This is a genomic window from Streptomyces sp. Je 1-332, assembly GCF_040730185.1.
Lineage (GTDB): Bacteria > Actinomycetota > Actinomycetes > Streptomycetales > Streptomycetaceae > Streptomyces.
The window spans coordinates 8073297-8129063 of sequence record NZ_CP160402.1; the positions used below are offsets into that span (position 1 = coordinate 8073297).

At 69.8% G+C, this 55767-nt stretch carries 57 protein-coding genes; 23 read left to right on the forward strand and 34 right to left on the reverse strand.

The window, feature by feature from the left end; translation table 11 throughout:
- Positions 1 to 22: 22 nt before the first annotated feature.
- Entirely contained in the window at positions 23 to 550 is a 528-nt protein-coding gene (locus ABXJ52_RS36460) for a 2'-5' RNA ligase family protein (protein ID WP_367048362.1), read from the reverse strand.
- A 332-nt stretch (positions 551 to 882) separates the two neighbouring features.
- Between ABXJ52_RS36460 and snpA the strand changes: the two genes are divergently transcribed.
- Positions 883 to 1587 carry a snapalysin gene (snpA, locus tag ABXJ52_RS36465; protein WP_367048365.1) on the forward strand — a complete coding sequence of 235 codons (705 nt, stop codon included), beginning with the start codon at positions 883 to 885 and terminating at the stop codon, positions 1585 to 1587.
- 159 nt (positions 1588 to 1746) lie between these two features.
- Here the strand turns inward: snpA and ABXJ52_RS36470 are convergent, their stop codons facing one another.
- The 16 genes from ABXJ52_RS36470 to ABXJ52_RS36545 form a co-directional block, all read right to left on the reverse strand.
- On the reverse strand, positions 1747 to 2346 hold the full coding sequence (locus ABXJ52_RS36470; protein WP_367048368.1) for a cytochrome b/b6 domain-containing protein: 600 nt from the start codon (positions 2344 to 2346) through the stop codon (positions 1747 to 1749).
- 67 nt (positions 2347 to 2413) lie between these two features.
- Positions 2414 to 2710 carry a hypothetical protein gene (locus ABXJ52_RS36475; RefSeq protein WP_367048371.1) on the reverse strand — a complete coding sequence of 99 codons (297 nt, stop codon included), beginning with the start codon at positions 2708 to 2710 and terminating at the stop codon, positions 2414 to 2416.
- 22 nt (positions 2711 to 2732) lie between these two features.
- Positions 2733 to 3848, reverse strand: coding sequence for an AI-2E family transporter (locus tag ABXJ52_RS36480; protein WP_367048374.1), 1116 nt, complete (start codon positions 3846 to 3848; stop codon positions 2733 to 2735).
- 47 nt (positions 3849 to 3895) lie between these two features.
- Positions 3896 to 4813, reverse strand: coding sequence for a LysR family transcriptional regulator (locus tag ABXJ52_RS36485; RefSeq protein ID WP_367048377.1), 918 nt, complete (start codon positions 4811 to 4813; stop codon positions 3896 to 3898).
- 39 nt (positions 4814 to 4852) lie between these two features.
- Positions 4853 to 6220 carry an MFS transporter gene (locus tag ABXJ52_RS36490; RefSeq protein WP_367048378.1) on the reverse strand — a complete coding sequence of 456 codons (1368 nt, stop codon included), beginning with the start codon at positions 6218 to 6220 and terminating at the stop codon, positions 4853 to 4855.
- Entirely contained in the window at positions 6217 to 7362 is a 1146-nt protein-coding gene (locus tag ABXJ52_RS36495) for a M20 family metallopeptidase (RefSeq protein ID WP_367048380.1), read from the reverse strand. Before ABXJ52_RS36495 ends, ABXJ52_RS36490 begins: the two co-directional genes overlap by 4 nt.
- A complete protein-coding gene (locus tag ABXJ52_RS36500) occupies positions 7359 to 8036 on the reverse strand; it encodes a DUF1028 domain-containing protein (RefSeq protein ID WP_367048383.1) in 678 nt (225 codons plus the stop codon). The genes ABXJ52_RS36495 and ABXJ52_RS36500 overlap by 4 nt, the downstream gene beginning before the upstream one ends.
- Positions 8033 to 8497, reverse strand: coding sequence for a RidA family protein (locus tag ABXJ52_RS36505; RefSeq protein ID WP_367048384.1), 465 nt, complete (start codon positions 8495 to 8497; stop codon positions 8033 to 8035). The genes ABXJ52_RS36500 and ABXJ52_RS36505 overlap by 4 nt, the downstream gene beginning before the upstream one ends.
- Before the next feature lie 31 nt (positions 8498 to 8528).
- Positions 8529 to 9779, reverse strand: coding sequence for an NAD(P)/FAD-dependent oxidoreductase (locus tag ABXJ52_RS36510; protein WP_367048386.1), 1251 nt, complete (start codon positions 9777 to 9779; stop codon positions 8529 to 8531).
- Positions 9780 to 9979: 200 nt separating this feature from the next.
- Entirely contained in the window at positions 9980 to 11626 is a 1647-nt protein-coding gene (gene ilvD, locus ABXJ52_RS36515; protein ID WP_367048388.1) for a dihydroxy-acid dehydratase, read from the reverse strand.
- Between the two features lie 75 nt (positions 11627 to 11701).
- Positions 11702 to 12550 carry a fumarylacetoacetate hydrolase family protein gene (locus tag ABXJ52_RS36520; RefSeq protein ID WP_367048389.1) on the reverse strand — a complete coding sequence of 283 codons (849 nt, stop codon included), beginning with the start codon at positions 12548 to 12550 and terminating at the stop codon, positions 11702 to 11704.
- Positions 12551 to 12624: 74 nt separating this feature from the next.
- Positions 12625 to 13998 carry a hypothetical protein gene (locus tag ABXJ52_RS36525; RefSeq protein ID WP_367048391.1) on the reverse strand — a complete coding sequence of 458 codons (1374 nt, stop codon included), beginning with the start codon at positions 13996 to 13998 and terminating at the stop codon, positions 12625 to 12627.
- A gap of 131 nt (positions 13999 to 14129) precedes the next feature.
- Positions 14130 to 15065: a BadF/BadG/BcrA/BcrD ATPase family protein gene (locus ABXJ52_RS36530; RefSeq protein ID WP_367048393.1), complete on the reverse strand. Its 936-nt coding sequence runs from the start codon at positions 15063 to 15065 to the stop codon at positions 14130 to 14132.
- Between the two features lie 74 nt (positions 15066 to 15139).
- The gene (locus ABXJ52_RS36535; protein ID WP_367048395.1) at positions 15140 to 16306 is read right to left on the reverse strand and encodes an SIS domain-containing protein; all 1167 of its coding nucleotides are present in this window, start codon (positions 16304 to 16306) and stop codon (positions 15140 to 15142) included.
- Positions 16307 to 16429: 123 nt separating this feature from the next.
- Positions 16430 to 17641 (reverse strand): saccharopine dehydrogenase C-terminal domain-containing protein, encoded by a 1212-nt coding sequence (locus ABXJ52_RS36540; protein WP_367048397.1) that lies wholly within the window; start codon positions 17639 to 17641, stop codon positions 16430 to 16432.
- 84 nt (positions 17642 to 17725) lie between these two features.
- Positions 17726 to 18715: a hypothetical protein gene (locus tag ABXJ52_RS36545; protein WP_367048399.1), complete on the reverse strand. Its 990-nt coding sequence runs from the start codon at positions 18713 to 18715 to the stop codon at positions 17726 to 17728.
- A 392-nt stretch (positions 18716 to 19107) separates the two neighbouring features.
- On the opposite strand from ABXJ52_RS36545, the gene ABXJ52_RS36550 reads away from it, so the two are divergent.
- Entirely contained in the window at positions 19108 to 19605 is a 498-nt protein-coding gene (locus tag ABXJ52_RS36550) for a hypothetical protein (protein ID WP_367048401.1), read from the forward strand.
- A gap of 202 nt (positions 19606 to 19807) precedes the next feature.
- Positions 19808 to 20566 (forward strand): DeoR/GlpR family DNA-binding transcription regulator, encoded by a 759-nt coding sequence (locus ABXJ52_RS36555; RefSeq protein WP_367048403.1) that lies wholly within the window; start codon positions 19808 to 19810, stop codon positions 20564 to 20566.
- 20 nt (positions 20567 to 20586) lie between these two features.
- On the opposite strand, the gene ABXJ52_RS36560 is transcribed toward ABXJ52_RS36555, so the two are convergent.
- A complete protein-coding gene (locus tag ABXJ52_RS36560) occupies positions 20587 to 20913 on the reverse strand; it encodes a hypothetical protein (protein ID WP_367048405.1) in 327 nt (108 codons plus the stop codon).
- Positions 20914 to 21106: 193 nt separating this feature from the next.
- Between ABXJ52_RS36560 and ABXJ52_RS36565 the strand changes: the two genes are divergently transcribed.
- The 8 genes from ABXJ52_RS36565 to ABXJ52_RS36600 all read left to right on the forward strand — a co-directional run bounded on the left by ABXJ52_RS36565 (position 21107) and on the right by ABXJ52_RS36600 (position 28144).
- The gene (locus ABXJ52_RS36565) at positions 21107 to 22408 is read left to right on the forward strand and encodes a sugar ABC transporter substrate-binding protein (RefSeq protein ID WP_367048407.1); all 1302 of its coding nucleotides are present in this window, start codon (positions 21107 to 21109) and stop codon (positions 22406 to 22408) included.
- Positions 22409 to 22437: 29 nt separating this feature from the next.
- Positions 22438 to 23391: a sugar ABC transporter permease gene (locus tag ABXJ52_RS36570; RefSeq protein ID WP_367048409.1), complete on the forward strand. Its 954-nt coding sequence runs from the start codon at positions 22438 to 22440 to the stop codon at positions 23389 to 23391.
- 140 nt (positions 23392 to 23531) lie between these two features.
- Positions 23532 to 24317, forward strand: coding sequence for a carbohydrate ABC transporter permease (locus ABXJ52_RS36575; protein WP_367048412.1), 786 nt, complete (start codon positions 23532 to 23534; stop codon positions 24315 to 24317).
- On the forward strand, positions 24314 to 25336 hold the full coding sequence (locus ABXJ52_RS36580; RefSeq protein ID WP_367048414.1) for a D-2-hydroxyacid dehydrogenase: 1023 nt from the start codon (positions 24314 to 24316) through the stop codon (positions 25334 to 25336). The genes ABXJ52_RS36575 and ABXJ52_RS36580 overlap by 4 nt, the downstream gene beginning before the upstream one ends.
- Complete coding sequence (locus ABXJ52_RS36585; RefSeq protein WP_367048416.1) at positions 25326 to 26099, forward strand: DeoR/GlpR family DNA-binding transcription regulator; 774 nt, start codon at positions 25326 to 25328, stop codon at positions 26097 to 26099. Before ABXJ52_RS36580 ends, ABXJ52_RS36585 begins: the two co-directional genes overlap by 11 nt.
- Positions 26100 to 26144: 45 nt before the next feature.
- The gene (locus ABXJ52_RS36590; RefSeq protein ID WP_367048418.1) at positions 26145 to 26993 is read left to right on the forward strand and encodes a class II fructose-bisphosphate aldolase; all 849 of its coding nucleotides are present in this window, start codon (positions 26145 to 26147) and stop codon (positions 26991 to 26993) included.
- 120 nt (positions 26994 to 27113) lie between these two features.
- Positions 27114 to 27443 (forward strand): hypothetical protein, encoded by a 330-nt coding sequence (locus tag ABXJ52_RS36595; protein WP_367048420.1) that lies wholly within the window; start codon positions 27114 to 27116, stop codon positions 27441 to 27443.
- On the forward strand, positions 27440 to 28144 hold the full coding sequence (locus ABXJ52_RS36600) for a polysaccharide deacetylase family protein (protein ID WP_367048421.1): 705 nt from the start codon (positions 27440 to 27442) through the stop codon (positions 28142 to 28144). Before ABXJ52_RS36595 ends, ABXJ52_RS36600 begins: the two co-directional genes overlap by 4 nt.
- Positions 28145 to 28268: 124 nt before the next feature.
- Here ABXJ52_RS36600 and ABXJ52_RS36605 read toward each other — a convergent pair whose 3' ends face one another.
- Together ABXJ52_RS36605 and ABXJ52_RS36610 are read right to left on the reverse strand one after the other, a co-directional pair.
- Positions 28269 to 29348, reverse strand: a complete 1080-nt coding sequence (locus ABXJ52_RS36605; protein ID WP_367048423.1) for a polysaccharide deacetylase family protein — start codon at positions 29346 to 29348, stop codon at positions 28269 to 28271.
- A 127-nt stretch (positions 29349 to 29475) separates the two neighbouring features.
- Complete coding sequence (locus ABXJ52_RS36610; RefSeq protein ID WP_367048425.1) at positions 29476 to 29958, reverse strand: SRPBCC family protein; 483 nt, start codon at positions 29956 to 29958, stop codon at positions 29476 to 29478.
- A 75-nt stretch (positions 29959 to 30033) separates the two neighbouring features.
- Between ABXJ52_RS36610 and ABXJ52_RS36615 the strand changes: the two genes are divergently transcribed.
- Together ABXJ52_RS36615 and ABXJ52_RS36620 are read left to right on the forward strand one after the other, a co-directional pair.
- A complete protein-coding gene (locus tag ABXJ52_RS36615) occupies positions 30034 to 30645 on the forward strand; it encodes a TetR/AcrR family transcriptional regulator (RefSeq protein ID WP_367048427.1) in 612 nt (203 codons plus the stop codon).
- 60 nt (positions 30646 to 30705) lie between these two features.
- Positions 30706 to 31140 carry a hypothetical protein gene (locus ABXJ52_RS36620; protein ID WP_367048429.1) on the forward strand — a complete coding sequence of 145 codons (435 nt, stop codon included), beginning with the start codon at positions 30706 to 30708 and terminating at the stop codon, positions 31138 to 31140.
- A 52-nt stretch (positions 31141 to 31192) separates the two neighbouring features.
- Here ABXJ52_RS36620 and ABXJ52_RS36625 read toward each other — a convergent pair whose 3' ends face one another.
- A complete protein-coding gene (locus tag ABXJ52_RS36625; RefSeq protein WP_367048430.1) occupies positions 31193 to 31999 on the reverse strand; it encodes a DUF899 family protein in 807 nt (268 codons plus the stop codon).
- A gap of 267 nt (positions 32000 to 32266) precedes the next feature.
- Here ABXJ52_RS36625 and argF point away from each other — a divergent pair, with 267 nt between their 5' ends.
- Positions 32267 to 33268: an ornithine carbamoyltransferase gene (gene argF / locus ABXJ52_RS36630; RefSeq protein WP_367048432.1), complete on the forward strand. Its 1002-nt coding sequence runs from the start codon at positions 32267 to 32269 to the stop codon at positions 33266 to 33268.
- A gap of 58 nt (positions 33269 to 33326) precedes the next feature.
- Here the strand turns inward: argF and ABXJ52_RS36635 are convergent, their stop codons facing one another.
- Positions 33327 to 34223, reverse strand: coding sequence for an aminoglycoside phosphotransferase family protein (locus ABXJ52_RS36635; protein ID WP_367048433.1), 897 nt, complete (start codon positions 34221 to 34223; stop codon positions 33327 to 33329).
- A gap of 111 nt (positions 34224 to 34334) precedes the next feature.
- Positions 34335 to 35285: a helix-turn-helix domain-containing protein gene (locus ABXJ52_RS36640; RefSeq protein WP_367048435.1), complete on the reverse strand. Its 951-nt coding sequence runs from the start codon at positions 35283 to 35285 to the stop codon at positions 34335 to 34337.
- A 70-nt stretch (positions 35286 to 35355) separates the two neighbouring features.
- Here ABXJ52_RS36640 and ABXJ52_RS36645 point away from each other — a divergent pair, with 70 nt between their 5' ends.
- On the forward strand, positions 35356 to 36240 hold the full coding sequence (locus ABXJ52_RS36645; protein WP_367048436.1) for an alpha/beta hydrolase: 885 nt from the start codon (positions 35356 to 35358) through the stop codon (positions 36238 to 36240).
- A 105-nt stretch (positions 36241 to 36345) separates the two neighbouring features.
- On the opposite strand, the gene ABXJ52_RS36650 is transcribed toward ABXJ52_RS36645, so the two are convergent.
- The 5 genes from ABXJ52_RS36650 to ABXJ52_RS36670 all read right to left on the reverse strand — a co-directional run bounded on the left by ABXJ52_RS36650 (position 36346) and on the right by ABXJ52_RS36670 (position 44789).
- Positions 36346 to 37008: an SMI1/KNR4 family protein gene (locus ABXJ52_RS36650; protein WP_367048438.1), complete on the reverse strand. Its 663-nt coding sequence runs from the start codon at positions 37006 to 37008 to the stop codon at positions 36346 to 36348.
- A 109-nt stretch (positions 37009 to 37117) separates the two neighbouring features.
- Positions 37118 to 38167, reverse strand: coding sequence for a hypothetical protein (locus ABXJ52_RS36655; protein ID WP_367048440.1), 1050 nt, complete (start codon positions 38165 to 38167; stop codon positions 37118 to 37120).
- A gap of 88 nt (positions 38168 to 38255) precedes the next feature.
- Entirely contained in the window at positions 38256 to 38723 is a 468-nt protein-coding gene (locus ABXJ52_RS36660) for a hypothetical protein (RefSeq protein ID WP_367048442.1), read from the reverse strand.
- A 128-nt stretch (positions 38724 to 38851) separates the two neighbouring features.
- Positions 38852 to 43681, reverse strand: a complete 4830-nt coding sequence (locus ABXJ52_RS36665) for an HAD-IC family P-type ATPase (RefSeq protein ID WP_367048443.1) — start codon at positions 43679 to 43681, stop codon at positions 38852 to 38854.
- Positions 43682 to 44228: 547 nt separating this feature from the next.
- Positions 44229 to 44789: a TetR family transcriptional regulator gene (locus tag ABXJ52_RS36670; protein WP_367048445.1), complete on the reverse strand. Its 561-nt coding sequence runs from the start codon at positions 44787 to 44789 to the stop codon at positions 44229 to 44231.
- A 142-nt stretch (positions 44790 to 44931) separates the two neighbouring features.
- Here ABXJ52_RS36670 and ABXJ52_RS36675 point away from each other — a divergent pair, with 142 nt between their 5' ends.
- From ABXJ52_RS36675 to ABXJ52_RS36690, 4 genes are all read left to right on the forward strand, one after another.
- Positions 44932 to 46551 carry a carboxylesterase family protein gene (locus ABXJ52_RS36675; protein ID WP_367048446.1) on the forward strand — a complete coding sequence of 540 codons (1620 nt, stop codon included), beginning with the start codon at positions 44932 to 44934 and terminating at the stop codon, positions 46549 to 46551.
- A 426-nt stretch (positions 46552 to 46977) separates the two neighbouring features.
- The gene (locus ABXJ52_RS36680; protein ID WP_367048447.1) at positions 46978 to 48270 is read left to right on the forward strand and encodes an MFS transporter; all 1293 of its coding nucleotides are present in this window, start codon (positions 46978 to 46980) and stop codon (positions 48268 to 48270) included.
- A gap of 349 nt (positions 48271 to 48619) precedes the next feature.
- Entirely contained in the window at positions 48620 to 49072 is a 453-nt protein-coding gene (locus ABXJ52_RS36685; RefSeq protein ID WP_367048448.1) for an SH3 domain-containing protein, read from the forward strand.
- 229 nt (positions 49073 to 49301) lie between these two features.
- Positions 49302 to 50444: an epoxide hydrolase family protein gene (locus tag ABXJ52_RS36690; RefSeq protein WP_367048450.1), complete on the forward strand. Its 1143-nt coding sequence runs from the start codon at positions 49302 to 49304 to the stop codon at positions 50442 to 50444.
- A gap of 61 nt (positions 50445 to 50505) precedes the next feature.
- On the opposite strand, the gene ABXJ52_RS36695 is transcribed toward ABXJ52_RS36690, so the two are convergent.
- Positions 50506 to 51786 carry a YeeE/YedE family protein gene (locus tag ABXJ52_RS36695; RefSeq protein ID WP_367048452.1) on the reverse strand — a complete coding sequence of 427 codons (1281 nt, stop codon included), beginning with the start codon at positions 51784 to 51786 and terminating at the stop codon, positions 50506 to 50508.
- A gap of 241 nt (positions 51787 to 52027) precedes the next feature.
- Here ABXJ52_RS36695 and ABXJ52_RS36700 point away from each other — a divergent pair, with 241 nt between their 5' ends.
- The 4 genes from ABXJ52_RS36700 to ABXJ52_RS36715 all read left to right on the forward strand — a co-directional run bounded on the left by ABXJ52_RS36700 (position 52028) and on the right by ABXJ52_RS36715 (position 53884).
- On the forward strand, positions 52028 to 52189 hold the full coding sequence (locus ABXJ52_RS36700) for a hypothetical protein (RefSeq protein WP_367048454.1): 162 nt from the start codon (positions 52028 to 52030) through the stop codon (positions 52187 to 52189).
- Positions 52186 to 52455: a hypothetical protein gene (locus ABXJ52_RS36705; RefSeq protein ID WP_367048456.1), complete on the forward strand. Its 270-nt coding sequence runs from the start codon at positions 52186 to 52188 to the stop codon at positions 52453 to 52455. The genes ABXJ52_RS36700 and ABXJ52_RS36705 overlap by 4 nt, the downstream gene beginning before the upstream one ends.
- Before the next feature lie 329 nt (positions 52456 to 52784).
- Entirely contained in the window at positions 52785 to 53237 is a 453-nt protein-coding gene (locus tag ABXJ52_RS36710; RefSeq protein ID WP_367048457.1) for a DUF4097 family beta strand repeat-containing protein, read from the forward strand.
- Between the two features lie 275 nt (positions 53238 to 53512).
- A complete protein-coding gene (locus tag ABXJ52_RS36715) occupies positions 53513 to 53884 on the forward strand; it encodes a fic family toxin-antitoxin system, toxin component (RefSeq protein WP_367048458.1) in 372 nt (123 codons plus the stop codon).
- Positions 53885 to 53970: 86 nt separating this feature from the next.
- Here ABXJ52_RS36715 and ABXJ52_RS36720 read toward each other — a convergent pair whose 3' ends face one another.
- From ABXJ52_RS36720 to ABXJ52_RS36740, 5 genes are all read right to left on the reverse strand, one after another.
- Positions 53971 to 54303, reverse strand: a complete 333-nt coding sequence (locus tag ABXJ52_RS36720; protein ID WP_367048460.1) for a DUF3140 domain-containing protein — start codon at positions 54301 to 54303, stop codon at positions 53971 to 53973.
- On the reverse strand, positions 54300 to 54527 hold the full coding sequence (locus ABXJ52_RS36725; protein ID WP_367048462.1) for a DUF2945 domain-containing protein: 228 nt from the start codon (positions 54525 to 54527) through the stop codon (positions 54300 to 54302). The genes ABXJ52_RS36720 and ABXJ52_RS36725 overlap by 4 nt, the downstream gene beginning before the upstream one ends.
- Positions 54528 to 54572: 45 nt before the next feature.
- Complete coding sequence (locus tag ABXJ52_RS36730; RefSeq protein ID WP_367048464.1) at positions 54573 to 54761, reverse strand: hypothetical protein; 189 nt, start codon at positions 54759 to 54761, stop codon at positions 54573 to 54575.
- Positions 54762 to 54882: 121 nt separating this feature from the next.
- Positions 54883 to 55146, reverse strand: coding sequence for a hypothetical protein (locus tag ABXJ52_RS36735; protein WP_367048465.1), 264 nt, complete (start codon positions 55144 to 55146; stop codon positions 54883 to 54885).
- A 46-nt stretch (positions 55147 to 55192) separates the two neighbouring features.
- Positions 55193 to 55747, reverse strand: coding sequence for a hypothetical protein (locus ABXJ52_RS36740; RefSeq protein WP_367048467.1), 555 nt, complete (start codon positions 55745 to 55747; stop codon positions 55193 to 55195).
- Positions 55748 to 55767 lie beyond the last annotated feature (20 nt).

Genomic DNA, 55767 nt, shown 5'->3' on the forward strand with positions numbered 1-55767 from the left:
GAAGCGGGTTCCGAGACGGGTTCTAAGCGGTGAGAGGCAACTCGGCGAGGGTTTGCCAGCCCTCGGGTGCGAGGGCGACCACGTGCACGGCGGACACTTCGGTGGAGATCGGTAGTCGGCCGGTGACGCGGCGCGCGACTTCGGCGGCGGTGGAGGGAGCTGCCGCGTCCAGTGCCACAGTGACGTGCACCGGCGGGTCCTGCCCGAACCGGCCTCCGTAGGGGACCTGTTCGGGGAACGCGGCGCGAACGGCAGTGGCGAGGGGGCACAGTTCGGGCGCCGGGACACTGACGAAAGAATGGCCCGGCACGACCTCGGCCAGGCGTAGGAGGATCCGGCCGGCTTCCGGCGAGGCCCGTACCAGAACGGCCCGCAGTCGCTCCAACTCCGTCGGGCCGATCTGGTCGGCCGGCAGCCACGGGTAGAGCAGCGTCGCGTGGGCGGGCACACCCGGTCGCACCACCAGCGCGTCCACCTGGGCGGCCAGCTCCAGCAGCGGTTCGGCATCCGGCAGTAGAGCCAGAACAGCCGTGGTTCCAGAAACCGGCATCGCAACCACCCCCCGGGTCTCCCAGCAGTGTCACCGACAGTGCCGTTCCCTGTCACATCGCCCTCCCGCCGTATCGGGGGCGGGCATGTCGGTCGACAGCTCGTCCAGTGTCCCGGGCGCAGACCAAGTCCCCGCCTACGCACCGCAGTTGATGCTCTCCCGCTATCACCGATCGGTATCGGTACGAACGGGCCCCGCCGTCCCGATACTCGTCCCGACCACAGGGCGCACCGCAGGCCCTCGGTCCCGGGATCCCGGGCATCGCGTGCCCCGAAGTTCCCGGCAGCCCCGGCCATACAGGCCACCGGACATCGGGAAGGGACACACCCCCCATGAACATTTCCCGCACCAGATCCCGCACCAGATCCCGCACCAGATCGCTCGCCATCCTCGGCGCCGTCGCTCTCGTCGGCTCGCTCGCCGCCGCCCCCTCGGCGTTCGCCGCGCCCTCGCCCGAGGTGGTCAAGCCCCTCTCCACGAGCGCCACGTCGGCGTACGCGGGCTCCGCCGAGAACGAGGCCGCCAACCGGAAGTTCTTCGACGCCGTCATGAAGTCGGCGCTGAAGAAGCAGGCGGCGCAACCGGGCATCCAGGTCGTCACCGTCCGGTACCGCACGACCCGGGCGCCGAGCTTCCGTAGCCAGATAGCGCAGAGCACGCAGATCTGGAACTCCTCGGTCAGTAACGTGAAGCTCCAGGAGACCAGCTCGACCGCCGACTTCGAGTACCGCGAGGGCAACGACTCGCGTGGCTCGTACGCCTCCACCGACGGGCGGGGCCACGGCTACATCTTCCTGGACTACCGGCAGAACCAGCAGTACAACTCCACCCGTGTGACGTCTCACGAAACGGGGCACGTGCTCGGCCTGCCCGACCACTACTCGGGCCCGTGCAGCGAGCTGATGTCCGGCGGCGGCCCCGGCACGTCCTGCACCAACGCCTACCCGAACGCGCAGGAGCGCCAGCGGGTCAACAGCCTCTGGGCCAGGGGGATCGCCACCCTCAAGGACAAGGGTGAGCTGACGAAGGTCCGCTGACCGAGCACGCCACCCGCCTGGCACACCGCCACGTACCGCAGGCAACCTCCGTACCAACCCGGCCGCGCGCGGCGCGCTCTCCTCCGACGTGGGCATTGACGCTCAGCAGGGAGTCGCGCCGCCGCGGTCGGCTGCGGTGAGCGGCCCAGTCGCGCTGGGTCACCATGATCTCGGAGGTGGCTGAGTTGGCGAGTGACGGCAGGTCATACGGCGCAGAAGGTGGTCGCGGTCGACCAGTTGATGCTTGAGCACCAGACCGACGTGGACCGCCAGAGCCGCGAAGAAGAGGATCTGCGCGGCGACATGCACAGCGAGCAGCCCGTCACCCGACAGCACCAGTGCGATGCCCGTGGCCGGGACGGCGAGCATGGCCGCGTACAACGCCGTCTCGGTGCCGTGCGCGATACGTCGCTCTCGTTGGGTAAGAGTCGGCGCCCACGGGGGCAGTGGCGTGGCCAGCCGCCAGGCGATCCGGACGACACCCAGGAGGAGGACCGCGGCGCCGAGTACGACGTGCACGGTCAGCAGCGAATCGTCGCCGAAGGGCTCATACCCCTCCTCCGAGCCCCGGCCACGGCCTCGCCCTCGGCCCGAGTCCTCACCACGCCCACGGCCGCGCCCCCGACCGTGGCCGCCGTCGTCCGGGTCGAGCAGGTACCCCACGACGAACTGCGCGGCCATGGCCACGAAGACCACCCAGTGAAGCGTCTTCGTGACCACTCCATAGCCGTGCGGACCGTTGCGCAGGTGGGTTCTCATCCCTGCAACGTGCCCTTCAACGGGGTCCCCTAGTCAGACGGGCGCCCGGCCGTCGCACGGGCGCTCATCACTCATCGCCTCCGAAACGGTCGCGGAACGCGTCGCCGCAGTCGTCGTTCTCGGGGCCGGCGTGGACTCCCGCGAGGGCCACCACTCCGTCTTCCTTGCCTTCCTGCTCGGCCTTGGCCAGTTGCGTCTCGATGTCCGAGATGTACTTGTCGCACTCGGCGCTGACGGACTTCTCGGGCTGCTGGTCCCGAGCGGAGGAGGCGTCCAGCGCGGCGGTCACGGCGAGGCCGGCCACGCACAGCCCGGCCCACGCGGCAACCCACTTGCGGCGGCTCATCGATATCGGCTTGAGCATCCCGGCATCTTACGAGAGGTGGCTACGACGGGACCGCTGCGCCCGGCGACGTATCGTCGGCCTCCGGTTCCTGCGGCGGGTCGCTGAGCTGCTCCCGCAGATAGTTCCAGACCACCGCGATCAGGGCGGCTGCCGGTACCGCGAGCAGGCTGCCCACGACGCCGGCCAGGTTCGCGCCCAGGGTGACGGCCAGCAGGACCACCGCCGCGTGCAGGCCAAGACCGCGACTTTGGATGATCGGCTGGAACACGTTGCCCTCGAGTTGCTGCACCACGACGATGATCGCCAGCACGATCAGCGCGTCCGTCAGGCCGTTGGACACCAGCGCGATCAGCACCGCCACGAAGCCGGCGAACAGGGCGCCCACGATCGGCACGAACGCGGACACGAACGTCAGCACGGCCAGCGGGAGCACGAGGGGCACTCCCAGGATCCACAGGCCCAGACCGATGAAGACCGCGTCGAGCAGGCCGACGAAGGCCTGGGAACGCACGAACGCGCCCAGAGTGTTCCAGCTGCGCGTCGCCACGATCGGGATGTCGTCGGCGAGCCGGCCGGGGAGCTGACGGGCGAGCCACGGGAGGAACCGCGGTCCGTCCTTGAGGAAGAAGAACATCAGGAAGAGCGCCAGGATCGCGGTGACCAGACCGTTCAACACGGTGCTCAGTCCGGTGAACAGAGTGGTGACCATGCTGCCGACGCTGTCCTGGATCCGGGAGGTCGCCGAGTCGACGCCGTCCGAGATCTGGGCGTCGTCGATGTTCAGGGGCGGCCCGGCGGCCCATTCGCGCAGTTTCTCGATGCCATCGGCCACGCCGTCGGCCAGTTCACCGGACTCGGAGGCCACCGGTACCGCGATCAGCGCCACGATGCCCGCGGCGACCAGAAGGAACAGCACGGTCACCACCGAGGCGGCCAGGGCGGGGCGCCACCCGCGTCGGCGCAGGAAGTGGGCCGCAGGCCAGGTCAGTGTGGTGAGCAGGAGTCCCACTATGAGCGGCCAGACGACCGACCACATCCGGCCCAGAACCCACAGGGCCACCGCGGCGGCGACAACAACCAGCAGCAACTCGACGGAGACCCGCGCCGATCTGCGGAGCGCGGCGGCGGACTTTGTGGAACTCAGCGTGGCAGGCATGGGGGACACCCTATTGATACTCCAGCCGTACTCTGCAAAGCGGGCGGCTACGACGCGTCGGTGCTCTCCCGCAGCACGTCCATCACCGCGCGCGCCCGCGCGGTCTGCGTCATGCCGTCCAGCGTCGCGATCCTGACCTCCAACGGGCGCCCGGCATCCCGGAGTTCGAGCTCCGCGATCTCGCCGCCGCCGTAGGTCCGGTCGGTCGCGGGGCGCTGGTTGAGCACGGAGTAGCCGAGTCCGCGGGCCACCATGGAGCGCACCGTCTCGTAACTACGGGTGCGGTAGCGGACGTCGGGGGCGGTGCCGGTGGCGGCGACGAGGGAGCGGAAGTAGTCGCGGCTGTGCGGGAGGTCGAGGAGGACCAGCGGTTCCGTGGACAGTTCGGCGAGGCGCACGCTGCCCCGGCCCGCCAGTGGGTGGTCGGCCGCGACGATGACGTAGGCGGGGGCGCGGGCGATCGTCTCGCTGCGCAGCTCCGGCTCGGTGGAAAGGCCCAGATCGTAGGTGAGGGCGAAGTCGATGCGCCCCGCGGTCAGGGCCTCGACGAGCTGATCCGCCTCCGCCTCCACCACGTCGATCTCGATGCCCGGGTGCAGGCGCGTGCACTCGCTGAACAGACGCGGCAGATAGTACGGGGCCAGGGTCACGAAGCACCCGACGGTCACCGGACCGGAGAGCGCCGCGCCGTCCCCCCGCGCCTCCCGCTCGACCTCGCGCGCGCGGGCGATGAGGTCACGGCCCTGCGTCCGCAGCCGTTCCCCCGCCGGGGTCAGGGTCAGGCCCCGCCCCCGGCGGCGGATGAACAGCTGCACCTGGAGGTCCCGCTCCAGATTGTGGATGGCGGCGGACACGGCGGACTGCGCGATGTGCAGCTGCGCCGACGCCTCCGTCATCGAGCCGCGTTCGGCGGCGACCAGGAAGTAGCGCAGCTGAACGAGCGTGAAACCCAACGGCGACGTCATACGAGCCCTCGTGCTAGGTGACCGGGTGCGGGCCCGACTCTAGGCGCCGTCCACGTCCGATCCAGGCGTCGTCCGCGTCCGAGCCGCCACGTCCTCGGCATGCAGCAGCGCCGAGCCGGCCGTCTCCTTCAGGGAGAGCGCCGCGATCAGGCCGCCCACGGCGAACACCATCAGATACGGGCCCGGCACCAGCGTGCTCCCGGTCGCCGAGATGAGCAGCGTCATCAAGTACGGCACGGTGCCCGCGAACAGCGCCGCCGTCACGTTGTACGAGATGGAGAGCCCGCTCTGCCGGGTGCGCGTGGGGAAGACCTCCGCCGACCACACCGCGTACGTGCCGAGGATCGCGGCCAGGATCGCGCCGAGCGTGAGACCGGCGATCCACGTTCCGGCCATCCCGGTCCGCATCAGCCAGAACGCGGGGGTGGCGACGACGAGGAGGGCCGCCGTCGCCCCGATGAACACCGGCTTGCGGCCCACCCGGTCGGACAGCCTGCCGGACAGGGGTACCAGCACGAGGCCGAGCAGGGAGATGACGGTGGACAGCAGGGCCGCGCTGTCGGCCGAGTGACCGAGGTGGTCGGTCTCGTAGGTGACCAGGTAGGTAAGGACCGCGTAGAAGGGGACATGCATGGCTGCCATCAGGCCCGCCGCCTGGAGAAGTTGGCGCTTGTGGGAGCGGAGCAGCTCGCGGGCCGGGCTGCGCGGGACGGTGTCGTTCTCCTCAAGCGCCCGGTACTCCGGGGTGTCCTCGATCTTGTTGCGGATTACCACGCCGATGATGCCGAGCGGCGCCGCGACGAGGAACGGGATACGCCAGCCCCAGGAGGTGAGCTGGGCGTCGTCGAGCCCCGTCGACAGGAGCAGGAAGACGAACGAGCCGGCCAGGAAGCCGAGCAGTGAGCCGACCTCCAGCCAGCTCACACCGAATCCGCGCCGCCGGCGCGGCGCGCTCTCCGCGAGGAAGCTGGCCGCGCTGCCGAACTCGCCGCCCGCCGCGAACCCCTGGATCAGACGGAGGACCACCAGGAGCACCGGGGCGGCGACCCCGATCGAGTCGTAGCCCGGCAGCAGGCCGATCGCCAGCGTCGCGCCGGACATCATGAAGATGACCAGGGACAGCGTGCGCTTGCGGCCGATCCTGTCGCCGAGCGGCCCGAAGACGAGCGCGCCGATCGGCCGTACACCGAAGGAGACGGCGAAGACGCCGAACACCGCGAGCAGCCCGGTCGTGCTGTCACCGGCGGGGAAGAACACCTTCGCCACTGTGCCGGCGAGATAGGCGTACGCGGCCCAGTCGAACCAGTGCACGAAGACGCCGACGGCCCCCGCCGCGATACTGCGACGCAACGTGGCCACGTCGGTGGGGACCTCGGCCGTGGTGCCCTGAGGCTCGGTCACGGTCATGTCGACGCCTCCTCTGCCGGTTGGCCGCGGTCCACGCCCGTCCACGCCAGCGCCGTCGCCGCGTCGAGCAGCGCCCGCTGTGCGGTGGAGCCCACGCAGTACGCGGCGAACTCGTGCTGGTGGTTGGTGGCGGGCAGGGAGCCGATGCCGATGTAGGGGTGGATGGCGGGCACCACCTGCGACACGTTGCCCATGTCGGTGGAGGCCCGGTTCATGCGCGCGGCCTGGCCCGGCGGGGCGAATGCGCGCCCCAGGGCGACGGCGTTGGAACGGTAGTGCGCCAGAGCCTTCTCGTCCGCGCGGAACTCCGCGTACGGCTTGCTCTCCGGTTCGATCTCCAGGTCGCAGCCGGTCGCCAGCGCACCCGCCTCGAAGGCCCGCATGACGCGCGGCTCCAACTCGGCGAGTTCCGCGAGGGTTTCGGCCCGTACGTACCAGCGGCCCGAGGAGCGCTCCGGGATGGCGTTCGGTGCGTCCCCCGCGTGCGTCACGACGCCGTGCACGCGCGCGGAGGCCGGGAGTTGCTGGCGCAGCAGGCCGATGGCGACCTGCGCCACGGTGAAGGCGTCGGCCGCGTTGATCCCGGCCTCCGGGTAAGCGGCGGCGTGCGCGGACTTTCCGGTGTAGGCGACCTTCGAGTGGCTGACGGCGAAGGGGCGGGCCTCGGCTACGTCGACGGGCGCCGGGTGCGCCATCATCGCGAGATCGACTCCGGCGAAGGCGCCCCGGTCGAGCAGCTCGATCTTGCCGCCACCGCCCTCCTCGGCGGGAGTGCCGTAGACCTCGACGGTGAGCCCGGCGTCGTCGGCCACGGCGGCGAGGCCGAGCGCGGCGCCTACCGAACTCGCGGCGATGAGGTTGTGCCCGCACGCGTGCCCGAGGCCGGGCAGCGCGTCGTATTCGGCGCACAGCGCGATCCGGGTGGGCCCGCTGCCGAAGGAGGCGTGGAACGCGGTGTCCAGGCCCAGGTAGGACGCGGTGACGTCGAACCCGGCCCGGTCGAGCAGCTCCGGCACGCGGGCGGCCGCTCGGTGTTCCTCCCAGGCGGTCTCCGGGTCGGCGTGCAGGCATTCGGACAACGCGACCAGTTCGTCGGCGTGCCGGTCGACGGCCGAGCGGGCGGCCTCTTTCAGGGCGCTCATCGTTCGTCTCCGGGTACGCCGTACGAGGGCGAGGTCGCCGGGTCGAGGCCGCGCGTCACGTAGTCGTCGCGCTGCGGCAGCCAGACGTCGAGGAGCTCGCCGAGCCGGTCGATCGGGTCGGAGGCCCAGTCGATGCGCAGGTCGGTGACCCGCCAGCCGACGTCCGCGACGACCGCCAACCCCGCCGAACGCACCGGCCCCTGCTCGCCGCCCGCGGCGACGGCGGCCTTCATCGCGGTGATCAGCCGCTCCTCGAGCTCTCCGGTGGCTTCCTGATACGCCGCAAGGAGTACGCCGGGGATGTGCTTCCCCGACAGCATGTTGCCGGCCGCCACGGCGCCGTCAGCGGTGGCCGACGCGTAGGTGCCTAGCGTGTGCGGGCCGCTGTAGGCGAAGCCGGGGCCTTGCCGTCCCAGGACGGTCAACTGCCGGTAGGCGATGGTCTTTTCGTTGGTTGCGGCGCCGGTGACCTCGGCCAGGGCGCGCTCGGCGTCACCGTGCGCGGAAAGGCCGTCGAGGAGGGCCGTGCCGAGCATGGGGTCGGTGATGTTCTGCGAGCTCGCGGCGCCGACGCCGGGCCGCAGATGGGCGATGCGGGCGGCCACCGCGGGGCTGGAGGAGCTGCCCGCGATGCCGAACCGCTCACCGTCGCGTACGACAAGGGAGAACGTCATGCCCGCTCCTCCTTCGGAACGACGACGGCCCTCGGAATGACGGCGACGGCATCGATCTCGCACAGCCACTCGGGACGGGCGAGCGCCGAGACGACCAGGCCGGTGGAGATGGGGTGGACGCCCTTGGTCCAGCGCCCGACCGTGCGGTACACGGCTTCCCGATACCGCGGATCGACCAGGTAGATCGTCAGCTTGACCAGGTGTTCCATCCGGCTGCCGGACTCTTCGAGCAGCATCTTGATGTTGGCCATGGCCTGCTCGGCCTGCGCCTCGGCGTCGCCGACGCCGACGGATTCGCTGGTGTCGAGGTCCTGGCCGATCTGGCCGCGCACGTACACCGTGTCACCGGCGACGACGGCCTGGCAGAGGTCGTTGTCGAGGCTCTGCTCGGGATAGGTGTCGCGGGTGTTGAACGGCCGGATCCGGGTGTGCCCGCCGGCCACGATCGGGGCGTTTGCCATGGTCTGCTCCTCAGCTGGTGCCGTACGCGGGTCAGTTGGATCCGTACGCGAGGTATCCGCGCCGGGTCGTGATGTGATCGGCGATGTACCGGGCGTCGTGCCAGACACCCCAGATGAAGCTCGACCCGCGGCGGGACAGCCAGGGAAGGCCCAGGAAGTAGACGCCGGGCTCGCGGGAGATGCCCCGGCGCTGGTCGGGCCGGCCGTTCTCGTCGAACGCGTCGACGTCGAGCCAGCCGTAGTCGGCCGCGAAGCCGGTGGCCCAGACGATCGAGGTGACCCCGGCCTCCGCCAGGTCGAGTTCGAGCCGGGGGTCGCTCACGCACGCCGGGTCGGGGCCAAGGACGTGCGCCTGCGGCTCCTCGGGAAGGTCGAGCCCATTGCGCTCGACATACGCGTCGGCCGCCCGCAGCAGCGCGAGGTACTTCTCGTCGCCGGCCGCGATGTTCGCGGCGAGGTCGGGCACGAAGCGCAGCACACCCTTGTCGTACGCCGCGGTCATGCCGACGAGTTCGACACCGGTATCGGCGAGCGCGCGGAAGTCCACGGTATGGCCGCCGTGCGCACCGCTGACCGCGATGGTGACATGGGCGGCGCCCTGCGGTGGCGTGGTCAGGTCCCAGAGCCCGAGCACCCCGAGCCACCAGCAGAAGTCACGCCCCCGGTACTCGCGCGGCGGCCGGTCGTGCGGGCCCACGGACAGGAACACACGGCGCCCGGCCCTGCGCAGCTCGTCGGCGATCTGCACCCCGGAGGAGCCGGCACCGACCACGAGGACGGCGCCCTCGGGCAGTTGCTCCGGATTACGGTAACCGCTGGAGTGGATCTGCGTCGCCACGGCGCCGTCCGGGACGATCGGCGGGATCACGGGCCGCTGGAAGGGGCCGGTCGCGGCGACGACGAACCGTGCGTCGATGGAACCCTCGGACGTCTCGACCCGGAAGCCCGCCCGGCCCTCGTGCTTGCGCACCGAGGTCACCTCGACACCGCAGCGGACCGGGGCGCCGATCTTCTCGGCGTACGCGACGAAGTACTCCGCCACCTGTTCCTTCGTCGCGAAGGCGTCGGGGGCGATGTCGGGGAACTCGAGGTTGGGGAACCGGTCGTGCCAGGCGGGCCCGTTCGCGACCAGGGAGTCCCAGCGTTCCGTGCGCCAGCGCTCGGCGATCCGGTGCCGCTCGATGACGATGTGCGGTATGCCCTCGGCCCCCAGGTGCTCGCTCATCGCGACACCGGCCTGGCCCGCCCCCACGACGACAACTTCCGTCTCTTCACTCGCCATTTCGGCCTCCAGTCAGGCGGTAGTGCACCTATCTTTGGGCGCCTCCGAAACCCTGTCCAACAGATGTTTCAGTGGAGAGTGATCTGATTTTTCGATGCAACCCCGCAGACGCACACTGCCCGCCGAGCGACACTCGGCGGGCAGTGTGGTCCGGTTCCATCGGCCGCCAGGGCGTACTTCGGCGCCTGCGGCTGTCGACGTCACACGGTGATCGCGCCGTCCGACGCCGAGCCGACGGCAGCCGCGTACTTGCTGAGGACGCCGCGTTCGACCGTGCGGTCCGGGCGGGTCCAGCGCGCCCGGCGCTCCGCGAGTTCCTCGGCCGGGACGTCGAGGTCGAGCGTGCGGCGCGCGGAGTCGACGACGACCGTGTCACCGTCCGCCACCAGCGCGATGGGGCCCCCGTGCCACGCCTCGGGGGCGACATGGCCGATCACGAGGCCGCGGGAGACGCCGCTGAAGCGTCCGTCGGTGACCAAGGTGACCGATTCCCCGAGGCCCTGCCCGACCAGGGCGCCGGTGATCGACAGCATCTCCCGCATGCCCGGACCGCCCGCCGGGCCCTCGTAGCGGACGATCACCACGTCGCCCTCCGTGATCCGGCCGCCCTGAATGGCCTCGAAGCACTCCTCCTCGGAGTCGAAGACCCGGGCCGGGCCCTGCCGGACGAAGTCGGGGCGCCCTCCCAGCTTGAGCACGCAGCCGTCCGGAGAGAGCGAGCCGCGCAGGATCGCCAGTGCGCCCGCCGGTTTGACGGGGGACTTCACCTCGCGCACCACCGTCTGCCCCTCCGTCCCCACGGCGGTCGCGGCGATGTCCGCCGGTGAACGGCCGTCGATCAGGGTCACCGACTCGCGCAGCACACCGGCCTCCAGCAGCCGCGCCGCCACCAGCGAAGTGCCGCCGGCCCGCCACAGATCCGCCGCCGTGTGGGGTCCGGACGGCTTCAGCGCGGTGATGATCGGCACCTCACGGCACACCGTGCCGATCGTGTCGATGGAGAGGTCGATGCCGGCCTCGCGGGCGATGGCCAGCAGATGCAGTACGGCGTTGGTGGAACCGCCCATGGCGGCCACGGAGACGATCGCGTTGTGGAAGGCGTCCTCGGTCAGGATCGAGGAAGGCCGCAGACCGCGGGCCAGCGCATCGAGGGCGATTTCGCCCACACGTTCGGCCGCGGCGGTCTTCTCCCCGGCCGTGGCCGGAATGTCGCCGACGCCGAACGGTGCGAGGCCGAGGAAGTCCGCGACGGTGCCCATCGTGTTCGCGGTGTACTGCGCCGCGCAGGTTCCGGCACCCGGGCAGGCGTGCCGGGCCAGATCGTCCACGTCATCCTGGCTGACGCGGCCGACGGCCCGCTCGCCGAGGGCCTCCCACATGTCCTGGATGGTCACCTCGCGCCCACGCCACGTACCCGGCATCATGCTGCCGCTGTAGAGGAGCACGGAAGGGATGTCGAGGCGCGCCATGGCCATCATCGCGGCCGGCACCGTCTTGTCGCAGCCGACGATGCAGACCATGGCGTCGAACTGATGGGCCCGCCCCATGAGTTCGATCGAGTCCGCGATGACTTCGCGGCTGACGAGCGAGGCCCGCATGCCGGGCGTACCCATCGTCAGGTTGTCCGAGACGGCGATGGTGTTGAACTCCATGGGTGTCCCGCCCGCCCGGCGCACACCGGTGGCGACATGACGTGCCAGGTCACGGTGCGTGAGGTTGCACGGCATCGTCCCGGTCCAGGTCGAGGCGATACCGACGGTGGGCTGTCGCATCTCCTCCTCGGTCAGGCCCATCGCGTACAGGTGTGAGCGGGCCGGTGCGCGGTCGGGATCGTCGGCGATGTTCATGGCGGCTCCTTCAACGGAGAGGGGGGTGGAGCGGGGGAGGGGTCCGCCGTGGGCGGCGGCGGGTCCGGGCGGTTGTCAGCCGGTGACGTGGATCGGGTTGTGCAGGACGCCGAGCCCTTCGACCTCCACCTCCACGACGTCCCCGTCGGACAGCCACAGTTGCGGATCGCGGCCCATGCCCACGCCGTGCGGGGTCCCCGTGGCGATGACGTCCCCGGGATACAGCGTCATGTACCGGGACAGGTAGGCAATGGTCTCGGCCACGCCGAAAATCATCTCCTTGGTCGAACTGTTCTGCACCGTCCGGCCGTTGACGCGGGCGCAGATGGCCAGGCCCTGCGGGTCCGGCACGTCGGAGGCGGTGGCGATCCACGGGCCGAGCGGGCAGAACCCGTCGAAGTTCTTGCCCCGGAACCACTGCCCGTCGGAGAACTGGGCATCCCGTGCCGACACGTCGTTGGCCACGGTGTAACCGAAGACGTACGACATGGCGTTCTCCGCGCTCACCTCGCGCGCCGTGCGGCCGATGACGACGGCCAGCTCGGCCTCCCAGTCCAGCTGCTCGGTGGTGCCACGCGGCACGCGGACGGTGGCCTGGGGGCCGGTCAGGCAGTGGGCGGTCTTGACGAAGGCAAGCGGGACCTCCGGTGTCTGGAGACCGGTCTCGCGGATGTGGTCGGCGTAGTTCAGTCCGATGCAGACGATCTTCTGCGGAGCGGCAAGCGGGCTGAGGAGTTCGACGTCGGCGAGGGGCACCCCCGGCACGTCAGCACTCAGCACTTCCTCGGCCCTACCGTCAGCGATCAGGTCGCGCACGGCGTCGGACATGTGCCGCTCGTCCTCCGCGACGACGGGAAACACTGTCCCGCCTTCCACACGGGCCGCCAGGACCCGGCCCTCGTACCGTACTCGGGCAATCTTCACAGTCGCTCCAGGCTCGTGGGCGTGCTGGCCGTTCGGAAACGGCGGTGGGGAAAGGGCGGTTGGGGACGGGCAATTCAGGAGAAGCGGGGCAGGAAGCGGCTCTGGGCCTGCAGCAGGTCGTCCGTCAGGGCGGCGGCCGCGTCCCGGCCGGTGACCGCGCCGTCGGCGATCACGGCCTCGACCACCATGTCGCGATCGCCCGTCATCGCGGCCTCGACCGCCAGCTCCACGGGCGCGAGGCGCCGGGCGAGGATCGCGGTCAGCGGGGCCGACAGGTCCGGGACCCGCAGCTGACGCAGCCCCCGCGCGGTGGCCACAGCCGGAATCTCCAGGGCGGCCCCGTCGGGCAGGCCCGGCACGCTGCCCCGGTTGGGCACGTTCACCGAGAACATCTCCCGCCGGTCGAACGTGATCGACCGGATGATCGCGAGGAGCTGCTCCTGCTCCCCGGTGGAACGGTCGAACGCGGACTCGTCCAGCGACGCGCCCCCCTCGGCCTGGGCGCGCATCGACTGGTAGCGCTCCTCGCCCCACGCGAGGATCTCCGGTACGGAGAAGGCGTCGACGCCCAGCTTCTTGCCGTAGTAGTCACCGCCCGCCCAGCGCTCGGGAAAGAACTCCACGACGTGCCGGTCGTTGGCCGCGGGGTACGCGCCGTAGGTGCGGAAGAACTCCCAGGAGAACGGGTTGTGCCACGCCTTGCCGTTCTCCCAGATCGCGCCGATGTCGGCGGGGTCGGCCGGCTCGGCGAGTTCGCGTTCCATCCGTGCGCGCACGACGGGCCAGGCGTCTTCGCCGTTGTGCCGGAAGTCGTAGATGAACGTGAGGTGGTTGATCCCCGCATACAGCGTCGACGTCTCCTCGAAGGGCAGCCCGGCGAAGGCGGCGAGCTCCCGCTGCACGTGGTGCATCCCGTGGCACAGGCCGATGACCTCCGCGCCCGCGTGGCGTGTCATGGCCTGGATGTTGGCCGTCATCGGATTGCTGTAGTTGAAGAAGTAGGCGTGCGGGGCGAGTTCGACGACGTCGCGCGCGATGTCGACCATGACGGGCGTGGTGCGCAGCACTCGGGAGATCCCGCCGGGCAGCACGGAGTCGCCGACCGGCTGGAAGACGCCGTGCCGCTGGCAGATCTCGTGGTCCGTCTGCCAGGCGGGCCGGCCGCCGACGCCCACGCAGGTCACGACGTAGTCCGCACCGGGCAGTTCGCTGCGCCGGTCGGATGACGAGCGCACGGTGATGCGCTTCTCGGCGCCCCGTGCCTCGACCATGCGCTCGGCGAGGCGGGTGGTGACCGAGAGCGCCTCGGGATTGACGTCGACGAGCCGGATCTCCCAGGAGCCCAGGTCGTCCGCGCTGATCAGATCGGCGAGCACGCCGCGGGTGAAGACGGCGCTGCCGGCCCCGATGAGCACGAGGGAGCGGCGGTCGGAGTTGCTGACGGGCACGAGCATGTCCTTTCGGGTGACTCCGCCGCCCGGTCCCGCGGGGAAAGCGGCGGCGCGGATGAAGTGTGTGCGTGGGGCGGTCAGTTGGCGGTCAGTCGAAGGGGCAGGGCCTCATGTGAAGGCTCAGGGACTCATGCGTTCAGAGGTTCACCGGCGAGCCGGGCTGCCAGCAGAGCCGCGCCGTTGACGGGAGCGCCCAGTGGCGGCCGGGCGTCGTACGGCTCCGGGAAGGCGGTCAGAGCGCGGGTGAACGCCTCACGCACGCGCGGGACGGTGAACACCCCACCCGACCAGGAGACGGGAACTTTCTCGTCGGGCGCGGCGCTGAGCGCGCGCCGGGCGGCGCGGGCGAGTTCGGCCAGCTCTTCCCCCGCCCGGGTGAGGATGCGCGCGCAGTGCGTGTCACCCTCCGCCGCGGCTTCGGAGACGTGGCGGCTCACCGCGGCGACGGCGGTGCGGTCGGGCCGGCCCAGGAGCATGACGTCGACGAGGTCCAGGTCGGTGTCGAGACCGAGACGGCGCCGAAGGACCGCGAGGAGGGGGCCTGGAGGTGTCCGGCCGTCGCTCATGCGCGTGAAGAGGTTCAGCGCTTGGACCGCGATCCAGTGCGCCGAGCCCTCGTCACCGAAGAGCTCCCCCCAGCCGCCGGTGCGCGCTTCCCGTCCGCGCAGGACGCCGTACGCCATCGAACCCGTACCGCTGATCACGTTGATGCCGTCCGCGAGACCGAGCGATCCGGCCCAGCCGCACACCATGTCGTTGCCCACCGCGAACCGGTCGTGCCCGAGGATCTGCTCGGGCAGCGCGTCCAACGCGGCGGACAGGGACGGGGACTCACCGTGGCCGGGCAGCCCGAAGAACGCGTGACGCAGCCGCATGGGCTCGGTGCCCGCCAGCCGACAGACCTCTGTGATGCCGTCGCGCAGCACGGCCTGCGCGGTCTCCAAGCCGTGCTCCCCGAGCGCGGGAGCGGTGGACGGCCCGTCGGCCGCGCCGAGCACCGTCCCGGCGGCGTCCACGATGACGAAGGCCGTCTTCGTGCCGCCGGCGTCAACTCCGAGATACATGGCGTCACTTCTCTCCGATGGGTCCAGGTCTGGTGCTGTGTCCGGCGTCCTGCTCAGAGCGTCGTCAGGGGATCTCAGCGCGCCGGCAGGGGGTGGATCGTGACGCCCTGGACGACCCGGTTGACCTCCCCGTCGGGGAAGGGATTGTCGGGCCGCATGCCGCAGGCCAACGAAGCTGCCAGTGCGATGAGTTGGGCGCACAGCACGGCGGGCAGTGCCAGCGCGGCGTCCTCGGCCTCGGCCATGCCCTCCAGGAGCCAGGTGTGTTCGGCCGGGAGCCCGTCGGGCCGGGCGGCGACGGCCACCACCTGGCCGGCGGGCAGGGCGCCGCTCAGCTCCCGGAAGATGTCCAGGTCGTACTGGCGCGTGTAGGGGTTGTTCGACACATAGACGATGGCCGCCGTGCGCTGGGTGAGGAACGCCTTGGGGCCGTGCCGGAAGCCCAGCGACGATTCGGGCAGAGCGGTGACCGCGCCTCCGGTCAGCTCGAGCAGCTTGAGCGCGGACTCGCCGGCGAGGGCTTGCAGCGCGCCACTTCCCAGGTAGACGAAACGGTCCGGAGCGCGATCGGTCAGTTCCGCGATCCTTGCGGGCACATCGCCGGACAGCAGGGCCCTGGCCGCGGCGGCGCAGTCCTCCAGCCCTTGGACGTGGCTGCCGCCCAGCGCACTGAGCGCCCCGAGGAGCATGCACGTCAGGCTGGAGGTCATCGCGAAGCCCTGGTCCTCGGCCTCCGGCGGCGTCTGGAGCACGTAGGAGTCGGCGCGGTCCCGATGCCGGGCGGCCAGGGCGCCGTCCGCGTTGCACGTGATGACGAGGTGGGCACAGTGGTCGAGCAGCCGATCGGCGATCTCGGTCGCCGCGATGCTCTCGGGGCTGTTGCCGGAGCGAGCGAAGGACACCAGCAGGGTCGGCCGGTCGGGCTCCTCGAAGCATGTGTCGGGGTGGGCCGTGATGTCCGTCGTGGCGACGGCCTCGACCGCGCGGCCCGTCGCTCGCGCGAGGGCCGACCGTGCGATCTGCCCCGCGTAGGCGGAGGTCCCCGCGCCCGTGAGGACGATACGCAGCCGTGCCTCAGCGAGCAGGGGGGCGAGGAACACGTCGAGTGCGGAGTGTTCCTGCGTAAGGCGGGAGTCCATCTCGGCCCACAGGCGCGGTTGTTGGAGGATTTCGCGGTGCGTGTGGGCGGCGCCTTGCGGCACGGACGGGCCCTCGGTGGTTTCGGGGACGGCGGTCTTCACGCGAGCTCCTTCGAGCAGGTGCGGGGGTGGGGCGGGTGCGGATGGTTGATGGGTTAGGGACGCGGAGGCCGGGAGGCCCCGCGTCGGGCGTGACGGGCGCGTCGGGCGAGGAGAACAGCGCTCTCACATCTGCTGTTGCTCACGCATGCCCCAGGGGGCGCCGTACTCCGCGAGCAGTCCGAGGAAGGGCTCGGCGGGCAGCGCCTCGGGCCCGAGGACGCCGCTGCCCTTCCACTGCCCGCCCGAGAGCAGTTCGAGAGCGACCACCGGGTTGAGAGCGGTCTGCCAGACCACCGCCTGGGAGCCGTACTCCGTCATCGACCACTCGTTGTCGACCACGTGGTACAGGTACACCTCGCGGGGAGCGCCGTCGCGGACGCCCTTCACCCAGGTCCCGGCGCAGGTCTTGCCGCGCATCCGGTCACCGAGGCCGGCCGGGTCCGGCAGGCAGGCGGCGACCACGTCACGCGGGGAGACCTCCAGGTCGCCGACGCGCACCTTGTCCGTGCGGTCAAGGCCCAGTTTGTGCAGCGTGCGCAGGACGTCGATGAACTCCTGCCCGAGCCCGTACTTGAAGGTCACGCGCCGGGCGTCCACCCATCGCGGGATGAGCAGAACCTCCTCGTGCTCGACATTGACGCACTGCACTTCGCCGATCCCCTCCGGGAAGTCGAAGACCTCCGGCTCGGAGAACGGCTCGGTGGTGAACCAGCCGCGTTCCTTCTCCCACACGACCGGCGGGTTCAGACATTCCTCGATCGTCGTCCAGATGGAGAAGGATGGCGCGAAGTCGTGCCCATCGACGGTCAGATTGGCGCCGTCGCGTACGCCGATCTCGTCGATGGTGTCGAAGAGGTGGTCGGCGGCGTAGCGGGCGAACACGTCGGAGAGGCCGGGCTCGACGCCCATGCCCACCAGGGCGAGGCGGTCGCTGCTCTCCCACGCGGTGGCCAGAGCGAACTGCTCGTCGCCGAGCATGACGCCGGTCCGGGAGTACGGGTGGTCGGGGTGGGGCCGGGAGAGCGACATCGCCATGTCGAGGTAATGAATGCGAGCGGCCAGCGCCGCGCGGAACAGCGGCATGACGAACCGCGGATCCGTCGCGTTCAGGAGCACGTCACAGCGGTGCCGGCGCAGCAGGTCGGCGACCGCCTCTTCGTCCGAGGCGTCGACGCGGGCAGCGACGAAACGCGCGTCCTCGGTGGCTTCGGCCGCCCGCACGGCCCGGTCGAGCACGTAGTCGGCCACCACGCAGTGCTCGAAGAAGTCGCGTCGGGCGGCGATCCCGGCCGCGGCCGTGCCCACGCCTCCGGCGCCGACGATGAGAATGCGCATGCTGATTCCTCGGTCTCTTTGCTGAAGTCGGTCTCTTCGCTGAAGGTGGTGGGGAGTTGGGCGTGCGCCCTGAGGAGTGGGCGCTCAGCCCCGGTGCACGGGACGCGGGCCGTTTCCCGGTGCGGGTGTCAGCCTGCTCATGACTTCGGTGGCGGTCACGGCGTCCTCGCGGCCGGTGTCGCGCAGATGCCAGAGCCGTCCGCCACGGCGTACGACGATGTCGGTGCTGCCTGGTTCGTGGGCGAGGGGAGTGGCCGCGAGGGCGGTGATCTCTCCGGATCCCGGGAGCGGCAGGCGGCGTATCGCGTCGGCGGACCCTGGCGCCAGAACGGTCAGCCACGCGCCTTCGGACCACGAGTACATCCGTGCGCCGCCGTCGGCGGGGACCGCGGCGACGGCCGCGCTCGCTGGCAGTGGACGCGTGGCGCCGGTGGGGGAGAGGCAGAGGCCTTCGCGGTCTCCCACCAGCACGACCGCCGGGCGCTTTTCGTGTGCGACCGCGACGAGGGTTATCGCCGTCCATCTGCTGTCGGCGGGCAGGTCCCGCGCCCAAGTCGCGTCGGACCATGTGAGATGCGGGTAGGTGGTGGTGTCGGCCCGCAGGAGGCGCGGTTCACCGTCCTCTGTGAGGACACCGGCCCACAGGGTGCCGTTCGCGCTCTCCGCTGTGTCGACGGCGCGGGCGGGCGGGAACGGCGGGGGTCGCTCCGTGGTGAACGCCGCCCCGGGGCTCCAGCGCAGGCGGTGCGTCGTGGTGTCACAGCGGGCGACGAGCTCGAGGTGGTGCGGTCCGTGCCGGCTCTGCAGCACCGTGACGTCGTCGTAGCGCCGACCGGTCGCGAAGCGCAGCGCGCCGCTCCACTCGCCCGGCGGAGGGCCGCCGGGCTCGGGGGACGTCTCCTGGGGGTCGCTGTTGCACCACAGCACCCACAGTCCGTCCTGTTCGTCGCAGAGTACGAGTTCGAGGTTGCCGCGGATGCCGTAGCGCCCCTGCGCAAGACCGATGCCACCCAGTGAGACGGGTGGCGGGGCGGTCCGCAGAGTCCGGGGAGAGGAGGGTGAGGGAAGAGCCATGGGACACCTCGCGGGCGGGGCGACGAGAACGTCGGCGCTGATACTGGGCCGTCGGCCGTCAGCGCCACATCCGCACCCTATTCACTCGCATCAACAAGCGTCAATGAGCAGAAACGAGCAACAGTGAGCGATGATGGGTGGGTGGAGCGTGGGTGGAGCCGCGGCTCCCACGTGCCATGGACCCGCCGACGTGGACGCGCTGAACTGCCCCTGACGAAGGAGACGAGCCCGATGACTGAAAGGCGACGAGCCCGATGACTGAACAGCCCCCAGGCGAACAGCCCTCAGGCCCAAGCCCTGCCCGCACGTCAAAGGCCGCACGTGTGCTGGTCGTTGGAGCCACTCGTATCCTGCGTCCCGCGGTCACGGCGCTGACCGGACGGTCCGTGTCCGTGACCGCCGTCGCCCGATCCGCGCCCGACCTGCGAGAACTCGCCGACGAACAAGCGGGCCGCGTCACCCCGCTCGCAGCGGACGTCACGACGGACGCCTTCGGCGCGGAGCTGCGCCGCGCCGCCGAACAGGCCCCGCTGACCGGTGCCTTGGTGTACGCCTCCGCCATGCCCCCCGGCACGTTGGCCGAACTCGTCCGTCCCGTCGTCGCCGGCCCCGTCGTTCTCCTGGTGACGAGTGAATGGGCGGCGCCGAGCCATACCAACACCGACTCCGAGGCCTGGCTCCCCAATGTCCTATCCGCCGCGGCCAGTTCGGGAGCGGTGAGCAGACTGCTCGTACTGGGCTGGCACGGGCACGGGCGCGGGCACGGGCACACGGCACGCTGGCACACGCCGCAGGAGATCTCCGCCGCCGCCCTCGCTCTCCTGGACGCCCCGGCGGACCAGGACGCCGTGTTGGGGAGGGTCCGCCCGTGGGCGTCGCGGCCGAAGTGAGCGTGCGCGGGCCGTCCGCCGCACGCATCTGAGCCAACACACGCAGTTGAGCCATCGCACACATCCGAGTCACATTCCGGCAAGGATGAGCATCCCCAGTAAGCTGCCGGGGCGGCAGGCGGGCCACCGTCGGCCCAAGATGCCACGGGTGCCGAGGCCGAGCGGGGCGTCGGGACCATGTCGAGGGAAGAGAGACCAGGCCATGCTGGGCGCCGAGCGAAGGAAGAGGCTGCTCCACGCGGTGCGCGCGGAGGGCGTCGCCCATGTGGGCACGCTCGCCGAGCGTCTGGACGTCAGTCCTTCGACCATTCGCAGGGACCTGTCCGCGCTGCAGTCCCAGGGCCTGCTGAACCGTACCCACGGCGGGGCAATGGCCGAGGCGGTCCAAGCGGACGAGGCGGACCGTCCCCAGCGCAGCGGATTCGCCTCCTGGGAGAAGAGCAAGCTGGCGAGCGCCGCCGTGGAGCACATCGCCCCCGGCGCCACGATCCTCGTCACGGGCGGCACGACCACCGCCGCGATGGTGCCGCTGCTCGACGGGATCGAGCGGCTGACCGTCGTGACCAACTCGCTCCATCTGGCCGGTGAGCTCGCCCAGTTCGAGGACATCAGTACCGTGGTGCTCGGTGGATACCTGCGCCACCGCGAGATGTCCCTGCTGGGTCACCTGACACGTCAGGCCCTTGAAGAGCTGCAGGTGGACGAGGCGTTCGTGGGCGCCTACGGCATCACGGGCGCCGGGATCAGCGGCGCGCACGTGGACGAGGCGGAGACCGACCGCTGGCTGCTCTCGCGCGTCCGGCGGGTCACGGCCCTGGTCGACGGATCGAAGTTCAGCCGCTCGGGACCCGTGCGGATCGCCCCCGCCGACCGGCTGTACCGGGTGATCACCGATGGCTCGGCGCCCGAGAACGAGCTGGGCGCGCTGCGCGCCGCCGGTGTGGACGTCGTGCAGGTCTGACCGGCCTCAGCCGGGCCCGGTCAGGCGGCCGTCGGCCGCAGGCCCGCCCACTCGACCCAGACCTCCCCGCGCGGGACGCCCCACCCTTCGGCCAACGCCCCCGCTGCTGCGTCCAGCGCCCCGCGCGTCAACTCACTGCCCCGGTCGGATCCGTGCACGACAGCCAGCGGCCAGGCAGCCACGATCCCGTCACCCGTGCTGGTCAGCACGGCCTCGCAGAGCACCGCGACCACCCCTGAGGGCGGCAGCCCCAGAGCCGCGGCGACCTGGGCGCAGAGCTGCTCGAGCCGCGCCGCGTCGTGCGCGCCGTCGGCTGCCCTGGGGGCGGTCACCTGGATCACCGGCATACGTGTACTCCCTACTCGGAATCGCGGGACAAGGGCGCTGAGGCTAAGCGGGCCCTCAGACTGCGTCAAGAAATAGTGAGCAATTAAAATCACGCGCTGCTTGTTATTGACTGACCTTGGTCGCGGCGACTACAAAACAGGCATCAAGGCCCACGCGGCCGAATCTCCCCCCTGACGACGGAGGTTGTGCACCATGGCTGTCGGCAGACGAGCGCTCCTTGCCACCGCGGTGGCAGGCGCCGGAGCGGTCGGCATCGCCCGGCGCTCCGGCTTCTCGCCCTCGAACACGGGCTCGGCGGGAGCGGACACGCTCACCTTCTCGCTGTGGGGGAGCGACGGCGAGATCGCGGCCTTCCAGGCCCTGGCCCGTGCGTACGAACGCCGCCACCGCGGCATCCGGGTGCAGATCCGGATGGAGTCCTACCAGCAGATGTACACCAACATGGACGCGCTGCTCGCCGGCGGTCGGGCCCCCGACCTGTTCCGCTGCGACTACGCGAACCTGGGGATGTACAGCGCCAGCGGCCAACTCCTCGACCTCAGCCCCTACTTCGGCGAGCAGGACCGCAAGGCCTTCCTGCCCGCTCTGTGGGAGGCCGTCTGCCACGAGGGCAAGCCGTACGCCGTCCCCCACCACACCGACACGACGGCGGTCCTCTACCGCAAGGACATGTTCCGCACCGCGGGGATCACGTCCGTGCCCACCTCACTGGACGAGGCCTGGTCGTGGGACGAGTTCACCGAGATCTGCGCACGACTGCGCAAGAAACTGCACGGGGTCTATCCCTTCGTCTACGGCTGGCAGCAGGCCGGCGCGTTCCGCTGGCTGACATGGCTGTGGCAGGCCGGCGGCCGGATCCTTGACGAGAGCCGCACCGCACCGGCCATCGAATCCGAAGCCGGACTGCGCGCCCTGCGCTTCACACAGGACTTCTTCCGGCAGGGCTTCGTCCCGCCCAACAGCTCGGTCAAGAGCGCCGCGTACCCCGACCCGCTGTTCACCGCGGGCACCGTCGCCATGAGCTTCGCCGGCGACTTCCTGCTGCCGACCATCGACCCGGCGCTGAAGAAGGACCTGTACGGCGTCACCTACCAGCCGCGCGGACGCCAGGCGGCCACCGACCTCGGCGGCAACGCCGTGGCCGCCACCCGCACCACCGAGAACCCCGAACTCGCCGCAGACTTCCTCAAGTTCCTCGCGAACGAGGAGAACATGGTCCGCTTCTGCGAGCAGTGCGTCGTGCTGCCCACCCGCCGCTCGCTGCTCAACCAGCATCTCGACTACGCGGTGCGGCCCGACCTCATGCCGGTGTACGCGGAGCAGGCCACGGTGCTCACCCCGGCCATGACCGAACAGATCGCCGTGCCCGGGTTCGGCCGCATCAACTCCGCGCTGCAGGACGAACTGGAAGCCGCCTTCGTCAACCGCCAGCCCGCCGACGTGACCCTGCGCAACATCGCCGCATCCACCCGGACCGCGCTGGCCTCCGCGTAAGGCCCTGTCCACCGCACCCAGGAGCTGCCATGGCCACCATCGCCTCGTCGCCGCGCGACGTGCGCCCGACCACACCCGCGCCGGCACCACCCCCGCCGGGCGCCCGCAGAGCAGCGCGCTTTCGCGAGACCCTCGCTGCCTATTGCACGCTCGGACCGAACCTCGTCCTCGTCACCGTCTTCCTGCTGGTCCCGCTGGTCATGGCCGTCGTACTGAGCTTCCAGTACAGCACCGGGCTCGCCTCCCTGACCTGGGCAGGCCTGGCCAACTACCGCCAGCTGGCCGGTGATCCCGTCTTCTGGCGCACGGTCCTCAACACCGCGGTCTTCTGCGTGGCGACCGTACCCGTCGAGATGGCACTTGGGCTCGGCATCGCGCTGCTGTTCAACAAGGTGATGCCCGCGCGCCCGCTGTGGCGCACCCTCGTCTACCTGCCCATGGTCATCTCCGGCGTGGCGACCGCCCTCATCGGAACCCTGATGTTCGACCAGAACATCGGCCTGCTCAACAAGCTGCTCGCCACCCTCGGACTGCCTGCCGCCCCCTGGCAGACCAGCGGCAGCGCCGCCATGGCGTCCGTCGTGCTGATCACGCTGTGGATGCGGATCGGCTTCAACATGGTGATCTACCTGGCCGGTCTGCAGGGCATCTCACCCGAGATGTACGAGGCGGCCGAAGTGGAGGGCGCGGGCCCCTGGCAGCGGCTGCGCAACATCACCGTCCCGCTGCTGGGACCGTCCACGTTCTTCCTGCTCATCATGAACGTCATCTATTCGTTCCAAGTCTTCGACACCGTCTACGTGATGACCCTCGGCGGTCCTGGCCACGCCACCGACGTCATGATCACCTACGCCTACCGCAACGGCTTCGAAGGACGGCAGCAGGGCTACGCGGCCGCCATCGGCATCGTCCTGTACGTCATCGTCATGATCTTCACGGCGCTGCAGTGGCGCTTCAGCCGCAACAGGGACACGGTCGGCTGACCTAGCACCCCGCCGCATCCCTCCCGCCTCCCCAAAGGACACCGATGTCCGTGACCTCCTCAGCCAGACGCCCCGGATCCCCTCCCCTAGCCCCCGCAGCGACACACCCGAGACGACGCGACCGCCACCGTCCGCTGCGCGTGGCGGCAGCGGTGATCATCGGTCTGGCCATGGCCCTGCCCCTGTTCTGGATGATCCTGGTCGCCTTCTCGCCCATCGCGGACCTGCACACCTCGCAGCTGCGGTTCTGGCCGAGCGCACCGACCCTGGACAACTTCCGCCGCGTGTTCCGGCTGCCGGTGGGGACCTGGGCGATGAACTCGACCGTGATCACCTGCCTGGTCGTCCTGATCACGGTCTCCTGCAACCTGCTGGCCGGATACGCCTTCGCCAAGATGCGCTTCCGCGGCCGCAACCTGATCTTTCTGCTGTTGCTCAGCACCATGACCGTGCCGGTCCAGGTACTGATGGTGCCTCAGTTCAAACTCGTCAGTGCCATGGGCATGTTCGGCAGCTTCTGGGCCGTCATCGTCCCCGCCTCCTCCACCGCCTTCGGGGTCTTCCTCGCCCGGCAGTTCATGCTCGGCATCCCCGACGAAGTCATCGAGGCCGCGCGGATGGACGGCGCCGGACAGCTGCGCACCTTCTTCACCGTCGTCCTGCCGCTGTGCAAGCCGCTCATCGCGGTTCTCTCGCTGCTGACCTTCCTCTACCAGTGGAACGACTTCGCCTGGCCGCTGACCGTCCTGAAGGACGAGCGGCTGTACACCCTCGCCGTCGGCATGCAGTTCGTCAACGGCCAGTACACCGCCGACTACGGCGCCATCATGGCGCTCGCTCTCCTCTCCGTACTGCCCATGGTCGTTCTCTTCCTCTGCTTCCAGAAGTACTTCGTCCAGGGCTTCGCACGATCGGGAATCAAGTGACCTCTTCGTCCCCCGTCCACTACCTGAGCACTCTCTCCTTTCCCGACTGGTGGCTCGACGAGCTGCGCGCACGCCACCCGCGGCTCAGCGTCACCCAGATCCCCGCCACCTCCCCGAAGGACGTGCCCGAAGAGGTGTGGCGCCGGACGCAGATCCTGCACACCGGCGCCGTCTTCCCGGCCACCGAACACCCGGCACCTGACCTGCGCTGGATCCAGCTGGACACTTCCGGCGCGGACCACCTGAAGGACACGGAGGTATGGGACCTCCCGGTGCCGCTCACCTCCATCGGAGGCATCTCGCCCGTGCCCATGGCCGAGTACGTGCTGATGATGCTGCTCGGCCTCGCACATCGCCTGCCCCGCGCCATCGAGGTGCAGCACAGCGGCACGTGGCCCTCGCCCGCCGAACGCTGGAACACCCTCATGCCGCGCCGGTTGCGTGGCGCGACCGTCGGTGTCGTCGGCTACGGGCGCATCGGCCGCGAAATAGGCCGTCTCGCAGGCGAGTTCGGCATGACCGTGCTCGGCCTCAAGCGCGGCAGCGGACCACGGGCCGGTGAGTTCTTCGGAACGCCCGCCGACGACTCACCGCAGCCGGCCGAGCTCTACACCCCGGACGCCCTCCACACGTTCCTGAGCCGCTGTGACTACCTCGTGGTCACCTGCCCGCTCACGGACGAGACGCGCGGCATGATCGACGCCGCGGCGCTCGACGCACTCAAGGACGGCGCGATGGTCGTCAACGTCTCGCGCGGCGGCATCGTCGACGAACACGCCCTGCGCGCTGGGCTCCGCTCGGGCCGCATCGCGGGAGCCGCCCTCGACGTCTTCGACGAAGAACCCCTGCCCGCGGACCACGCCTGGTGGAACGAGCCAGGAGTCATCCTGACACCGCACGTCGCCGGTTTCGCGCCGGACTACGAGGAGCAGACCCTCGAACTCGTCGGCTCGAACGTGGAGCGCTTCCTCGTGGGCCGGGATCTGATCAACCTGGTGGACCGGTCCCGTGGCTACTGATCACCTGCTCGCCCCCCAGCGCCGGCACGCCGTGCTGACCTGGCTGCGACGCCGAGGCACGGTCAACGTCCAGGAACTGTCGGACCTGCTGCGCATCAGCGCCTCCACGGTCCGGCGCGACCTGCGCGACCTCGAACTGCAGGGCATGCTGCGCCGCGTACACGGCGGCGCAACCACCGTGGACGGCGCCTTCGAGCCGGACCAACCGCAGCGGGCATCCACCCAACCGGAGGAGAAGGGCCGGATCGCCGAAGCCGCTCTGCGCCTGATCCCCGACCACAGCACCGTCCTCATCAGCGGAGGCACGACGACCGAGGCCCTCGCCGCCAGGCTGGGGGAGCGACGCGGCCTCACCGTGGTGACCAACGCCCTGCCGATCGCCCAAGTCCTCTCGGCCACCTCCAACGTCGACGTCATCGTGCTCGGCGGCATCCTGCGCCACCGGGAGCAGTCGCTCCTCGGCCACCTGACCGAGCACGCGCTGCACGAACTGCAGATCAGCCAGATCCTCACCAGCGCCTTCGGTCTCGACGACGACGCGGGACTCACCGGGGCCCACGTCGACGAGGCCCAGACCGACCGTGCCCTCCTGGCCGCCGCACGCAGCGTCGTCGTACTCGCCGACAAGTCCAAGCTGGGACGCCGCGGGCCGGTGCGCCTGGCACCGCTGGACCGCGTGGCCACCCTGGTCACCGACGCCGCTCCCGAACACCCCGTGTGCCGGGCCCTCGACAGCCGCAGCCGAACCGTCATCAGCGCCTGAGCCCCATGCCCACTCCGCCCGGCCCCAGCCACACAGAGGTGCCCCATGCCCCTGGTCCCCACCGCCAGTCTGATGGACCACGCCGTACGCACGGATTCCGCGGTCCTCGCCTTCAACATCGTGACCCTGGAACAGGCCGAGGCCGTCGCCCAGGCCTGCGAGGCCGCGAAGTCACCGGCCATCCTCGCCGTCAGCCACAACGCGGTCCGCTACCACCGCGACGACCCCGCGCCGCTGCTCAGTGCCGCCGCGGCCATCGCCCGGCGCTGCGGTATGCCACTCGCCCTGCACCTCGACCACGTAGAGGACGAGGAGCTCGTGCTGCGCGCGCGGGAACTCGGCTGCGGCTCGGTCATGTTCGACGCATCACGGCTGCCGCACACGGAAAACGTCGCCAGGACGGCCGCCGTCACCGCACGCCTCCATGACGAAGGCATCTGGGTCGAGGCCGAGTTGGGCGAGATCGGCGGCAAGGACGGGGTCCACTCCGCCACGGCGCGCACGGACCCCACCGAAGCCGCCGACTACGTACGCGCCACCGGAGTGGACGCGCTCGCGGTGGCGGTCGGCAGCTCCCACGCCATGACCGAACGCAACGCCTCGCTCGACCAGAACCTCATCGCCCGGCTGCGCGCGGCCATCGACGTGCCGCTCGTCCTGCACGGTTCATCCGGCGTGCCGGACCAGGAAATCCGGTCGGCGATCACCCACGGCATGCGGAAAATCAACTTCGGCACGCATCTGAGCGCGGCCTTCACCCGGGCTGTCCGCATCGGCCTCGACGACTACAGCGGCGTGGACCCACGGCGCTACCTCGCGGCGGGCCGCGAGGCGGTCGCACGCGCCACGGAACAACAGCTCCGCCTCCTCACCCCAGAGCCGGCCACCGCCTAGCAGGCCATCGCCGGGCCGGCCACCGCCTAGCAGGCCACCCTCGGACTGGCCACCGCCAAGCCGGCCACCCCCTGACACCAGCCAATCCCGCCAGCACTTCGACCTCACAGGAGTCAATGCATGACCAGTCCCGCGCCCCGCCATGAACCCGTCCCCGACCCTCGGGCGCTGCTCACCGCACTGGGCGAGCGGGTCCTCGAACGTGAGGGCATCCCCATGATCCTGGCCCTGCAGGTTCCCTCACGCGACGGCAACCAGCAGTCAGAACCGGCACAGCCGGACCCCGAAGGTGAGGAACTCGCCGGGCTGCTCCGCCACTACCAGGGCACGCTCGCACCCGACGCGCCGGACGACGCCGAACCCTCCTTGATCGAAGTCCTCCAGCTCATGGGAGCAGTCCACTTCACACCCCCCACCGCCACCGCGCAGAAGGACGGGACCCAGCGATGAACACCAACACCACCCCGCAGACCCGGCTCCCGTCCTTCTCCGTCCAGGAACAGGCCTTCCGCTCCGGCCAGTACCTGCGCGTGGTCAACTACCACAACACCCCGCACGCCGACAGGGACAAGATCCGCGGCGAACTGAAGGCTCTGGCCGAACACTTCTCCGCCGTCACCCTGGAGGATCTCGACCTGTTCCGGACCACCGGCCGCTGGCACAAGAGCCGCCCCGGCGTCATCCCGGTCTTCTACGAGGGCTACCGCAACAACGCCGAGGTCGCCGCGCCCCTTGCCGAGGAGGCAGGTCTGACCGCCTGGTTCTTCATCTGCACCGCATTCCTGGACGTGCCCGTCGAGGACCAGTACGAGTACGCCAACGGGCACCACATCGATCTGGTGCAGGAAAACCGCGATGGCGAACGCCTCGCCATGACCTGGGACGACGTCGCGGAACTCAGCCAACGGCACGTGGTCACCCCGCACACCGCCAACCACGCCGCGGCCGCCTCCCTGCACACCGGCCAGGACTTCGAGCGCGAGATCGCCGAGCCCAAACGCCGGATGGACGCGGTCACCGGCCAGGACGCCGCGTGCACGGCCTTCCTGTGGGGCACGCCGCACGGAGCGGACCCGGCGGTGGACGCGGCGCTGCGTGAGGCGGGCTACCGCTACCAGTTCGGCAACACCATGATCCAGTACATCGGGTAGCGGGGCTCGGCAGGAGACGGGGCAGCGGGACGCGGCCAGCGGGACTGCGGGGCGGCACACGCGTGCCGCACCGCAGTCCAGTTCCCTGCTCTCCGCGCTCTCCGCGCTCTCCGCGCTCTCCGGATCAGTCGGGCAGCCTCTGCACCATGGTGTTGCTGAACACGAAGCGATAGCCGGCCTCGACCAGGGCCCGGTCGGCCGGCGATTCGCCCGTCCAGGAGGTGCCCTCCAGCCATGCGGTGCACAGCGCGGATCCGCCCGTGACGCGGTCCATCAGCCGCTTCGGCTCGACCACTTCACGCTCGATGTGCTCCTGCGTGAGCACCTTGCGGGCGAGGGCGTGGGAGGCGGTGTGCGGAGTGACCACATGGCCGCGCCGGTGCAGGTCGCCTATCTCGTCCCAGCTCATGGCGATGCGTTCACCGCGCGGGTTCTCCGGCACGAGCTTGATCCGGTGGGCGAGGGCGTAGTCGTACTGGGCCTCGGCGGGGGTGTCCACGAAGGCTGTGCAGACGAAGAACCAGCCGACGACCCCGGCCTCATCGCAGGCAGCCGCGGCGACTTCGTAGTTGTCCCGATACCCCTCGTAGAAGACTGGCAGCAGCCCAGGGCGGGACTTGTGCCACACTCCCGTTCGCGAGAAGCGGTCGAGATCGGCGACAGTGACTGTCTCGAAGTCCTCCGCGTAGCGGCGCAGTTCCGCCACCAGCTCGCCTTTCCAACTGGCCGGAGTGTTGTGGTAGTTCACCATGCGCAGGAACTGGCCCGCACGCAGGTCGTCCGCCGTGTGCTCCGCGCTGACGCCCAACTCGGCCGACAACTCCCGACGCGAGCCGTGTGCGTGGCCCGGCGGCGGTGTCGGACTCGGAGTCGGAGTCGGAGTCGACGGTTGGGGTGGAACGCGGTGGGGCCCGAGGCTGGTATAGGCGAGGGCCTGCAGCGTACGCACCACTGTTTCTTCTTCTGTTTCTTCTTCAGCGTGCCCTTCGAGCTGATCGCGGTAGACGCAGAAGGCGTCGGCGAGTGCGGAGTCGTCGGACTGTGGGGGAGCAGGGGGTGGATCGCTCGTTTCGGTACGCGGATCGCCGACGGGCGAAGTGGAACGCAAGGAGACGAACATCGGCACGCCCCGGCGTCGGTTCACCAGGTCCTGACTGGCCTCCAGGGCGTGGCGTGGACTGACCGAGGAGAGATGGTGCGGCAAGGAAACTCCTCAATGCCGTGATCAACTGACGCTGCCACTGTGCTGGTTCGCGCGACTGGCGGCAACGATGCGCACGCCTTGACTGAAATTGCTCACTTGAGCGTGGCGGCCGCTTCGCGATCAGCGATCAGCGAGCAAGAGCGCGGAGCAGCCGCACGTATCGACCCCGTCGGGCAGAGCGCGCGACCGCTCCCGTGCAGGCGAGTTCGGCGCGGTCCAGGCTGTCCTCCAGGAGCGCGTCGTGGAGTGGCCGCCAGACCGGCGGCCAGGTGAGCCGGGCCGGGCCGCGAGCGTTCATGGCGAGGGTGTGGCGCAGCAGTGTGTGCTCCTCGTCGACGGCCAGGACGGCGTACTCGTGGAAGCCGTGAAAGCCGCGTGGCCCGCTGAAGGTGAACCGCACCCACGTGGAGGGGACGTAGGTGGCGACGGTGTACCTGACAGGGCCGTGGCCACCTACCGCCCCGGCGGCCAACGGGCGGTCGAACTCCATGGGGGGCCATTCCTCACGCGGCCACAGCGCGTCCTCGGATCCGGCCAGGGTGTCGATCAGCGCACCCACCTCGCTCTCCGTCGCGGCCAACAGGCGCTCGTGAACGTTGTAGATGCCCATTTGGTCTCCCGGGGCTCGTTATGGAGAGCATTATAGAGAGGAGTCTCTAATACGTTTGAGAATACCCTCTGGGTCATGGCAAGACCACCCCGATTCGACGTGCACCAGCTCCTCGACGCCGCCGTGCGGCGGGCCGCCGCCGCAGGGCCGACCGGCGTCACCATGTCCGCCGTGGCCAAGGAGGTAGGAGCCCCGAGCGGTTCGGTGTACCACCGGTTCGACGGACGGACGGCTCTGCTGGCGGAGGTGTGGCTGCGGACGGTCGAGAGGTTCCAGGAGGGGTACCTCGCGACACTCGAAGCAGACGCCGACGTGCAGCGGGCCGGGGCGGCGGCAGCCCGCCAGGTCGTCGCCTGGGCCCGGGCCAACCCAGAGGAAGCCGCTCTGCTCCTCTACGGCGCCGAGGACTTCGGGCGCCCGGACTGGCCCGAGGAACTCATCCGGCGCGCGGACCGCGGCAACCAGCGCGTCTACACCGCACTCGCATCCGTCGCCGCAGCTCTGGGCGCAGAGGACCCCCAGGCCACGGAAGGCGTCATGCTCGCCCTGGTCGACCTGCCCCTGGCGCTGGTACGCCGCCACCTGCGCGCCGGCAAGCCCCTCCCCGCCCATGCCGAGGATCTGGCCGAGGAATCCGCCACCGCGCTGCTCAGCATGGCTTCTGCGACGTCGGCCGCCACCGGCTGAGGGGTTGCCGACGCTGTCGGCGTCCGGCTGTTGTCAGTGCCTGCTGGCAGGATCACCGCCATGAAACCGTTGCTTATCACCGACATCGAACGAGCCGTTCGCAGCAGTTGGAGTGCCGAGACGTGCACGCCTGAGTTCCGGTCGGACTGGTCCGAGGACAACCCGGCCCGGGATCAGTGCGGGGTGACCGCCATGGTGCTCAACGACCTGCTGGGAGGCGAGTTGATCCGGGGAGAGGTCCACGTGGACGGAGAGCGTGTGGACTACCACTGGTGGAACCGTCTGGGCATGGGCATCGAGATCGACCTCACGCGCGAGCAGTTTCGTCCGGAGGAGATCGTCACCGGAGGCGTCGTGATTCCCCGCCCGCCCGTGACCGAATGGCGCAGGCTCCGACAGGAGTACGAGCTGCTCCGCGACCGCGTCCTGGAGAAGCTCGATCGGCAGCAGGCGACGGCCTCTGTGGCTGCGCCCGGGGCTGACCAGCCGGCCTGAACCTCCAGAAGGGGGCGTTGGCACGACCGTGACCGCCCGAGGGCGAGCAAAATCACTGTCCAGGAGCGAGGTCGTCGGAGTGTCCGGCGTCGAGTCGCGGCCACTGGGCGACGGGCCGTCCGCCCGACTCCTCCGACACCGGCCGCCACGTGGGTGAGCCGCTGTGGGTCCTCATGGAGCAGTGTTGTGGCCAGCCGGGCGGTGAGTCCTCCCAAGGCTCCTGACGTCCGTAGACGGCGAGGTCCATGAGCGCGTAGCTGTAGTCCATCGCCTCCACGCCGCGGCGGTTCGTCCAGTAGGTCTCGAAGACGCGGTCACCGTCCCGGAGGTAGCACACGAGGTGGAACAACCCTTGCTCGCGGCCGACGAGGAGCGCATCGAGGGAGGGCTGCGCCGAGTACCACGGCATGGTCCAGCCCATGAAGTCCCGGTAGCGCAGGCTCTCGTCGTACGAGACCTGCGGGTCGCCGGGGCCGAACGCGGTGTTGCGCCCCTGGCTGAAGACGGCGTAGGTGATGTCACGGGAGTGCAGGTAGGACAGCTCGGCGACCTGGCTGAGGAACAGCGTGCACCCTTCGCACTGCTCCGGCGCGGGCCGGGTGGGCCACCACATGAAGTAGTAGGCGGCGAGCTCTCGGCGGCCTTCGAACGCGTCGCGCAGGGTGAGTGGACCGTTCGGTCCGATCAGCTCGAGCCCGGGGTCGACCTCGACCATGGGGAGGCGCCGACGGGTCGCGGCGATCGCGTCGCCTTCCCGGGTGTGCGCTTTCTCCCGGGCCCGCAGGTTGTCGAGTTCGGCCTGAAAGGTGGCGCGGTCGACGACCGCCGGTTTGCCGAGGATGGCTGATTCATCCGTCATGGCTGCTTCTCTCCTTCACCCGCTGATTCACCGCTGCATCCCTTGGAACTCAACTAGAACTCAACGACGGTCGCCGGCGGCACGCAACGGTGCCGCGGCGTGGCGCGCGTGTGGCACCCCAGCGACCGGTCGGCTCCTCCGGTGCTGCCGGTGCGGATGAGGACCCCGGAAGGTTCATCCGATCGGACGGGTGAGGGTGCCCGCTCTTTCGTCCGGGTACAGGCTCGGGCTGTGCCGCCTGGTGGAAACCTGAATCGGAGACGTGCCATGCCCCCTCCTCCCCCTCCTCCCGCACCTTCCGTCACCGACTCGCCGCTCACGCGAGGCAAGATTCCGGATCATCTGCTGCGGGTCAGCGACCTGGACCCGGGGGTCCTGCCGACTCTGCTCGATCTGGCGGACGACATGAAGCGCGAGCCGCTGGGCTGGCTCGACAGCCTTCGTGGCGCAACGGTCGGGTGTGTCTTCGAGAAGCCGTCCACACGTACGCGGGTGTCGCTGGCCACAGCCGCTCAACGACTCGGCATGGCCGCCATCGTGCTGAACCGGGACGAGCTTCAGCTCGGCCACGGGGAGACCGTCGCCGACACCGCCCGCGTCCTGTCCTCCTACCTCGACGCCATCACGGTGCGCACGTACGAGCACTCCACGGTGGAGGAGGTGGCTGAATCCTCCTCGGTCCCGGTCATCAACGCCCTGACCAACAGCCACCACCCCTGCCAGTCCCTGGCTGATCTGATGGCTCTGCGCGAGCACTTCGGGACACTTGCCGGATTGAGGGCCGCCTTCATCGGAGACGGGAAGAGCAACACCTGCAATTCCTTCCTGTCCGCATGCGCCGCCTCAGGCATGCACCTGGTCATCGCCAGCCCTCCCGGCTACGAGACCGACGCGGACCTCCTGGAGGAGGCCCGGCAGACGGCGGACCAGACTGGCGGGTCCGTCTCTGTCACCACAGAGCCCGAAGAGGCCGTCCGCGACGCGCAGGCTCTCTACGCCGAAGTGTGGGTGGCCATGGACCAGCACGACCAGGCCGCGGAGCGCACGACACATCTGGCGCGGTACCGGGTCGATGACCTGCTTCTGTCCCAGGCGCCCCAGGACGCGATGGTCCTGCACTGCCTGCCCGCCGTACGTGGGCAGGAGATCACCTCGGACATCCTCGACGGCCCACGCTGCCTGGCCTGGCAGCAGGCAGCGAACCGACTCCCCACCGCCCAGGCCGTACTGCACACCCTGATCACCACGTCTCAGCAGCGGGCCGGCTGAAGACAGCCGCCGAGTGGGGGAGCGCCAGTGCGAGAGCACGGTTAAAGGGAACCCGCGGTCAAACGCCCGTCAGGACACGATCAAGGGCCGCCCGGCCCGCAGGGCCCCAGCGCGGCTTGCCACCCGGAAGGCCTCGATCTCCGTTCTGCCCCATGAGCATCAGGAACAGGCTCTTCGTGGCGGCGAGCCCGCGGGCGCGCCGGATCGCCGCTTCGTCTGCGTGCGCGTACGTGTCGAAGAACCGTGGGGCTGTGCCTTCGGGTAGCAGCACCCATGCGGCTGCGAGGTCCCAGGCCGGGTCGCCGGCGAACATGGCACCGAAGTCGACGATGCCCGAGAGCGTTCCGTCAGAGACGACGACGTTCGCGGGATGGAGGTCGCCGTGCACCCAGACCGGCGGACCCTCCCACTCGGGGGCCGCGACGGCGTCGTCCCAGACAGCCCGGACGTCGGCAGCGATGTCGTCGGGCGCGACAGCCTGGAAGAAGTTCTCGAAGCCGCGCGTGCAGTGTTTGGGGTGAGCGCCGAAGTCCGTGCTGCTCGGCGCCTCGGCGGGTGCCTCCACGTGGAGTGCCCTGAGGAAGCGCGCCAGTGTGTCGGCCGCGTGGCCGCTGCGGCTGATCGAGGCATGGTCCAGCGGCTCGCCGGGGACCCACGTCATCACGGTCCAGTGCTTGGGGAAGAGCTCGGACGGTGCACCGAACCGCACGGGGTTCGGGACGGGGAGCGGCAGGCGCGGGGCCAGCACGGGCAGCCACTGCCGTTCCTTGAGCTGGAGCTCCGGAGTGGGGTCCATGCGCTGCATGCGCACGGCCAACTCGTCACCGAGGCGCCACATTTGGTTCCCCCAGCCGCCCGCGACCTCGCGGATGGCCAGCCCTGCGAGGTCTGGATGCTGTTCCCGTAGCAGGTCGCGGACCAGGTCTGCGGTGATCTCGATCTCGGAGTCGGTCATGCGAAGCCACAGTACTGAGGCGGCAGACGGAGCGGGCGCCGGGCGTGGGGCGGGGCATGGCGCGGGGTGAGGGTCTTGCGCTCAACCCAGAAGCTGCGAAGCCCAGTTCCGTCAGTTCTGGCCGAAGGTGCGTCGGTAGGCGCCGGGTGTGGTGCCGAGGTGTGCTCGGAAACGGCGGCGCAGATTGACTGCCGAAGTGAGTCCGACGCGGTTGGCGATGGCTTCGACCGGCAGGTCGGTCTGTTCCAGCAAGACACGTGCCCCGTCGAGGCGTTGACCGAGCAGCCACTGTCCCGGGCTGGTGCCGAGTTGTTCGGTGAACCGCCGAGCAAGGGTCCGGCTGGAAAGCCCGGCCTGTTCGGCGAGCCGGTCGAGGGTCAGTCGGGTGTCGAGTCGGGAGGCTGCCCACTCCAGTAGGGGTGCCAATGACTCGTCCGCCCTGGCCGGCGTGGGCTGTGCGGCGTACTGGAGTTGGCTGCCCTCCCGGTGTGGCGGCAGGACCATGTTTCTGGCGATCTGAGTGGCGTAAGCAGAGCCGTGGTCAGAACGGACCAGGTGCAGGCACAGGTCGATACCCGCACCGGTTCCGGCACTGGTGGCCACGTCTCCGTGGTCCACGAAGAGCACATCCTGGTCGACGCGCACCCTGGGGAAGGCGGCGGCGAGCCGAGCGGTGTCTCGCCAGTGGGTGGTGGCGCGGCGGCCGTCGAGCAGTCCGGCCTGGGCGAGGACGAAGGCGCCCGTGCAGATGGCGACGATCCTCGCACCGCGCCGGTGGGCGGCCCGCAGCGCCGCGGTGACGGCCGGTGATGCGGCGGCGCCGGCCGGTTGCCAGCCGGGGACGACTACGGTGTCCGCTTGCTCCAAGGCCTCCAGCGCGGCGTCGACGACCATCGCGTAACCGGCGGTGGTCGGCAGCGGGCCGGGGTGCTCGGCGCAGATCCCGAAGCTGTAGCGAGGCGGCCCTTCCTGCGGGGCGGTGCCGAAGACCTCGGTGACGCAGGAGAGTTCGAAGGGCGACTGAGGAGGATTGAGCAGGGCCACCACCCGATGAGGACGCATGGCAAGAATGTACCCCTAGGTGTCTTTCTCGACACTCGGCCGGACAGCCCACACGGGACACAGTGGCCCAATGAGCGAAACCACTGGAACCACCGAAACCAGCGAGCCCTCCGAATCAACCGTGGTGAGGACCGCAGTCCAGGTGGACGGCGACCCAGCCAGCTACTTGACCGCAGGGCGGCAGGACGCCCCGCCCGTGCTGATGCTGCACGGAACGTACTGGAGCCGTGTCTGGCTCCCCGTACTCGGCCACCTCGCCGAAGCAGGGCTGCGGCCCCTCGCCGTCGACCTCCCCGGGCTTGGACGCTCAGGAGGCCGCCTCACGCCGGAAACGGCCACGGTTCCGGCCCTCGCCGACTGGGTGACGCGATTCGCCGCCGCGCTGAACCTCTCCGGCCCCATCGCCGTGGCAGGACATGACATCGGCGGCGCCATCGCCCAGCACCTCCTCGCCCACAAGGAGCTCGACGTGTCCCGGTTGGCCTTGGTGAACTCGGTCCTCTACGACTCCTGGCCCGCGCCCCACGTGGCCCAATTCCGGGACGGGGGCGCGGAAGAGGGCGTACGCGCCGCCCGTCGGCAGGCGATCACGAGAGTCCTGGCCGGTGTCGCCACTGAGCCGTTGATCACGGACTACTTGGACCCGTGGACGGACGAACGAGTGCGCCGTTCCTGGATGGCTTTGGCCGCCGCCGCCGACAACCGATACACGCTCGACCTCGTTCCCGCCCTGAAGCGGTCCACGACGCCCAAGCTGTTGATCTGGGGGGAAGACGACCTCCACGAAACAGTGCAATACGCCGAACAGTTCGCCTCAGAGATGCCCGGCACGACGCTCATCCGCATCCCAGATGCGGACCACATCCCCACAGAGAACGCCCCTGCCCAAATCGGCCACGAACTCGCCAACTTCTTCGCGACGCCGATGCCGACGCCGACGCCTTCGGACTCGTAATGCGATCACGAGCTCGCCCTTTCGAGGCTGCGACTGCGGCGAGCCAACGCCGAATACGACGGCCGAGCGAACCGGGACCCGGACGAGTCGGGGCGGTCGGCAGCTCTAGTGCAGAGGCCGCCAAGCAGGATGCCGCATCAGGGGTTCACGTGGGTCCTGCCATGTCAGGCAGCCTTTCTCCAGTCCCGGCACCTGCCTGTCGGTGACCAGCGGCCCTCCGCCGTGTGTGATGCCCTCGACCGTCTGCTCCAGCAGATCAGCGATCGACGGAAAGCAGGTACCACCGCCTATCTGCAGGCCCGCCATCGCATCCCAACGGCCCACGGGGCTCGGCGAAAGCGCGGCATCGACGTAACGGCCGAAGACACCCCCTTCCCAGTGCTCGCCCAAGAACGGCACCCACTGGATCTCCGGCGGTTTCGACTCGTCTGCAAAGCCGTCGGAGCGGAAGCACGCATGGACAGCCCACCCTGGGGAGAGCAGATCCCCTTCCGGGATGAACCCGTGCGGGTTCAGGTCACCGTCGTCCTCGTCTTCCTCCGGCAGATCAACTGGCTGGAGCCCTCCACACAGCGACCACAAGGACTTCAGCTCGGCCGGGAAGCCGTGCCCGGCGTAGTCGCGCAGCTTCTGCTCGGCTGCGACGACCTCCTGCGGAGGTGCGGGCGGCAGCAGCGCCTCGCTCGACAACGGGGCGTGTTCCGCGAGCCAACTACTTATCTGTCCCCACGCTGCTGCGACTCTGTCCACGTTCATCTGATCAGACATGTCGGCCACACTAGCGAGCGCGGCCCTCTCGCCAGGGGCCTCCGCCCGCCGACCGGGGCCGCGGCTTCGCCGTCGACAAGTCGGGTCAGTGCTGAAGCGCACCCACCGCTCAGCCCGCCCAGTCCCAGTCCTCGTCTCCACCGCCCCGCATGGTGCGCCACCCCTTGAAGTTCTCCAGAGCCTTTCGTGCCAACTGGGCGTACTGCACCGGGCATTCCCACAACTCGCGGGCCGAGAGTTCGGCGGGCACGGGGGTGTCGGGGTGGTCCTGCGGTGCGTAGAGGTGCACCACTGCGCGGTAGCGGGACTGCACGGTCGAGTCGGCTGCGGACCAGGGGTGTTGCGGGTGCTCGCAGGAGGCATCCAAGTCGATGGTGTCCACGGCTGCGGCCAAGTCGCGCGCATACGAGGGGGGCAGGCCCTCGTATGTCTGGGCGATGCCCATCCACATGCACAGGAACAAGCCGATCCGCTCCTCTTCCCGCACCTGCCCGGAGAGCCAGCGGCGAGCGGACCACAAGGCGACCGGGCCGGTGTTGTTCTCCCAGGTACGGCGGATCGCCTCCTGCATGGCGACGATGTCGAGGCTGCCGCTGCCTCGGACGAACTGTGCGTCCAGATGGGACACATCGATGCCGCCGAAGAGCTCCCGGTGCGCCTCGCGCATGCGGTCCAGGGCTTGATCGGCCAGGTCTGAGAGGAACCCCTCGCAGCCGAACGCCGCCAGCTCCTGGGCGTCGAGGCCACCGTCCTCGGCGAACGCGGCCTGGCCTGCCTCGGTCAGCATGCTCACCCCGGCCTCGACCGCGTACTCCGAGTCGAGGTCGACGGGGTGGGCGCTCGCCGGGCAGGTGCAGGATGCCCGGTCCAACTCGGCGCGGAACCCGTCCAGGACCTGTATGTAGGCCGCGAACAGGGACTTGTTGAAGACGCGTGCAGCGACGTACCAGCAGGTTGCGTGGAGGAGGATCGTGTACCCGGTCCGCTCGCGGCGGCCCTGCGGGGTGGCGTTGCGGCCCAGTGCCTCCGCCGCGTCGCCGGCCAGGACAGTGAGGGTCGATTCAGGATCCACGTAGGGGTAGTCGCTGACGATCCCGGACAGCTCGGAGATCAGTTCGCGGTGGTCGGCTTGCAGGGCGGCGGGCGTCACTTCAGTCACATCCGTACCTGACGACCGGGCTGTACGCGGTGGTTCCCCCAACGACTGGTACATCACCGAGTGAATCCGACGAACCGGGTGCCAAGCGCTACTTGGCGCTCGTGCTCCCCTCGCCGGTGAGGAGCGGGCGCGTAGGGCCCCACTTGCGCAGCGCGGCGTACCCCACGCCGATGGCCGCGGCTGTCGGTCCGCCCACCGCGCCGACGGCGGCCAGACCGCCGAGCCCGAGGTAGACGGGCATGCCGTCGCGAGAGGGCAGCGCCCGGCCCGCGGAGGCCAGGGGAGTGGAGACGGCGTCCACGAGACCGCGAGCCATGCGCTCGACCGGAATGGACATGGTGTAGCCGTCCTGTGAGCCGGAGCCTCGCGTACGGGTCGTGGATCCGCCGGCGGAAGACTTGGCCTTCGCGGCGGTCTTGGAGGCGGCCTTCGTCGACTTGGAGGCCTTCGTCGAGCGGGAGGCCGTCTTCTTTGCCGCCGGTCGGGACGAGGTCTTCTTCGCCGAGCGGGAGGCAGCCGTCTTCTTGGCCGGGGTCTGCTTGCGCGCTGTAGCCATTGGGCATTGCTCCTTCTGATCGCGGCAGATGTCCATCTTGAAATGGATCGTTCCGCCCCGCACCTCCTGCGCGTTCGGATGTCACGGTGTGTAGCGCTCTTGGGGTGAGGCCCGGGGGAGTGGACCTGTCAGTGCCCTTCCGGTCCTGCCGGGCTTTCTGGAACTTCCGAGCCTGCCGAGCCTTCCAGGCCTTCCGCGTGCAAACGCTCCTCGTCCGCTTTCCTCGCCCACTGCGTGCCCGCCGTGATCGCGACTGCCGTGGCGGCCGCGCAGGAGCCCACGGCCACTGCCCAGGAACCGGCCCGCAGAGGGCGGCATCCGAAGAAGCGGCTGATGACCGGCGTCTGAACGCCGGCCAGCAGGGCCAGTCCCGAAACCCCACTGGTCAGAATGACCAGTCGGCTGTGGCGGGCCATCATCAGGGTCTGCCCCAATTGGGTGCCGATGAGTGCGACCAGGCCCATCGTGCTGGCCTCGTGCACGCGCCCGGTGGCTTTGCCCGCGCCCCAGGCGAGGGTCGCGCCCAGCGTGGTGGCCCCGCCGCGGACGGCGAGGGTGTGGGCCAGGGACGTACCCCAGACGGTGGTGACGGGGCCGGAGTGGAGCGGGTCTTGGGCGTACTCGTCCTGTTGCGGTTGTTCCGGCCGTTCGGGTGCTGAGTCCTGCATCTCGCGCTGTGTCTCGCGCTGCATCTCGCCGCCGGTGACGTTCTCGGTCCCGTCGCCGGGAGGCGGCGTGGACGGTGCCAGCGCGACCGCGAGGGCAGGCAGCATGTCGGTGAGCATGTTGACCAGGAGCAGCTGACGGGTGGACAGCGGCGAGCGGCCGTCGACCGCGGTGCCCAGGACGGTGAAGGCGACCTCGCCCGCGTTGCCGCCCACCAGGATGGACACCGAGTCCCGCACTCGGCCCCACAGGGCCCGGCCCTCGCTCATGGCGGTGGCGATGCGCGAGGGGTCGGCCTGGGTGAGCACCAGATCGGCCGCTCGGCGCGCGGCGGTCGACCCGTGTCCCGCGATGGCGATACCAACGTCGGCGAGCCGGATCGCGGGGGCGTCGTTGGTGCCGTCGCCGGTCATGGCGACGACGTGGCCGGAGCGCTGCAAAGCCTCGACGATACGGGTCTTGTGTTCCGGCGAGACGCGGGCGAACACGGAGGTCTGCGCGATACGGCGGTCGCGGTCGCGTTTGGGAAGCGTGTCGAGTTCCGCGCCGGTGAGCACCGACTCCGGTGCCAGCAGCCCGAGTTGGGAGGCCACAGCGGTGGCTGTGACCGGGTGGTCACCTGTGATCATCACGCTGCGGGTACCGGCTTCGGTGAGACGGCGGACAGCGTCGGCGGTCGTGCGCCGTGGGGCGTCCGCGAAGGCGAGGAACCCGAACAGGGTGAGGTCGTGGGTGAGTGCCGCGAGATCGTCGCCGTGGTGCGCACGGTCGGCGGGCGGAGTTCCCTCGGCAACGGCGAGGACGCGCAGGCCCGCTGCCGCCAGTCGCTGCACCGTGCGTTGCGCGCGCAGGCGTCGGGCGGCAGTGAGAGTGACCGTCTCTTGGCCCGCGTCCCACACCGTCGCGCAGCGCTCCAGGACGACTTCCGGGGCCCCTTTGATCTCCAGGTGCAGCTGGTCGTCGTTGGTGCCCAGCGCGGCCGCGTAACCGCGGTTGGTCTCGAAGGGCAGCTCCCGGATCAGCTGCCAGGCGTGGTCGGGCTCGCCGTGCTCGCCCACCGCCTCGATGACGGCCCGGTCGGTCGCATGAGCCACGGCTCGGGGTGAGTCGGGGTCGGCCTGCGGGCAGGCCCGGCCGCTGACGCGCAGCAGCCGGCGGGCATGGGCGCCGTCGAAGGCCACCTCGCCGCCGTAGTCCGCGAGGCGCGTCACCGACAGGCGGCCCGCGGTGAGCGTTCCGGTCTTGTCGAAGGCGACGGTGTCGACGCGCCCCAATGCCTCCAGGGCGCGGGCGGAGCGGACAAGGACTTCCTGATTGCCGAGCCGTCGCGCGGCGGAGAGCTGGGCGGCGGTGGCGACAAGGGGCAGGCCCTCGGGGACCGCGGCGACCGCGATGGACACGCCGGAGCCGAGCGCCTGACGCAGGGGCGCGCCGCGCAGCAGGGCGAGTCCGGTGACGAGCGCTCCCGCGGCGGCCGTCGCGGGCAGGGTGATGCGGGTGAGGTCGGCGAGGCGGGCCTGCACGCCGGTCGCGGGGGCGGCGCGCCCGGTCGCCGCGGAAGCACGGCCGGCTTCGGTGTTCGCGCCGACCGCGGTGACGACGGCGCACCCGTGCCCGGCGACCACGGTGGTTCCCTCGTAGACCATGCAGGAGCGGTCGGCCAGTGCGGCACCAGGGGTAGGGGCGGGGTCCTTGTCGACCGGAAGCGGTTCGCCGGTGAGGCTGGACTCGTCGACTTCTAGTTCGGTGGCACTCAGCAGCCGCGCATCGGCCGGTACGACATCGGAGGGGCCCAGCAGCATGACGTCGCCGACGGCGAGGCGGTCGGCGGTGACCGTCTCGAAGGGCTCCTTGGCCAGGGCAGCCGACCAGCCGCTGTCGCGTGGGGTGGCTGTCAGGAGAGCGCGGCGGACGGTGACGCGCTCGACGTCGAGCAGTTCGTTCAGGGCCTGTTCGGCCTTCATCCGCTGTGATCCGCTGACCAGGGCGCTGCCCAGCATCACGCCGCCCACGAGGAGGGCGTCCACACGAGAGCCGACGACGGCGGAGGCGGCCGCGCCGAAGGCGAGCACCGGTGTCAGGGGGTCACGCAGTTCCTCGGCTACGGCCCGGGTGAGGGCGACGGCTTTCGGCGGCAGCAGGGAGTGGGGCGGCCGGGACTTGGTCCGGGGCTGCGTGACATCGGCCGTGTCGTCGGCGGTGGGGTGCGAGTCATCGGCGGCAGGGTGCGAGGCAGCGTACTCGCGGACCCTGAGGAAGGTCGCGCGGCCGGTGAGGCTGTGCCAACTGCCGCGCAGTGCGGGCTTCGGTGCGGGCAGGGTGCCGACCTTGCGGGCGCTGATGACGCCTCCGAGCAGGGCGAAGGCGGCTGAACTGTGCATCGGTGAGAGCTTGCGGCGCTGGTGCAGAGGGCTGGCGTCCACCAAGGTCAGCAGTGCGCCCATGGCTGCTCCGCCGAGGGCCGTCTTGGCCGAGCGGCGGCTGACACGACGGGCGGGGCCCAGGGTGCGCAGGAGCAGCCAGGCGGAGTCCAGTTCGTAGGCGCAGATGAGGTCGGCCGACCAACTCGCCCCATGGGAGCCGTGCAACACGGACACGCCGACATCCGCCAACGCCAGGGCGGTGTCCTGACCGGCCGCGATCACCATGACGACGCGGCCCTCGGTCTGCAACTGCCGGACGCTGTCGGACAGATCGCCGGGCGGGAGTACCTCGTCGGCCAGCGGCAGCAGCTCGCCGATGCCGGCGTGCTCGGTGACGACCACATGCTCGGCGTTGGACCGCGCTGCCTTGAGCACGGCCTCCGCCAGCGGATCGAGGCCACAGCCGATGGTGACCGTCCCGCAGTGACGCTCCTGCCTGTCGAGCAGACGGAAGGTCACAGTGCCGGTGCCGTCCAGGAGAGGACGCGCGTGCGCGCCCTCCAGCTCCAGAGTCCAGCCGTCCCTGCTCCACCGACGCTGTTTCTGAAGCGTCGTCACATCGCTGGAACCGAGCACTCCTTGGGCGGTACGCCATACCTCCGTGTCGTCGACGTCCGTGTGCACCGACTGCGCCGACAACAGGACGGGGCGACTGCCGCACAACACGAGGGAGTCGATGATGACCGTGTCGACCCGGTCGAGCCGGCGCAGCACGGCAGCGTTCATCGGCAGCACTCCGCGCCGGGCCAGGCGCCAGTCCAGAACAGCCGCGTACCCCTCCCGACCGAGCCAGGCCGCCGGCGGCGCGGTCGTCATCAGGAGCTCGGTGGCCCGGAACGGACTGCGAGTCCCCAGGAGCAGCGCCGCCGCCCCGGCCAGGGAGCCGAGCGCGGTGCGGTCGGTGACCGTCTCGACGGGGCCGGACGGCAGCGGCTCCGGCCGTGAGGGGCGTTTCACGCACTCGTGCGGCAGCACCGACTGGATGGAATGCAGATCCATTTCGTGCCGGGCCCAGGCGGCCCGCCGTGCGTGGGCCTCGACGATCTGAGCGCCGCGCCGCAGTACGTCGACGGCGATGGGCGCGGCGTTGTGGGTGAAGGCGTGGGCCGTGGTGATGGCCAGCGACAGCAGCAGATCGCCGCGGATGCGCCCCAGACGTTCTTCCACGACGTGCCGAAGCCGCAGATGCGCTTCGGAGAGCACCAAGCACTCGCGGACCCCGTACGGCAGCGGCGGTACCCGCACGAGGCGTCCGGTGGCGGAGATGCCGAGTCCGACCAGGCCGACGGTGAGGGCGACATAGGCGGCCGTTTGCTCGACGTTGTCGGCGGGGTGCTCCTGCGGAGCAGCCGGAAACGGCTCGCCGGCCACACCGTGGGCGGCTTCCACTTCCTCGACGACCTCTTCGATGAGGTCAATGCCGACCCGGTTCTCGTTGAAGATGACCAGGAGCCGACGAGTCTCCGCGTTGGCCTCGGCCCAGTAGACGCCGTCGGTCTCCATCAGCGCCATGATCGCGGCCTTGAGGATGGTGCGATGCGCGGTGCCCCGCCCCGTCAGGCCGCGTACCTGCAGATGGGCGTGACCGTCGTGCGACCACACCTGACGGGCGACGTGGACATCACCCGAGTCAGCCAGTTCCGTGGCGATGGACCTGAGGTGATGCGGTGCGTCCGCGAGCAGCGATCCGAGCCGCTGGGGCGAGGCCCCGGCCATCAGCCGCACGGCACCCACGCCGAACTCGATCACTGCGGCCCCACCGCGCGGCACCGCCTGCCCGGCCGCCCGGAGCCCGCCGTGCACCACACGGCCCACACTCGCGACGGCAGCCAGCGGCAGGCGCACGCTCGGGCGCAGGGGGAGCCGCATGCGAGCCATGTTTGAGGCCTCTCAGGGGGCGACGTACCGGGGGAGTCGTACAGGGACGGCAACGATCGATACGCCCAGCCTCCTCCGAGCGGCCGGGCAGCGGTCCGCTGGGTTCGGCCGAACAGCCGCGGTCTGAACACATACGTGTGGCGGGCAGGAGGGCCGCACGCGCGGGACTGCGTGACGGCGTCGAGCCATCAGTCGCGGGCCGGTGCGCAGAGCCTTCCGCGTGCGACCGGGCTGCTGTGTGCGGCTCTGGTGGCCCTGAGGGCCTGGTGGCGTGCCCGCTCGCTGGTCCGACTGTGGCCGAATGTCAGTCGCCGCCGTGGGGCGTGTCGGATGAACTGCGGTCGCTCATCGACTCGTTGGCGGGACGTCTCGACCGTGCGCCGACTCGGGCTGGTTCTCGGAGGTGCGCACGCGGCCAGCGTCGGCGGACGTGGTGCCTGACGCCTGATCAACTGTCCAGCAGGGTAGGGGCAGAGGCCTAGGGAGGGAGCGTGTGGACGGTCCCGTAGCGACCCTGTGCCCCGGTCGAGTTCCTGCCCTACGTCTCCTCGGGCAGGTGGGCAGCCAGCGACCGCAACCCGGCCAGCACCTCGTCGGCGGTGGGTGCGGACTCGGGGTCGGTGAGATGCTGCATCATCAGACCGCTGACCAGGGCGAGTTGCACTGAGCCAAGGGTGCGGATGGTCTCTTCGGAGAGCTCGGTCTCGGCGGTTCCGGTGACCTCCCGCGCCATGCCACTGCGTCCTTGCCGCAGCCCCGCGGCCACCTGCTCACGCAGATCCGGATCCCGCTGCGCACGCAGAACGGTCTCCAGATTGGCGATCCAGAAGGTCTTGTTGCCCGAGAACGCCTCGATCAGGCGACGCCACAGCGCGCCTAGGTCGGTGTCGTCCGCCGACGGTCCGAAGGCCTGGCCTCCGGAGTCGAGTGCCTCGAAGAGCGCGTGGTTGAGCAGCGCCTCCTTCGAGCCGAAGTGATAGCCGATCGCCGCCATGCTGACGCCCGCAGCGGAGGCGAGGTCGCGAACCGTCGTGCGTTCATAGCCCTTCGTGAAGAGGCATTCTCTGGCGGCCTCCAGCAGCTTCTCCCGATTACCCATGACGCGGACCCTAGCAACAACCTGCACGTTTGTGCCAGGCGATCGCATTAGGCAAGCGCCTCAGGCAAACGTCTTGCGCATCTGCCCAAATCTTGACTACGGTTCCGGGCCTCGAACATCACGCCGATCCCGGAGGTACTTGATGAGCACCACGAAGTCGCGCGTCGCCGCTCTGGCCGCAGCTACCGTCTCCGCGACGCTTGCCGCCACGGCGATCACAGTGATCACAGCCGGACCTGTCCCCGCGCTCGCCGGCGCCCACGTCTTCCCCACCCGGGTGGTGACCGCCGAGGGGCCGGTCCAGGGGACGGCCGCCGGCGCGGTGCGAACGTTCCAGGGCATCCCTTACGCGGCCCCGCCGACCGGAGAACGCAGGTGGAAGGAGCCGCAGCCCGTGCGCCACTGGTCGTCGCCGCTTGACGCCCGTACGCCGAAGAGCGCCTGCGCGCAGCCGACCGACCAGCCGATCGCGATCGAGGGCGGCGGCAACGAGGACTGCCTCCACCTGAACGTCACCACTCCGGCCGGGCGGACCACTGGACCCTTGCCGGTCATCGTCTGGATTCACGGCGGCAGCTTCACCTACGGCGACGGCGCCACCTACCGCGCGGCCAAACTGGCCGCCGCGCAACAGGGCGCGATGGTCGTGACGGTCAACTACCGGCTCGGCGCGTTCGGCTTCCTCGCCGCTCCCGGCCTGCGCGCACCAGCCAACCTCGGTCTTCTCGACCAGCAGGCAGCGCTGAAATGGGTCAAGCGCAACGCCGGCGCCTTCGGGGGTGACCCCGGCAATGTCACGATCATGGGGCAGTCGGGCGGGGGCTACAGCGTCTGCGCCCAGTTGGTCTCGCCCGGCGCCCGTGGGCTCTTCAGCAAGGCGATCGTGCAGAGTGCGGGCTGCGTCGGGCCGGACGGCTCGTTCACCCGCACGCAGGCGAAGGCCAACGGCCTTGCGGTCGCCAAAGCCGCGGGCTGCGACGATCCGCGCACCGCCGACCCCTGCCTACGGCGCAGATCCACGGCCGACCTCACCAAGGCGTCCACCTCGGGGCACAACGGCTACCGGCCCGTGGTGGACGGCAAGGTGCTGCCCGAGGCCCCGGCGCGAGCGATCGCCGCCGGACGGTTCGCCCGCGTACCGGTGTTGCATGGCTCCACGCATGACGAGATGAGCGGGCTGGCCGGGCTCGAGGAGACCCAGACAGGGAAGCCATTGACCGCTGAGGGGTACACCAAGAAGGTCACAGAGCAATTCGGAAAGGACGCCCACAAGATCCTGGCCGAGTACCCAGCAGCGAACTACCCGGCGCCCGGGGCCGCACTCTCGGCTGTGCTGACCGACTCGGAATGGTCGACAGCGGCACTCGACACTCAGCGCGCGCTGGCCCGCCACACCCCCGTCTACGCCTACGACTTCGCCGAGGCCAAGGCCCCCTACTTCAAAAGCGTGCCGCGGCCGGCGAGTTTCTCGCTCGGAACCGGCCACATGACCGACCTGGCCTACCTGTTCGACAACGGCCTGTTCGAGCCGCTCGACCCCGCGCAAGCCGGGCTCTCGGACACGGTGACCGCCTACTGGAGCCACTTCGCGCGCACAGGGCAGATGAACACGGACGGCTTGCCCACGTGGAAGCGGTTCACGCCGCACAGCCCGTACGTGCAGCGGCTCGCGTCCGGCCGAATCGGGCAGACGGACTTCGCAGCCGACCACCACTACGCCTTCTGGAAGGCGCTCAACTCGATGAGCTCGTTGAGGTCGTAGCGGAAGTCCGCGGCCGATCTCAGGGGAGCCGTCGACGGGGGAGGGGATGTAGAAGGGGAACTGGGGCGGCCCGGCGTACAAGAAGTCGGAAGGCAGCAGCTCCTTGGGCACTCCCGCCCGTGTGAGGTGCTTGTCCAGCAGCCCGAAGAAGGTGGACGGGCTCGAGTAGCTGCCCAGGGTGTTGGAGTCGGACCCGGTGGAGTCGATGATCTTCTGCAGGGCGGTGTAGTACGTGCGCTGCTGGTCCGCATCAACCGCGCCTGGCTCACGGTGAAGTACGGCACCTGGCAATGGTCTTCTGGAGAGTGCCGCATCAGGCACTGTTCGCCCTCCAGGCATGACGCTGCAGAGTCGTGCCGGCGGCACGAGGCACGGAATAGCGACCCCGTGATCTAATCGCTGCGGCCATCGCGAGAAAGGCGGTTCGTGTCTACACGTGATGAACGGGAAGGCGTGACGCCGACTGAGAGCAGGAGGGAACAGAAATTTCCCGGCTTATGGGCCAATCCCAACTACCGGATATTTCTGGTCATCCAGACGCTGTCGGCTCTCGGGGATTCCTTCTCCTATGTAGCGATCCCACTCCTGGTCCTGCAAAGCACCGGATCGGTCGTGCAGATGGGCCTCGTCACCGGCCTGACGGGCGTGGCCTCAATCATCACCGGATTGTTCGCCGGGGTGATCGTCGACCGGCTCGACCGGCGCAGAGTCCTCATGGCAGCCGACTGGGCGCGTTGTCTGCTGTTCGCTCTCATCCCGCTGGTCTGGCTCTTCGCTACCCCGATGTGGTTGATCTACGCGGTGGTGCCGGCCGCAGGCGCGTTCATGATGCTGTTCCGAGTGACCTATGTGACGGTCGTGCCCGCCATCGTCGAGCCAGGTCAGATCACCAAGGCCAACGGTCATCTGTTCGGCACCTACGCGGCTGCCAGCGCGGGAGGCCCGGCGTTGGCGGGCTTCATAGCCTCCGCCTTCAGCCCAGCTGCAGCCATCGGCTTCGACTCCGCCACCTTCGCGCTCTCCGCCATCGGCATACTCTTCGTAAAGATCCGATCTGCCCGACGGAACACCACTGACACTGGGGACGAAAAAGCCAGTGTGCGTGGCGAATTCCTCGCCGGTCTACGGTTTTTGTGGGCCCATCCGGTACTACGCCCGCTGACCGCGCTGCTCTCCCTGCTGACCTTTCTCACGTACGGGCTCACCGATCTCATCATCTTCCTCGTCAAGGAGGATCTCGGGCGCCCCGACAGCACCGTCGGCTTCGTCCTGAGCGCCGGGACTCTCGGCACCTGTCTGGCATCCTTCGCCGTCGCGCGAGTTCGCGAACGCCTCGGCTTCGGCGTCAGCTGGATCGGAGCCTTCGTGCTGTGTGGGACCGCCGTGCTGTGCCTGGGCCTGTCGGAGAGCGTCGTCGTGGTCGGGGTGCTCGCTGCCGCGATGCTGTTCTGTACCAGCGTCGCGGGCACTTGTTCCATGTCTCTGCGCCAGGAGGTCACCCCCAGCCATCTCTTGGGACGGGTGACTGCCGCGTTCTGGACGACCCACTCCGCACTCGGCCCGCTGGGAGCTGCCGCGGTCACGGCCGCGGCAGCCGGGGTCGGTGTCACCGCGACGTGCCTGGGGATCGGCGTCACCGTGGTGTGCGTCGCCCTGGCCGGAGTTCTGACGGGTGTCGGGAAAAGTCGCCCAGGTCGATCGGCTGTGCAGGGCGTGTGACATAGGCAGGTCGTCCGGCGCCGCGGAGAAGACCGGCCGCCGCTGACAAGCTCCTGCATTCTGGTGATGAGGCGCGTGTCGGGCGACGGGTCGCGTCGTATTCCCGCTGTCAGTTCTATGTTGCCCGCACAGCGCAGAAGTTCGGGCTCCTTCAAGGCCCGGCGCGTCACCAAGGAGAAGCGAAGTCATGGTTCGTAGTGCTGTGAGCGGGTGTGCGGTGGTTGCTCTCGCCTCTGTGGCGTTCACTGGTGTCGCGCCGGCATCGGCGTCTGATGCTCCGAGGGCGGAGCCGAGGGTCACGGTCACCCCGGCCTCGGTCAAGCAGAAGGCTGCGGTGACGGTGCGGGTCGTGAACGTCCCCAAGACATGCCGTGCGGTGCGGGCGAAGTCCGACGCGTTCGCCAAGCCGGTGATGCTGGCGAAGAAGACCAAGCCGCTGATGTACACGGGCCAGGCGGCCGTGAAGGCGAACGCTGCTCCCGGTAGTCACCAGGTCGTGGTGGGCGGAATCGGCTGCGGCAAGTGGGTGGCGAAGGGCACGTTCACTGTTCCCGCGGCGCCCAACTCGAAGGTGGTCAAGGGAACCGTCACCTCTAAGGCCGGGCTGTTCGTACGTCGGCAGCCGACGTCCAACTCGCCCGCGACCGGAACGTACCGCTACCGGCAGACCATCGCTCTGGTCTGCAAGAAGGCCGGGCAGCCGGTCGCCGGTAACCGGACCTGGTACCGGGTCAACGTGCCCAAGGGGTGGGTCACCGCTCGCTACGTGAAGGCGCAGGGCTTCGTGCCCAACTGCAAGTAAATGCAGGGCGATTGGGCCTTGTAGGAGGCTTGCAGTGTCCGGCCGCCGCGCGGGTGCGGCGGCCGGAGCTGTGAAGGGGCCGTCTTGAGGGGGACTCCCGGAGACGCTCAGGCGACGGGTCGAGACCATGGCCTGCCTCGGCAGAACTCCGTCAGGTCGCGCTCGGCCTTCGAGTGCACAGAGCCGTCCCCCTTAACAGCTGTCGCGCTGGAGGGGTGAGAATCCCTCGATGCAGACGTTCCGGATCTCCACGACCGAAGAGGCACTCGCCGACTTGCGCGAACGACTCGCGCGCACCCGGTTTCGCGAGGATCTGCCCGGTGAGAGCTGGGACCGGGGGACGCCGCAGCCCTGGCTGCGGCAACTCGTCGAGCACTGGTTGCACCGCTACGACTGGCGCCGCACCGAGGCGGAACTGAACGCCCTGCCTCAGGTCATCGGCGACGTTGCAGGGCTGCGAGTGCACGCCTTCGTGGTGTGCTCACGGCATGAGGACGCCACGCCACTGCTGCTGTGCCACGGCTGGCCGGGATCCGTGGTGGAGTTCCTCGACTGTGTGCCCGCGCTGACCGACCCCGTCGCGCACGGCGGGCGCGCCGAGGACGCCTTTCACGTGGTGCTGCCTTCGATGCCCGGTTTCGGACTGTCCGGGCCGACCTCAGTTGCCGGCGCCGATGTGGTCGCCATTGCCGACGCCTTCGCCGCTCTGATGGGCGAGCTCGGCTACTCCCGCTTCGTGGCCCAGGGCGGGGACTGGGGAGCCTTCGTAGTGCGTCAGTTGGGTCTGGCGCACGCCGACCGGCTGCTGGGAGCGCACATCAACTTCCCCTGGGCGGTGCCCCCGCCGGGCATCGAGGACCCTGAGGCCGAGGCGACACCGGCTGAACGCGAGGCGCTGGAACGCAACACCAGGGTGTACGGCGCGGACAACGGCTACTACATCCAGCAGGCCACCCGGCCGCACAGCGTCGGCGCGGCGCTTGAGGATTCACCGGCAGGGCTGGCGGCCTGGCTGCTGGAGAAGTTCCACACCTGGTCCGACACCCGCGAGGGGCTGCCCTTCACGCTCGACCGGCTGCTGGACAACACCATGCTCTACTGGCTCACCGGAACTGCCACATCGTCCGCCCGTCTGTATGCGGAGTCGGCGGCGTACGGCTCCGACGCGCGAGTATGGGGCCGCAGGGTGGACGTGCCCACCGGCATCGCGCTCTATCCACGGGAGAAGACCCGGGCTCCGCGCCGGTGGAGCGAACGCCAGTGGAACGTGGTGCACTGGGCGGAACAGCCTCGCGGCGGCCATTTCGCGGCCTTCGAGCAGCCTGGCCTCTTCACCGCCGACCTGCGGGATTTCGCCCGAAAGCTGCGCTGATTGATGCCTGCGGCGCCGTCAGGTCCCTTCGAGCGCGCGGCGCAGACCAAGAAGCTCGGGATCAGCAGACGCTGTCGGTCGGCTTCGGGTTGCCCAGGCCGAACAGCGGGCGCAGGCGCAGGCCGGCCCAGGTGCCGAGGATCGCTACGGCGGCCCAGATCCAGCCGTGCAGCGACCCGGAAGCGATACCGGCCAGGTAGGCGCCGATGTTGCAGCCGCCGGCGAGACGGGCGCCGACGCCCATCAGGATGCCGCCGATGACGGCGGCGAGCGCGGTGCGGGCGGGGATGTTGCGGTGCAGCTGCCACACGCCGCCGGCGGCCGCGGCGACGGCCGCGCCGACCATGATGCCGATGTCGGTGAGGCTGGTCTTGTCGGCCAGCACCGGCCCCGACAACTGGGCCGCGCTGCCGGGCTGTTGCCAGAACGCCCAGGTCTCCGGCGCGCCGCCGAGCGCGCCCACGACCTTCGAGCCCCACAGGGCGAACGCGCTGGTGACGCCCCAGGCGCCGCCCGAGACGAGCAGCACGCCCGCGCCGAGCAGCGCGAGGACCACGGCGCCTGCGGCCAGCGGCCAGGAACCCCGCACCGTACGGCGGAGGACACCGCGCGCGGAGGGCGGGGTGCCGACCGGCGGGGGAGTGCGGCGGGCCTGTACGGCGCGGGCGATGAACCAGATGCCGGCGAGCACCGCGATCGTCGCCGCCCAGGAGCCGAACCAGCCGATGTGGTCGGACAGCACGTACGGGTCGAGCGCGGGCAGGTCGCTCCAGAGGCCGAACTGCCAGGCGGCGAGGGTGGAGCCGGTGATGAAGCCGAAGAGAGTGAGCACGATGGTGCCCTGGCCGGAACCGACGGCAAAGAGAGTCCCGGAGGCGCAGGCGCCGCCGAGCTGCATGCCGATGGCGAAGAGGAAGGCGCCGACGAGCAGTGCCACTCCGATCGGTCCGGCGCTGGGCGCGGGCACCGAACCGAACAGGCCGCTGCCGGTGCCGATGACCAGGGCGAAGAGGGTCGCGGTTGTGCCGAGCAGCAGGGTGTGGGCCCGCAGCCCGGTGTCGTTGCCGACAGCCACGAGCTGCCGCCAGGCGGAGGTGAAGCCGAACCGGGAGTGGAAGAGGGCGAACCCCAGCCCGAGGCCGAGCAGCAGCAGGACGCCCGGCTTGGCCCCGTGCTCCGCGAAGACGTAACCGGCGAGCGCGACACCGATGGCGCCGGCGACGGTCAGCGGCACCCGCCGGACCGGCGGCGCGGCCTCGGCCGGAGGGACGGGGGCGGAGGTGGGGGCAGGAGCGATCAGGGCGGTACGGGGCGGCGCCCCGGCATCGGCAGCGGTCGTCAAGGGGGTCTCCGGGGACGGGAGGGGGATGTTCGGACAGGCGGGGCTCGCGCGAGGGGGAGCGAGGCGTCAGCGGCGACAGAGCGCGTCGTCGACGCTCCACGGCGTGGCCGCGAAGAGCGCGAGAGTGAGCTGACGGGCGGGTCCGAACATGCGCACCACCATAAGCATCCAGCGGAGATCCCGAAACGCCGTCTCACATAGAGGACACTGGAATGAGACGGCCCTGGAATGAGACGGCGGGATGAATCGGCTCCAGCACTGCAGGTCGGGCCCTCCGCAAGGCCACTACGAAGTGGTGCCGTTCGCCTTGAACCTCACGCCGAGCAACATCATCCCGGTGGCCGAGACGATCACCGTCGCCACCGACGAGAAAGCGGCCGGTCAGGCCCAGGGGGAACGATGAACATCTACGACCTTGACGCGATTGTTTTCACGCTGGGCGGCCTGCTGCTGCTCGTGCCGGTGGTCATCGTGGCCCTGCGTCAGCGCGGCAAGACCCAGCGGGTCGAGGCGCAGCTCGCCCGCGATCAGGACTACCGCAGGTTGACCGAACTCGCCGTGACCACGCAGGAACTGACGGACCATGAGTTGACAGACATCGCCGCCCAGCTCTCCGACATGCGCTCGCGGGTCGAGTCCATGGAACGCACCCTCAAGGACGTCGAGTAACAGGGGCGAATGGGCGTCGTCCCACGCCGTTTCCCCTTTCAAGCGACCTGAGGAAGAAGCACGATGACCACCCCGCGGAAGAAGTCCATGACGAAGACCAGGACCCTGCTGCTCGTCGCCACCTCCGTCGCCCTCGCCGGCGCCGCCCTCACGGCCTGCGACGGCGAGGTCAAGACAGAGAAGTCGCAGTATCAGGTCGATGAGAAAGTGACATCTCTTCGTATGAGAGCTACGGCGGCAACGTCGAAGTGGTCAATGGGGGAGGCTCGGGGATCAGCGTCACTGAGGAATTCGAGTACACCGACGAAAAGCCCCGCACCGAGCATTCCGTGAAATCGGGTGAACTCTCCCTGAACGCTCCCGGATGCGAGAACGACGACGCCGACAAGTGCGGCGTAAATTACACCGTGGAGGTTCCCGTCGGAACCGCCGTGAACGTGGAGTCCGGCGGCGGCGACGTCACGGTGCGGGGCCTGTCGGGCGACACCGCGGCGAAGACGGGCGGCGGCACCGTGCGCATCAAGGAGTCCGCGGCGAAGACGATCGACGCGTCCACTGGCGGTGGCGACGTCGAAACCTCCTTCACCAGCGCTCCCGACCAGGTCAACGCTGAATCGGGCGGCGGCAACGTCACCGTACGGCTGCCGGACGGGAAGTACTCCGTAGACGCCAGGACCGACGGCGGCAACCGTGATGTCGGGGTCACGAACACGCCGTCATCGCCGCACAAGGTCAAGGCCCACACCGGAGGCGGCAACGTCACCGTGGCGACGGCGAACTGACCCGCGGTCCGAAGCCGCCGAAGCCTCTGCCGGGGGAAGGCAGACCCAGCTACGGCTCGAGGCCGACGTGCTCGCCGCAGGCAAGGGGCTGCGGCAGCCCGCGGCCTGGACTTCAACAAGTACGTCGCGACCCTCATCGTCGAGGACACCACCGGCGCACGCGCCGCCGGTATGGCCGCCGCACAGAAGCTCATCGACGATCACGGCGCGTTCCTGGACGATCTGGAGCGTCGGCTGGAACAGCCGCACGCCGCCTCCCGTCCGGGTACCGCCGCGTGATCCTGCACATCGACGAATCCTGGATCCTCGAGGCCGCCCAGCGTGCCGCCCACCGCGATCCCGCCGTCGACGACTACGGCGTGCCGATCGCCGCCGTTGCCCGCCACCGCGGCGAACTCATGGAACACCCCGTCTACGACGGCCCTTATGCGCGTGCCGCGGCCCTCGTACACACCCTGGGGCGCTGTCACTGGCTGGCAGCCTCGAACCTGACCGTGGCCTGCGCGGTCGCCGTCATGTATCTCGAGGCGAGCAACATCCCCGTAAATCCCACCCGTGAGCAGCTCACCGTGCTCGCCCACGAACTGCACAGCTCCCGCTGCACCGTTGCCCGCGTCGCCGAGTTCCTGCGCACCTGGAAGCCGTGACTGTGAGACGCCGACTGCGGCCCGAAGCGCGGCGAGTCAGCCTTTCAGGGCCGCCGGTACCCGCTTGGGAGGCGCGGGGTTCCTGCTCACAGTGGGTCGTGTCCCCAGTTCATCAGCGAGTAACGCCACGGGGTGTCGGCGACGTCGCCCTTGGGGCGTTGCTTGAGGTGCCGGTGGATGTAGCCGGTGACTTTCCGCATGTGGGCGACATCTTCATCGCTGAGGTCGCCCTTCTTGGTGCGCTGAAGATCGGCGCGCGGTCCTGAGGCGTGTCCGACACTTTCACCGCCACTCTTGCTCTGACCGACGCTTTTCGACTCGTCCGTCTCCAGCCATTTCTCCAGAGCGGCCGGGGACATGTTGACCGCTTCCTTGAAGTCGCTGATGCTCTTGCCTCGGCCGTCGTCCTGCTGCGTCACGATTTCCTGCCCTTCTTGCGCAGCGCACCGGGTTTGTGCACGGCCGAGCGGCCGGACTTGTCGCTTTCCACCTCGTACTGCGGCTCCTCTTTCGAGGCCTTCACGGTGCGGCCGGCGGTCTCGGTGTGTTCGGCGATCTTGCGTTTCACCTTGCCGGTGACGGTCTGCCCGTGGCTTTTCCACGTGACCTTGTCGCCCTTGCCGATGTCCTTGTCCTTCGCCATGACTCTTCCTTATCTGCTGCGGACCTCGCCGCGCTGGGAGGCGGGTCAGGTGAGGGCGGCGAAGCGGGCAGCGACGGACGCCGCGAACTTGAGCAGGCGCCACATTCGTCCGTACGGGGTGCCCCGCAGCCCACAGTCCGAAAGTTCCTCACCCTCGGGACCCTCGGGGCATACGAACAGCTTGTCCCGGCTCGTCCCGGACCGCATCCGCGGCTGGTTCGCAGCGTGGGACATGTGTCTGAGCGGTGCCGCGGAAGCCACCAGTGCCGTAGCGCAAGATCGCGGCGGCGCCTGGGGTCGGGCCGACGCTCGCGGGCGGGATGGATGAGTGCCCCGCTCGGCAGCTACGGGCACGTCACATCGTCCGGCCTTTCCTCAGCTCGGCGAGCCATGCGCGTAGTTGCTCGTCATCGTGCAGGTAGGCACCGCTCTCGTCTGCGGGAAGGTCAATTCCGTGGAGGCAGTTCAGCGCCCACCAGGAGAGGTCGTCCCACTCAAGCTCGTCGTCGGCCAGCCACCGGCCGGCCCAGCGGTCGGCCTCGTCCCGGGGCTGGCCATCGACGAGCGCGACGAAGCGTTCTTCGATCTCGGCAAGCGTCGGCTGGTGGTTGGCATCCATATCCTGACCGTACAAGCAGGACAAGCACCGGCGGATGCGGCAGTAGCTACCTCAGCGGAAGCACGCCCGCGGGTACCTCCGCGTCCCGCGCCTTGTCCCCCGGCGAGAGCTGGTCGGCGTAACCGGCCTGTGTCCAGACGAACTTCTTGAACTGCTCCGTGGTGAGCACGCCCTGCCACGGAGTGCCGTCCGGGCAGAAGACCGAGCTGCAGCCGGAGCAGAAGTGGGCGGGGCGCCACAGCTCGTCGGCGCGGGCTGCCCCGGCCTCCTCGGCGGCCTTCTCGCGTGCGTCGATGCGCACCGCCATGATCGTCCCGAAGAAGCAGATCAGGGCGAGCGCCGCACCGCCGAGTGTGTACAGGGGCTTGTGCTCTTGCAGACCCATGTACACGAGGGCGCCGCCCATGCTGGTCAGCACCATGCCCTCGACGAAGTGCATGCACCCGTCCCCCGACTTGTCAGGCCCGGGCGCCAGGCGCGTGCCCAAGTTGTCACGCAGAGAGCCCTTGCCATGTTGCGCCTTCTCGACCGTCCGTATCTCGGCGCTGCCGCACTCCGGACAGGCCACCTGACGCGGCCCACCGGCCCCCTTGTCATCCATGCCGGACACCCTAACGCCGC

Coding starts and splice junctions, on each gene's coding strand:
- ABXJ52_RS36460 (WP_367048362.1), bottom strand. CDS start 550: ATGCCGGTTTCTGGAACCACGGCTGTTCTGGCTCTACTGCCGGATGCC.
- snpA (WP_367048365.1), top strand. CDS start 883: ATGAACATTTCCCGCACCAGATCCCGCACCAGATCCCGCACCAGATCG.
- ABXJ52_RS36470 (WP_367048368.1), bottom strand. CDS start 2,346: ATGAGAACCCACCTGCGCAACGGTCCGCACGGCTATGGAGTGGTCACG.
- ABXJ52_RS36475 (WP_367048371.1), bottom strand. CDS start 2,710: ATGCTCAAGCCGATATCGATGAGCCGCCGCAAGTGGGTTGCCGCGTGG.
- ABXJ52_RS36480 (WP_367048374.1), bottom strand. CDS start 3,848: ATGCCTGCCACGCTGAGTTCCACAAAGTCCGCCGCCGCGCTCCGCAGA.
- ABXJ52_RS36485 (WP_367048377.1), bottom strand. CDS start 4,813: ATGACGTCGCCGTTGGGTTTCACGCTCGTTCAGCTGCGCTACTTCCTG.
- ABXJ52_RS36490 (WP_367048378.1), bottom strand. CDS start 6,220: ATGACCGTGACCGAGCCTCAGGGCACCACGGCCGAGGTCCCCACCGAC.
- ABXJ52_RS36495 (WP_367048380.1), bottom strand. CDS start 7,362: ATGAGCGCCCTGAAAGAGGCCGCCCGCTCGGCCGTCGACCGGCACGCC.
- ABXJ52_RS36500 (WP_367048383.1), bottom strand. CDS start 8,036: ATGACGTTCTCCCTTGTCGTACGCGACGGTGAGCGGTTCGGCATCGCG.
- ABXJ52_RS36505 (WP_367048384.1), bottom strand. CDS start 8,497: ATGGCAAACGCCCCGATCGTGGCCGGCGGGCACACCCGGATCCGGCCG.
- ABXJ52_RS36510 (WP_367048386.1), bottom strand. CDS start 9,779: ATGGCGAGTGAAGAGACGGAAGTTGTCGTCGTGGGGGCGGGCCAGGCC.
- ilvD (WP_367048388.1), bottom strand. CDS start 11,626: ATGAACATCGCCGACGATCCCGACCGCGCACCGGCCCGCTCACACCTG.
- ABXJ52_RS36530 (WP_367048393.1), bottom strand. CDS start 15,065: ATGTATCTCGGAGTTGACGCCGGCGGCACGAAGACGGCCTTCGTCATC.
- ABXJ52_RS36540 (WP_367048397.1), bottom strand. CDS start 17,641: ATGCGCATTCTCATCGTCGGCGCCGGAGGCGTGGGCACGGCCGCGGCC.
- ABXJ52_RS36545 (WP_367048399.1), bottom strand. CDS start 18,715: ATGGCTCTTCCCTCACCCTCCTCTCCCCGGACTCTGCGGACCGCCCCG.
- ABXJ52_RS36555 (WP_367048403.1), top strand. CDS start 19,808: ATGCTGGGCGCCGAGCGAAGGAAGAGGCTGCTCCACGCGGTGCGCGCG.
- ABXJ52_RS36560 (WP_367048405.1), bottom strand. CDS start 20,913: ATGCCGGTGATCCAGGTGACCGCCCCCAGGGCAGCCGACGGCGCGCAC.
- ABXJ52_RS36565 (WP_367048407.1), top strand. CDS start 21,107: ATGGCTGTCGGCAGACGAGCGCTCCTTGCCACCGCGGTGGCAGGCGCC.
- ABXJ52_RS36570 (WP_367048409.1), top strand. CDS start 22,438: ATGGCCACCATCGCCTCGTCGCCGCGCGACGTGCGCCCGACCACACCC.
- ABXJ52_RS36590 (WP_367048418.1), top strand. CDS start 26,145: ATGCCCCTGGTCCCCACCGCCAGTCTGATGGACCACGCCGTACGCACG.
- ABXJ52_RS36595 (WP_367048420.1), top strand. CDS start 27,114: ATGACCAGTCCCGCGCCCCGCCATGAACCCGTCCCCGACCCTCGGGCG.
- ABXJ52_RS36600 (WP_367048421.1), top strand. CDS start 27,440: ATGAACACCAACACCACCCCGCAGACCCGGCTCCCGTCCTTCTCCGTC.
- ABXJ52_RS36610 (WP_367048425.1), bottom strand. CDS start 29,958: ATGGGCATCTACAACGTTCACGAGCGCCTGTTGGCCGCGACGGAGAGC.
- ABXJ52_RS36615 (WP_367048427.1), top strand. CDS start 30,034: ATGGCAAGACCACCCCGATTCGACGTGCACCAGCTCCTCGACGCCGCC.
- ABXJ52_RS36620 (WP_367048429.1), top strand. CDS start 30,706: ATGAAACCGTTGCTTATCACCGACATCGAACGAGCCGTTCGCAGCAGT.
- ABXJ52_RS36625 (WP_367048430.1), bottom strand. CDS start 31,999: ATGACGGATGAATCAGCCATCCTCGGCAAACCGGCGGTCGTCGACCGC.
- argF (WP_367048432.1), top strand. CDS start 32,267: ATGCCCCCTCCTCCCCCTCCTCCCGCACCTTCCGTCACCGACTCGCCG.
- ABXJ52_RS36635 (WP_367048433.1), bottom strand. CDS start 34,223: ATGACCGACTCCGAGATCGAGATCACCGCAGACCTGGTCCGCGACCTG.
- ABXJ52_RS36640 (WP_367048435.1), bottom strand. CDS start 35,285: ATGCGTCCTCATCGGGTGGTGGCCCTGCTCAATCCTCCTCAGTCGCCC.
- ABXJ52_RS36645 (WP_367048436.1), top strand. CDS start 35,356: ATGAGCGAAACCACTGGAACCACCGAAACCAGCGAGCCCTCCGAATCA.
- ABXJ52_RS36650 (WP_367048438.1), bottom strand. CDS start 37,008: ATGTCTGATCAGATGAACGTGGACAGAGTCGCAGCAGCGTGGGGACAG.
- ABXJ52_RS36660 (WP_367048442.1), bottom strand. CDS start 38,723: ATGGCTACAGCGCGCAAGCAGACCCCGGCCAAGAAGACGGCTGCCTCC.
- ABXJ52_RS36665 (WP_367048443.1), bottom strand. CDS start 43,681: ATGCGGCTCCCCCTGCGCCCGAGCGTGCGCCTGCCGCTGGCTGCCGTC.
- ABXJ52_RS36670 (WP_367048445.1), bottom strand. CDS start 44,789: ATGGGTAATCGGGAGAAGCTGCTGGAGGCCGCCAGAGAATGCCTCTTC.
- ABXJ52_RS36675 (WP_367048446.1), top strand. CDS start 44,932: ATGAGCACCACGAAGTCGCGCGTCGCCGCTCTGGCCGCAGCTACCGTC.
- ABXJ52_RS36690 (WP_367048450.1), top strand. CDS start 49,302: ATGCAGACGTTCCGGATCTCCACGACCGAAGAGGCACTCGCCGACTTG.
- ABXJ52_RS36700 (WP_367048454.1), top strand. CDS start 52,028: ATGAATCGGCTCCAGCACTGCAGGTCGGGCCCTCCGCAAGGCCACTAC.
- ABXJ52_RS36705 (WP_367048456.1), top strand. CDS start 52,186: ATGAACATCTACGACCTTGACGCGATTGTTTTCACGCTGGGCGGCCTG.
- ABXJ52_RS36725 (WP_367048462.1), bottom strand. CDS start 54,527: ATGGCGAAGGACAAGGACATCGGCAAGGGCGACAAGGTCACGTGGAAA.
- ABXJ52_RS36730 (WP_367048464.1), bottom strand. CDS start 54,761: ATGTCCCACGCTGCGAACCAGCCGCGGATGCGGTCCGGGACGAGCCGG.
- ABXJ52_RS36735 (WP_367048465.1), bottom strand. CDS start 55,146: ATGGATGCCAACCACCAGCCGACGCTTGCCGAGATCGAAGAACGCTTC.
- ABXJ52_RS36740 (WP_367048467.1), bottom strand. CDS start 55,747: ATGGATGACAAGGGGGCCGGTGGGCCGCGTCAGGTGGCCTGTCCGGAG.